Source organism: Faecalibacterium sp. AF28-13AC (genome assembly GCF_003478405.1).
Lineage (GTDB): Bacteria > Bacillota > Clostridia > Oscillospirales > Ruminococcaceae > Faecalibacterium > Faecalibacterium prausnitzii_E.
In genome coordinates this window covers 222,336-279,883 of the sequence record NZ_QUFG01000005.1, presented here as the reverse complement: position 1 = coordinate 279,883, position 57,548 = coordinate 222,336, and the positions used below count along the sequence as shown (strand labels likewise).

Annotated in this window: 48 protein-coding genes and 1 tRNA gene (1 of these 49 only partly in view); 27 read left to right on the top strand and 22 right to left on the bottom strand. The window is 61.0% G+C overall.

All coding sequences use genetic code 11. The features are described from left to right. The 6 genes from DWY95_RS09435 to DWY95_RS09410 form a co-directional block, all read left to right on the top strand. Positions 1-807 carry the 3' portion of a pitrilysin family protein gene (locus tag DWY95_RS09435; RefSeq protein ID WP_118553323.1) on the top strand. 513 nt of this gene lie to the left of the window's left edge, so the window shows 807 of its 1,320 coding nt (coding positions 514-1,320); its start codon lies off the left edge, out of view; the stop codon is at positions 805-807. 1 nt (position 808) lies between these two features. After that, positions 809-1,849, top strand: a complete 1,041-nt coding sequence (gene lgt, locus DWY95_RS09430; RefSeq protein ID WP_243082685.1) for a prolipoprotein diacylglyceryl transferase — start codon at positions 809-811, stop codon at positions 1,847-1,849. Between the two features lie 146 nt (positions 1,850-1,995). Continuing rightward, positions 1,996-2,307, top strand: coding sequence for a 50S ribosomal protein L21 (rplU, locus tag DWY95_RS09425; protein WP_179859485.1), 312 nt, complete (start codon positions 1,996-1,998; stop codon positions 2,305-2,307). A gap of 14 nt (positions 2,308-2,321) precedes the next feature. After that, on the top strand, positions 2,322-2,573 hold the full coding sequence (rpmA, locus tag DWY95_RS09420; RefSeq protein WP_055187699.1) for a 50S ribosomal protein L27: 252 nt from the start codon (positions 2,322-2,324) through the stop codon (positions 2,571-2,573). Positions 2,574-2,733: 160 nt separating this feature from the next. Further along, complete coding sequence (gene obgE / locus DWY95_RS09415) at positions 2,734-4,017, top strand: GTPase ObgE (protein ID WP_097792044.1); 1,284 nt, start codon at positions 2,734-2,736, stop codon at positions 4,015-4,017. Positions 4,018-4,091: 74 nt separating this feature from the next. Beyond that, positions 4,092-4,496 (top strand): ribonuclease III domain-containing protein, encoded by a 405-nt coding sequence (locus DWY95_RS09410; RefSeq protein WP_097792045.1) that lies wholly within the window; start codon positions 4,092-4,094, stop codon positions 4,494-4,496. A 108-nt stretch (positions 4,497-4,604) separates the two neighbouring features. On the opposite strand, the gene DWY95_RS17205 is transcribed toward DWY95_RS09410, so the two are convergent. Further along, complete coding sequence (locus DWY95_RS17205) at positions 4,605-4,778, bottom strand: hypothetical protein (protein ID WP_187116972.1); 174 nt, start codon at positions 4,776-4,778, stop codon at positions 4,605-4,607. Between the two features lie 86 nt (positions 4,779-4,864). Here DWY95_RS17205 and DWY95_RS09405 point away from each other — a divergent pair, with 86 nt between their 5' ends. From DWY95_RS09405 to DWY95_RS09395, 3 genes are all read left to right on the top strand, one after another. Next, the gene (locus DWY95_RS09405; protein WP_118553322.1) at positions 4,865-6,412 is read left to right on the top strand and encodes an RsmB/NOP family class I SAM-dependent RNA methyltransferase; all 1,548 of its coding nucleotides are present in this window, start codon (positions 4,865-4,867) and stop codon (positions 6,410-6,412) included. A gap of 179 nt (positions 6,413-6,591) precedes the next feature. Further along, positions 6,592-7,329: a YebC/PmpR family DNA-binding transcriptional regulator gene (locus DWY95_RS09400; protein WP_097792047.1), complete on the top strand. Its 738-nt coding sequence runs from the start codon at positions 6,592-6,594 to the stop codon at positions 7,327-7,329. A 232-nt stretch (positions 7,330-7,561) separates the two neighbouring features. Beyond that, positions 7,562-9,256 (top strand): PASTA domain-containing protein, encoded by a 1,695-nt coding sequence (locus tag DWY95_RS09395; protein WP_118553321.1) that lies wholly within the window; start codon positions 7,562-7,564, stop codon positions 9,254-9,256. A 109-nt stretch (positions 9,257-9,365) separates the two neighbouring features. Here the strand turns inward: DWY95_RS09395 and DWY95_RS09390 are convergent, their stop codons facing one another. The 5 genes from DWY95_RS09390 to DWY95_RS09370 form a co-directional block, all read right to left on the bottom strand. After that, positions 9,366-10,844: a glutamate synthase subunit beta gene (locus DWY95_RS09390; RefSeq protein ID WP_118553320.1), complete on the bottom strand. Its 1,479-nt coding sequence runs from the start codon at positions 10,842-10,844 to the stop codon at positions 9,366-9,368. A 15-nt stretch (positions 10,845-10,859) separates the two neighbouring features. Further along, the gene (gene gltB, locus DWY95_RS09385; protein WP_118553319.1) at positions 10,860-15,395 is read right to left on the bottom strand and encodes a glutamate synthase large subunit; all 4,536 of its coding nucleotides are present in this window, start codon (positions 15,393-15,395) and stop codon (positions 10,860-10,862) included. 240 nt (positions 15,396-15,635) lie between these two features. Then, positions 15,636-17,207 carry a hydroxylamine reductase gene (gene hcp, locus DWY95_RS09380; protein WP_118553318.1) on the bottom strand — a complete coding sequence of 524 codons (1,572 nt, stop codon included), beginning with the start codon at positions 17,205-17,207 and terminating at the stop codon, positions 15,636-15,638. A gap of 233 nt (positions 17,208-17,440) precedes the next feature. Then, positions 17,441-18,793 (bottom strand): NADP-specific glutamate dehydrogenase, encoded by a 1,353-nt coding sequence (gene gdhA, locus DWY95_RS09375; RefSeq protein ID WP_118553317.1) that lies wholly within the window; start codon positions 18,791-18,793, stop codon positions 17,441-17,443. Between the two features lie 275 nt (positions 18,794-19,068). Continuing rightward, a complete protein-coding gene (locus DWY95_RS09370) occupies positions 19,069-19,902 on the bottom strand; it encodes an Mrp/NBP35 family ATP-binding protein (RefSeq protein WP_179859487.1) in 834 nt (277 codons plus the stop codon). Positions 19,903-20,079: 177 nt separating this feature from the next. On the opposite strand from DWY95_RS09370, the gene DWY95_RS09365 reads away from it, so the two are divergent. The 5 genes from DWY95_RS09365 (at position 20,080) to DWY95_RS09345 (ending at position 26,062) form a co-directional block, all read left to right on the top strand. Continuing rightward, a complete protein-coding gene (locus tag DWY95_RS09365) occupies positions 20,080-21,654 on the top strand; it encodes an oligosaccharide flippase family protein (protein WP_118553316.1) in 1,575 nt (524 codons plus the stop codon). A 146-nt stretch (positions 21,655-21,800) separates the two neighbouring features. Continuing rightward, entirely contained in the window at positions 21,801-23,699 is a 1,899-nt protein-coding gene (locus DWY95_RS09360) for a nucleoside-diphosphate sugar epimerase/dehydratase (protein ID WP_097792054.1), read from the top strand. 49 nt (positions 23,700-23,748) lie between these two features. Beyond that, positions 23,749-25,044: a diaminopimelate decarboxylase gene (locus DWY95_RS09355; protein ID WP_097792055.1), complete on the top strand. Its 1,296-nt coding sequence runs from the start codon at positions 23,749-23,751 to the stop codon at positions 25,042-25,044. Between the two features lie 18 nt (positions 25,045-25,062). Next, positions 25,063-25,458 carry a hypothetical protein gene (locus DWY95_RS09350; protein ID WP_097792056.1) on the top strand — a complete coding sequence of 132 codons (396 nt, stop codon included), beginning with the start codon at positions 25,063-25,065 and terminating at the stop codon, positions 25,456-25,458. A 178-nt stretch (positions 25,459-25,636) separates the two neighbouring features. Next, the gene (locus DWY95_RS09345; RefSeq protein ID WP_118553315.1) at positions 25,637-26,062 is read left to right on the top strand and encodes a hypothetical protein; all 426 of its coding nucleotides are present in this window, start codon (positions 25,637-25,639) and stop codon (positions 26,060-26,062) included. A 136-nt stretch (positions 26,063-26,198) separates the two neighbouring features. On the opposite strand, the gene DWY95_RS09340 is transcribed toward DWY95_RS09345, so the two are convergent. The 3 genes from DWY95_RS09340 to DWY95_RS09330 all read right to left on the bottom strand — a co-directional run bounded on the left by DWY95_RS09340 (position 26,199) and on the right by DWY95_RS09330 (position 27,036). Then, entirely contained in the window at positions 26,199-26,576 is a 378-nt protein-coding gene (locus DWY95_RS09340; RefSeq protein ID WP_223381672.1) for a type II toxin-antitoxin system HicB family antitoxin, read from the bottom strand. Positions 26,577-26,590: 14 nt separating this feature from the next. Next, positions 26,591-26,767: a type II toxin-antitoxin system HicA family toxin gene (locus DWY95_RS09335; protein WP_118553313.1), complete on the bottom strand. Its 177-nt coding sequence runs from the start codon at positions 26,765-26,767 to the stop codon at positions 26,591-26,593. 194 nt (positions 26,768-26,961) lie between these two features. Then, positions 26,962-27,036: transfer RNA gene (locus DWY95_RS09330), tRNA-Gly, on the bottom strand. 181 nt (positions 27,037-27,217) lie between these two features. Between DWY95_RS09330 and pyrH the strand changes: the two genes are divergently transcribed. The 8 genes from pyrH to DWY95_RS09290 all read left to right on the top strand — a co-directional run bounded on the left by pyrH (position 27,218) and on the right by DWY95_RS09290 (position 38,105). Beyond that, positions 27,218-27,928 carry a UMP kinase gene (pyrH, locus tag DWY95_RS09325; RefSeq protein WP_118553312.1) on the top strand — a complete coding sequence of 237 codons (711 nt, stop codon included), beginning with the start codon at positions 27,218-27,220 and terminating at the stop codon, positions 27,926-27,928. Between the two features lie 84 nt (positions 27,929-28,012). Further along, on the top strand, positions 28,013-28,567 hold the full coding sequence (gene frr, locus DWY95_RS09320) for a ribosome recycling factor (RefSeq protein WP_118553311.1): 555 nt from the start codon (positions 28,013-28,015) through the stop codon (positions 28,565-28,567). Between the two features lie 110 nt (positions 28,568-28,677). Beyond that, positions 28,678-29,391 carry a polyprenyl diphosphate synthase gene (gene uppS, locus DWY95_RS09315; RefSeq protein ID WP_118553310.1) on the top strand — a complete coding sequence of 238 codons (714 nt, stop codon included), beginning with the start codon at positions 28,678-28,680 and terminating at the stop codon, positions 29,389-29,391. Between the two features lie 37 nt (positions 29,392-29,428). Continuing rightward, positions 29,429-30,289: a phosphatidate cytidylyltransferase gene (locus DWY95_RS09310; RefSeq protein WP_118553309.1), complete on the top strand. Its 861-nt coding sequence runs from the start codon at positions 29,429-29,431 to the stop codon at positions 30,287-30,289. Positions 30,290-30,314: 25 nt separating this feature from the next. Next, entirely contained in the window at positions 30,315-31,466 is a 1,152-nt protein-coding gene (gene dxr / locus DWY95_RS09305) for a 1-deoxy-D-xylulose-5-phosphate reductoisomerase (RefSeq protein WP_097792062.1), read from the top strand. Positions 31,467-31,502: 36 nt separating this feature from the next. Beyond that, complete coding sequence (locus tag DWY95_RS09300) at positions 31,503-32,663, top strand: site-2 protease family protein (RefSeq protein WP_118553308.1); 1,161 nt, start codon at positions 31,503-31,505, stop codon at positions 32,661-32,663. Continuing rightward, the gene (ispG, locus tag DWY95_RS09295) at positions 32,629-33,726 is read left to right on the top strand and encodes a flavodoxin-dependent (E)-4-hydroxy-3-methylbut-2-enyl-diphosphate synthase (RefSeq protein ID WP_118553307.1); all 1,098 of its coding nucleotides are present in this window, start codon (positions 32,629-32,631) and stop codon (positions 33,724-33,726) included. The genes DWY95_RS09300 and ispG overlap by 35 nt, the downstream gene beginning before the upstream one ends. An 89-nt stretch (positions 33,727-33,815) precedes the next feature. Further along, on the top strand, positions 33,816-38,105 hold the full coding sequence (locus DWY95_RS09290; protein WP_243082682.1) for a PolC-type DNA polymerase III: 4,290 nt from the start codon (positions 33,816-33,818) through the stop codon (positions 38,103-38,105). A 202-nt stretch (positions 38,106-38,307) separates the two neighbouring features. Here DWY95_RS09290 and DWY95_RS09285 read toward each other — a convergent pair whose 3' ends face one another. Genes DWY95_RS09285 through DWY95_RS09275 form a run of 3 tightly spaced genes read right to left on the bottom strand, consistent with a single transcriptional unit; the run spans position 38,308 to position 40,453 of the window. After that, positions 38,308-38,745: an aspartate carbamoyltransferase regulatory subunit gene (locus tag DWY95_RS09285; RefSeq protein WP_097792065.1), complete on the bottom strand. Its 438-nt coding sequence runs from the start codon at positions 38,743-38,745 to the stop codon at positions 38,308-38,310. Position 38,746: 1 nt separating this feature from the next. Beyond that, on the bottom strand, positions 38,747-39,685 hold the full coding sequence (gene pyrB / locus DWY95_RS09280) for an aspartate carbamoyltransferase (protein WP_118553306.1): 939 nt from the start codon (positions 39,683-39,685) through the stop codon (positions 38,747-38,749). Positions 39,686-39,700: 15 nt separating this feature from the next. Beyond that, positions 39,701-40,453, bottom strand: coding sequence for a GntR family transcriptional regulator (locus tag DWY95_RS09275; RefSeq protein WP_118553305.1), 753 nt, complete (start codon positions 40,451-40,453; stop codon positions 39,701-39,703). A gap of 187 nt (positions 40,454-40,640) precedes the next feature. Here DWY95_RS09275 and DWY95_RS09270 point away from each other — a divergent pair, with 187 nt between their 5' ends. Continuing rightward, positions 40,641-41,183: a GNAT family N-acetyltransferase gene (locus DWY95_RS09270; RefSeq protein ID WP_118553304.1), complete on the top strand. Its 543-nt coding sequence runs from the start codon at positions 40,641-40,643 to the stop codon at positions 41,181-41,183. A 152-nt stretch (positions 41,184-41,335) separates the two neighbouring features. Here DWY95_RS09270 and DWY95_RS09265 read toward each other — a convergent pair whose 3' ends face one another. Both DWY95_RS09265 and DWY95_RS09260 read right to left on the bottom strand, forming a co-directional pair. Next, positions 41,336-42,706, bottom strand: a complete 1,371-nt coding sequence (locus tag DWY95_RS09265) for an MATE family efflux transporter (RefSeq protein ID WP_118553303.1) — start codon at positions 42,704-42,706, stop codon at positions 41,336-41,338. A gap of 173 nt (positions 42,707-42,879) precedes the next feature. Next, entirely contained in the window at positions 42,880-44,886 is a 2,007-nt protein-coding gene (locus DWY95_RS09260) for a TIM-barrel domain-containing protein (RefSeq protein ID WP_118553302.1), read from the bottom strand. A gap of 252 nt (positions 44,887-45,138) precedes the next feature. Here DWY95_RS09260 and DWY95_RS09255 point away from each other — a divergent pair, with 252 nt between their 5' ends. From DWY95_RS09255 to DWY95_RS09245, 3 genes are all read left to right on the top strand, one after another. Further along, entirely contained in the window at positions 45,139-45,753 is a 615-nt protein-coding gene (locus DWY95_RS09255; RefSeq protein WP_118553301.1) for a sugar transferase, read from the top strand. Positions 45,754-45,885: 132 nt separating this feature from the next. After that, positions 45,886-47,220, top strand: coding sequence for an aspartate--tRNA(Asn) ligase (gene aspS / locus DWY95_RS09250; protein ID WP_097792072.1), 1,335 nt, complete (start codon positions 45,886-45,888; stop codon positions 47,218-47,220). A 15-nt stretch (positions 47,221-47,235) separates the two neighbouring features. Then, positions 47,236-48,444 (top strand): GNAT family N-acetyltransferase, encoded by a 1,209-nt coding sequence (locus DWY95_RS09245; protein ID WP_097792073.1) that lies wholly within the window; start codon positions 47,236-47,238, stop codon positions 48,442-48,444. 148 nt (positions 48,445-48,592) lie between these two features. Here the strand turns inward: DWY95_RS09245 and DWY95_RS09240 are convergent, their stop codons facing one another. The 8 genes from DWY95_RS09240 to DWY95_RS09200 form a co-directional block, all read right to left on the bottom strand. Next, positions 48,593-49,231, bottom strand: coding sequence for a GDSL-type esterase/lipase family protein (locus tag DWY95_RS09240; RefSeq protein ID WP_118553300.1), 639 nt, complete (start codon positions 49,229-49,231; stop codon positions 48,593-48,595). Positions 49,232-49,253: 22 nt separating this feature from the next. Continuing rightward, positions 49,254-50,189: an ROK family protein gene (locus DWY95_RS09235; protein ID WP_118553299.1), complete on the bottom strand. Its 936-nt coding sequence runs from the start codon at positions 50,187-50,189 to the stop codon at positions 49,254-49,256. 15 nt (positions 50,190-50,204) lie between these two features. Further along, positions 50,205-50,909: an N-acetylmannosamine-6-phosphate 2-epimerase gene (locus DWY95_RS09230; protein WP_097792076.1), complete on the bottom strand. Its 705-nt coding sequence runs from the start codon at positions 50,907-50,909 to the stop codon at positions 50,205-50,207. Continuing rightward, the gene (locus DWY95_RS09225; protein WP_118553298.1) at positions 50,902-51,363 is read right to left on the bottom strand and encodes a YhcH/YjgK/YiaL family protein; all 462 of its coding nucleotides are present in this window, start codon (positions 51,361-51,363) and stop codon (positions 50,902-50,904) included. The genes DWY95_RS09230 and DWY95_RS09225 overlap by 8 nt, the downstream gene beginning before the upstream one ends. Before the next feature lie 82 nt (positions 51,364-51,445). After that, the gene (locus DWY95_RS09220; protein WP_118553297.1) at positions 51,446-52,375 is read right to left on the bottom strand and encodes a dihydrodipicolinate synthase family protein; all 930 of its coding nucleotides are present in this window, start codon (positions 52,373-52,375) and stop codon (positions 51,446-51,448) included. A 332-nt stretch (positions 52,376-52,707) separates the two neighbouring features. Continuing rightward, positions 52,708-53,676, bottom strand: a complete 969-nt coding sequence (locus DWY95_RS09210) for a carbohydrate ABC transporter permease (RefSeq protein WP_118553295.1) — start codon at positions 53,674-53,676, stop codon at positions 52,708-52,710. Between the two features lie 15 nt (positions 53,677-53,691). After that, positions 53,692-54,618, bottom strand: a complete 927-nt coding sequence (locus DWY95_RS09205; RefSeq protein ID WP_187116974.1) for a sugar ABC transporter permease — start codon at positions 54,616-54,618, stop codon at positions 53,692-53,694. 126 nt (positions 54,619-54,744) lie between these two features. After that, the gene (locus tag DWY95_RS09200; protein WP_097792080.1) at positions 54,745-56,103 is read right to left on the bottom strand and encodes an ABC transporter substrate-binding protein; all 1,359 of its coding nucleotides are present in this window, start codon (positions 56,101-56,103) and stop codon (positions 54,745-54,747) included. A 498-nt stretch (positions 56,104-56,601) separates the two neighbouring features. On the opposite strand from DWY95_RS09200, the gene DWY95_RS09195 reads away from it, so the two are divergent. Then, complete coding sequence (locus DWY95_RS09195) at positions 56,602-57,447, top strand: MurR/RpiR family transcriptional regulator (RefSeq protein ID WP_118553294.1); 846 nt, start codon at positions 56,602-56,604, stop codon at positions 57,445-57,447. Positions 57,448-57,548 lie beyond the last annotated feature (101 nt).

The following is a 57,548-nucleotide window of genomic DNA, read 5'->3' as shown; positions in this document are numbered from 1 at the left end:
ATCGCGGGCAGCTGCGAGAGCATTGCGGAGATCACCCCCGGAATGCTCTACGACTGCTGCGAGGCATTCTATGCCCCCGGCAATATGGTGCTGGCAGCAGCAGGCAATACCACCATGGAGCAGGTCCTGGCCGCCTGTGCGCGCCACGGCCTGCTGGACCCCCGCCCCGAAGAGCGGGTGCAGCGCCTTTGGGCCGACGAGCCCATGACGCTGGCAGCTGCGGAAAAGCGCATCCGGATGCCGGTCTCGAAGCCCTGCTTCGGCCTCGGCTTCAAGGAAGCACCCCTAGCACCGGACGACCTGCGCAGCGAGATGCTGTACGACCTCGTCCTCTGCTGCATCTGCGGCGGGATGTCGCCGCTCTACCGCCGCCTGTACGATTCCGGCCTGACCAATCCCGGCTTCGGCGGGGAAGTGCTGCGGGTGGACGGCTGCTGCTGCATCCTGTTCACCGGCGAGAGCGACGAGCCCGACACCGTGAAGCAGCTGCTTCTGGATGAGATCGAACAGGTCCGCCGTGCGGGCATCGACCGGGAGGTCTTCACCCTCTGCAAGAACGAAAAGTACGGCCAGCTGATCGAAAATTTGGAAAATGTGGAGGACTCGGCCAGCCAGATGGCAGACTTCGCCCTCTCCGGCCAGACGGTCGTCCAGCAGATCGCAACGCTGGCGGCGCTGACCGCCGAAGACGCAGATGCCGCCTTGCAGACCATCCTGCAGCCGGGCCGGATGGCAGCGATGTACATCGACCCGGACGGCACGGCAGACCTGCCCGACACGGACGACGAAGCAGAACTGGAGGACTGACATGACGCATTTGACGAATCTGGTAGAATTTCCGGCACTGGGGCTCAGCTTTCCGCTGAACCGTGTTGCCTTTTCCATTGGCGGCATCAACATTTACTGGTACGGTGTCTGCATCGCGGTGGGCATGTGCCTGGCGCTGGTGTTCGCGTTCCGCCACGGGGTGGAGTTCGGCGTGGACGCCGACGCCATGGTGGACGTCATCCTCATCGGTGTCGTGATGGGCATCCTCTGCGCCCGGCTCTACTATGTGGCGATGGCACCCTACAATTACGATTCCCTGTGGGAGGTGTTGGCCATCCGGGACGGCGGGCTTGCCATCTACGGCGGCATCATCGGCGGCTTTTTGTTCGGCGGTCTGGCCTGTAAGTGGCGCAAAGTGCCGGTGCTGCCCATGTTCGACCTGGCCGCGATGGGCTTTCTCATCGGGCAGGGTTGCGGCCGCTGGGGCAACTTCTTCAATCAGGAAGCCTTTGGCTGCAACACCACCCTGCCCTGGGGCATGTACAGCGCCGCCACCCACGACTATCTGCTCAGCAGCGTGGTCACAGCGCCCAAAGGCGTGATCATTGACCCGAATCTGCCGGTGCATCCCACCTTTCTGTATGAGAGCATCTGGTGCTTCGTGGGGCTGTTCCTGCTGGTGCGGCACATCAAAAAGCGGAAGTTTGCGGGCGACATCGCCCTGCGCTACCTCATCTGGTACGGCGTGGGCCGGTTCTGGATCGAAGCTCTCCGCACCGACAGCCTGCTGCTGGTGCCCTCCATCGGCCTGCGGGTGTCGCAGGTGGTGGCGGCTGTGGCCGTTGTGGGCGGCATCGTCGCCGAGGTCCTTCTGACGAAAAAGTACAAGGGCAAGCCGCTCATGGTGCCGCTGGCCCTTACCACCGAGAACCGCGCCCTCGCCGCAAAGGCGAAAAAGGCAGACCCTGCGTTCCGGCTAGAGCCGGAAGAATTGGCCGCGTCCAGCCCGCGCGCCCTCTTTGTGGAGCGCACCGAGGCCTACAACAAAACGGTGAAGGAGCAGCTGACCTCCGTATCCTGAAAAAACTTTGCGGGAATGCGCAAAACCTCTTGCAATCGGCTCATTTTTCTGCTATACTATTCTAGCCGCTTGGTGTGGGCACCGCAAATGGCCCCGTAGGGGTCTGCCTTTACGACCAGCGAGTACAACGAAAAGGAATGAAACAAATGTACGCAATCATTGTTACCGGCGGTAAGCAGTACCGCGTGGAGCAGGGCGACATCGTCTACATCGAAAAGCTGGACGTTGAAGCTGACTCCGAAGTGAAGTTTGATCAGGTTCTCGCTGTCGGCGAGGAGGGTTCGGTCAAGGTTGGCGCTCCCGTTGTTGAGGGCGCTTCCGTCTCTGCCAAGGTCATCAAGAATGGCAAGGGCAAGAAGCTGAACATCATCACCTATCGCGCAAAGAAGCACAGTGCTCGCCGCATGGGCCATCGTCAGCCCTATACCAAGGTTGAGATCACTGCGATCAACGGCTAAGGAGGAAAATTACAATGGCACATAAAAAGGGCGTAGGCAGCACCAAGAACGGCCGTGATTCTGCGGCTCAGCGTCTGGGCGCAAAGCGTGCAGATGGTCAGTTCGTTCTGGCCGGCAACATCCTTGTTCGTCAGCGTGGCACCCACATTCAGCCGGGTGAGAACGTTGGCAAGGGCAGCGATGATACCCTGTTTGCTCTGGTTGACGGCACCGTCCGCTTTGAGCGCGTGGGCAAGAGCGGCAAGAAGTGCAGCGTGAAGCAGTAACTTCTGCCTGAAAAACTGCAACCTGAAGAGCCGGACCCTTGTGGCCCGGCTCTTTTTTGAGTGATTTGAGTGAAAAGCAAGGACCTCTCCGGCAATGCCCTGCATTGCGCCTGCCCACATGAGGGGAGGCGAAACGGAGAGGCTGATAAGGAGGGCCTGTATGGCAGCACAAACCAACTTTATCGACATCGCCACCATCTGGCTCCACGCGGGCAAGGGCGGCGACGGCGCGGTGAGCTTTCACCGCGAAAAATTCGTGGCAGCAGGCGGCCCGGACGGCGGCGACGGCGGCCGCGGCGGCGACATCATCTTTGTGGTGGACGACCACCTGACCACCCTGATGGATTTCCGCTACAAGCGCAAGTATGTGGCCCCGGAGGGCGGCAAGGGCGGCGCGAGCCTGTGCCACGGCAAAAACGCCGAGAACCTCGTCATCAAGGTGCCGCTGGGCACGGTCATCAAGGACGCCGAGAGCGGTCTTGTCATTGCCGACCTGTCCGACCACACCCCCGTCACTGTGGCAAAGGGCGGCCGCGGCGGCTACGGCAATGCACATTTTGCCACGCCGACCCGCCAGATCCCCAAGTTTGCCAAGCCCGGTGTGCCCGGTGAGGATATCCAGGTCACGCTGGAGCTGAAGCTCATCGCCGATGTGGGCCTGATCGGCTTCCCCAATGTGGGCAAGTCCACCCTCATCTCCACCATCAGCGCGGCCAAGCCGAAGATCGCCAACTACCACTTCACCACTCTGGTGCCCACGTTGGGCGTGGTATCGGTGGGCGAGGGGGCCAGCTTCGTCTGCGCCGACATCCCCGGCCTGATCGAAGGTGCCAGCGAGGGCATCGGCCTGGGCCATGACTTCCTGCGCCATGTGGAGCGCTGCCGTCTGCTGCTGCATGTGGTGGATGTTTCCGGCAGCGAGTGCCGCGACCCCATCGAGGACTTCGAGAAGATCAACGAGGAGCTGGCAAAGTTCAGCCCTGCGCTGGCCGAGCGCCCGCAGATCGTGGTGGGCAACAAGTGTGACCTGGCCACCGAGGAGCAGATCGAGACCTTCAAGAACTACGTGGAGGGCAAGGGCCTGACCTTCGTGCCCATCTCTGCCGCCACCATGCAGGGTGTGCGGGAGCTGCCGGGCCTGGTCTACAACCGCCTGAAGGATATCCCGGCCATCCCGGTCTTCACCGCAGAGTACAAGAAGCCGGAGCCCAAGGCAAACGACCGCGCCTTTACCATCCAGCGGATGGAGGCCCACGTCTGGAGCATCGACGCCCCCTGGCTGGAGTATATCCTGGCGGGCAGCAATGTGGACGACTACGAGAGCCTGCAATACTTCCAGCGCCAGCTGGGTGAGAGCGGCATTTTGGATGCCCTCGTCGAGAAGGGCGTTCAGGAAAACGACACCATCCTCATCGGCGAGTATCAGTTCGATTATATCTTCTAATCATACCGCAATTTGGCTCCCCTATCAGGGGAGCTGTCAGCGCCTGATAGCGCTGACTGAGAGGTTTGACTCCAATGAATGAAATGGAAACCATCGACCCCCGTGAGCTCAGCCCGCTGGCACTGGCCTTTGTGGGCGACAGTGTGCTGGAACTGCTGGTGCGCACCCGTCTGGCACGGCACCACCGGCTGTCGGCAGGCAAACTGAACACCGAAAAGGTCAAGTATGTCTCGGCGCGGGCCCAGTTCCGCGAGGAGCAGCTGCTCGAACCCCTCTTCACCGAGGACGAGCTGGCTGTGTTCAAGCGGGGCCGCAACGCCAGCAAGGCCAGTGTGGCAAAACACGCTTCGCCGGAGGAATACCGGGCTTCCACCGGCTTTGAGTGCCTGCTGGGGTGGCTCTACCTTACCGGCCAGATGCCGCGCGTCGAGGAGCTGTTCGAGAAGCTGTGGGCCGATTTTGACCCGAACCAGAAGTAAAACGCGAAAGCCCGCTGCTTTCCGCACTGGAAAACAGTGCAGGGAAGGCAGCGGGCTTTTCTCTGTGAAATGGGCACTGGCACGCGAAGCGTGACGGAGAGGTTCTGGTTACTTGCCCTCGTCGTCGGCACCCTTGGTGTACTGGTTGGGGTGCTTGTGCTCGTTGGTGGCACGGTTCTCGGTGCGGTCGTCCGTGCGGTTCTCGGTGCGGTTGGAAGTGCGGTTCTGGCTCTTGCAGTTGTTGGTGCGGTTGCTGGAACGGTTTTCGGTGCGGTCGTTCATCGTCATGTCTCCTTTCGCGAGGGGGTCTGCCCCTCACACCCTTAGTCTTGCCGCCCGATGCGGCTTTATACATGGGAGGAACGTTCATGTCTACGGAATATTTTGAGCGCCGGGAGCGGGCGCTGCTGGGCGGGCGGTACGAGGCGCTGTACGCGGCACCCACCGAGAACGCGGCCCGCGGGGTGACGGTCTCGGCGCTGCGCACGACGCCGGAGGCGTTTGCCGGGAAGGCCGACTTCCCGCTCCGGCCATCGCCGTTCTGCAAGGCGGGCTTCGTGGTCGAAGAGGCTGCCTTCAAACCCGGACGCCACCCATACCACCATGCGGGCGTGTTTTACTCGCAGGAGCCGTCAGCATCCTCTGCCGCACCGCTGTTGGGCGTCCGGCCGGGGATGCGGGTCCTGGACCTGTGCGCCGCGCCCGGCGGCAAGAGCAGCCAGCTTGCTGCCGCACTGGGCGGCTGGGGCCTGCTCGTTAGCAATGAGTATGTGCCCGCCCGCGCAGAGGTGCTGAAGAGCAATCTCGAACGGATGGGCGTGGCGAATGCCGTCGTCCTCAACGAGGACACCGCCCGCATCGCTGCCGCCCTGCCGGAGTTCTTCGACCGTGTCCTCGTGGATGCGCCCTGTTCCGGCGAGGGGATGTTCCGCAAGGAGGCGGTGGCCGTCACCCAGCACTGCGAAGCGCTGGTTCAGCAGTGCGCCGCGCTGGGTGCGCAGATCCTGGACAACGCCGCCGTCGTCCTCGCGCCGGGCGGGGAGATGATCTACTCCACCTGCACCTTTGCCCCCGAAGAGGATGAAGGGCAGGTGGCCGCGTTCCTGGCCCGGCACCCGGAATTTGCGCTGGCGGATGTGTTTGGCAATGTGGACTACACGTTTGGCAGTGCGGGCGAGGCCAACCGTACCGGCGGTCTGCCGCTGGATGTGAGCAAAGTGCGCCGCATCTGGCCCTGTCAGGGCGGCGAGGGCCATTTCATTGCCCGGCTGGTCAAGGCGGGCACTCCCCGTGCTTTGTCCGCACCGGGCTGTTATCCCCCCGAAGAGCAGCTCTGGCTGGCGGCTGCCGCTGAGCAGAACCGGAAGCAGAAGCCCGGTAAGGGCAAGCCTGCCCGCTCGGAGCGCGGCGATGCCCGTGCATCCCGCCGGGAGAACGCCCGCGCCCTCCGGGATGCGGTGCAGGGCAGCCGCCGCCGCGAAAGCGCCGCGGCAGGGGAGAGCGTGACGCCCGCCCAGAGCCTCGCGGCCTGGAACGCGTTCGCCCAGCAGTATTTTCCGGCCCTCGCAGACCGTCCCGCCGTGGTCCATGGCGGCGGTGTGCTGCTGCCTGCGGCCTTCCCGCAGACGGGTCTGCATGTCCTGCGCGCAGGCGTCTTTGTGGGCAGTGTGCAGAAGGGCCGCTTTGTGCCCGAACACCACCTCTTCACGGCGTTCGGTGCCCAGTGCACCAACCGCGAGGAGCTGGCGCTTGCCGACCCGCGTGTGGTCGAGTACCTGTCGGGCCGGGAGATCGCCGCTGCCACCGCCGCCGACGGCTGGTGCTGTGTCACGGTGGACGGGTTCCCCCTCGGCGGCGGCAAAGTGTCGGCCGGGCGGGTCAAAAACCATTATCCCAAGGCGCTGAGGCTGCTGTAAAACAGGCGTCGGACCCTGCTTTTTTGCCGGATTTTGGCGCAAAACCCCCGGATAAGGCTTGAACGCGGTAGGGGATTGTGCTACAATAATAGAGTTAGATTTTGTGTGCTGCCACAAGCGGGCGACCACAGCCCGTCTGCCCGCAGGCGGAGATTTCGATAGAACTTTAGGAGGTTCCCATGTCTGGACATAGCAAATGGAACAACATCAAGCGCAAGAAGGAGAAGACCGACGGCGCCAAGGCAAAGGTCTTTACTAAGATCGGCCGCGAGATCAGCGTCGCCGTCCGTACCGGCGGCCCCAACCCGGCTTCCAACAGCAAGCTGGCGGACCTGATCTCCAAGGCAAAGCGCATGAGCGTGCCCAACGATAACATTCAGCGCATCATCAAGAAGGCCGAGGGCGGCGACAAGACCGAGTACGAAGCCATCACATACGAAGGCTACGGCCCCGGCGGCGTTGCCGTCATGGTCGAGACCCTGACCGACAACCGCAACCGTACCGCTGCCGATCTGCGCCACTACTTCGACAAGAACGGCGGCAACCTGGGCGCAATGGGCTGCGTGGGCTTCCTGTTCAGCCAGAAGGGCGTTATCGACATCTCTCTGGAAGACAAGGACGCCGACGAGGCCATGATGGACGCTCTGGACGCCGGTGCAGAGGACTTCGATGCAGGCGAGGATGCTGCTGAGATCACCACCGACCCGGAGAACTACTCGGCTGTGGTCAAGGCCATGGAGGAGAAGGGCTACGAGATCTTGAGCGATGACCTGGCCATGGTCCCCATGACCACCACCCGCCTGACCGACCCCGATCAACTCAAGCTCATGGGCAAGCTGCTCGATGCTCTGGAGGACAACGATGACGTCCAGAACGTCTGGCACAGCCTGGAGAACGAAGAGGACCTGCCGGAATAAGCTCCAGCAAGCCGAATTTCTCCTGAAATAAGACGCTACAAAGCCGCTTTTTGTGCTGCAAGGCACGAAAGGCGGCTTTTGCTGTATGGCGGGAACGTGCAAAACCGCTGTTTTGCTGTGACAGACGGGCAGCGGAAAAAGATAAAAAACAGTTCTCGGCTCGCACGGCCCTTTTGCTGCGGGCCAAGATGTGTTATAATAACAGAAAAGCACATCCGAAGGAGGCCTTTCCATGACCATCATCTGCCCTTACTGCCTGTCCGAGCTGAGCGAGCGCACGGCGGCCTGTCCGCAGTGCGGCGGGCGCTTTGAGGGCCGCAACCCGGTGGGCACCCTGCCGGTGGGCACGGTGCTGGGCGGGCGGTATACCGTCGGCGAGATCGAACAGGTGGACGGCGAAGGCATCCTGTACCGAGGCGCAGAGAACCATGGGCGCTTCCGGGTGACCATCAAGGAGTATCTGCCCCTGACGCTGGCGGCAGAGCGCGGCACGGATGCAACCCTGCGGCCCAAACTGGGCAGCGAGGTGCTGTTCAAGACCACCCGGATGGATTTTGCGGACCTGTACCGCTCCATCCAGCGCATCACGCCCGCCAACGGACTGGAAGCCGTGCTGGATGTGTTCGAGGAAAACAACACGGTCTATGCCGTGATGGAGAACCCCGGCGGGGTGCCGCTGGGCCGCTGGCTGGAGACGCATCCCGGCCGGTTGTCGCCGGAGCAGGTCTGCGCGATGCTGCAGCCGGTGTTTGACGGCGTGGCGGCGATGCACCAGGTGGGTCTGGTGCATCGGGGCATCTGCCCGGAGAACATCCGGGTGCTGGAAAATGGCCGCGCCCGGCTGACGGGCTACGCTACGGTCGGCCTGCGCACAGCGGGCAGCGGTCTGCACGAGCAGCTGTATGAGGGCTACTCGGCCCCGGAACAGTATTCGACCACCGAGTTTGAGGGCCGCTACACCGACGAATACAGTCTGGCTGCGGTGGTCTACCGGATGGTCTGCGGGCAAAGCCCGGTCCCGGCAGCGCAGCGGCTGGTGTCGGATTCGAACCCGCGCGCCCGCACGTTGGAGCCGTCGGTGCCGGAGTACCTCTCTGAGGTGCTCTGGCTGGGCCTGAAGCTGAAGCCGGTGGAGCGCATCCAGACCGTGCCCCAGCTGTTCAAGGCGCTGACCTCGCGGGAGTATACCGAGGAGCTGACCCGCAGCCTGCCGCGCCCTGCGCCCCGGCAGCTGACCCTGCCGGACGAGGAACAAAAGCAGCACATGCTCAGCCTGCGGAACCTGCTGGCGGCCATCCTCGTTCTGCTGGCCATCCTCATCCTGCTGATGCTGTGGGGGATGGTCTCGCAGGGGCTGCACACGGCCAAACCGCCTGCGGCGTCCTCGTCGGTGTCGGCACCGGAAAGCACGGTGCTGGAAGAACCCGTCACGCTGGTGCCGAACTTTGTCGGGATGGATTACGACGCGCAGGTGCGGAACAATCACAATTATGTGGGCGACTATCTCTTCTATGTGACGCTGGAATACAGTGACACGGTGGAGAAGGGGAAGATCATCCGGCAGGAGCCGGAGGCGGGCGATGTCATCGAGAAGGGCGGCACCGTGAGCCTGGTGGTCAGCAAGGGGCCGCAGCTGGTGCAGATGCCCGATGTGATCGGGTTCACGCAGGAAGGGGCCGTCAGCGAGCTGGAGAGCCGGGGCCTGACGCCCAGCTGCTTCATGGTGGTCAACGATGGCTCCTATGCGGCGGGCTGCGTCGTCTCGTGCAGTGTGGACGCAGGCACCTCGGTCGAGGTAGGCAGCGTCATCACCGTGTATATCGCGGCGGACCCCAGTGTGGAGATCACCGCCGAACCGCCCGCCGCGTCGGATTCCGACAGCGCGAGCAGCGCCTCTTCGGGGGAAACACCGGCAGACGACACCTAACACCTAATATGATACGGACTGAAACAAAACAGCAGAAGCGGGAGCCTCGTGGGAGGCTCCCGCTTCTGCTCGTTTAGGATAGGAAAAGAGGATGGCTTGGTTCAGGGGGTCACAGGTTGGTGTAACCCATGAGGTAGCGGTCTACCTCGGCGGCGCAGTCGCGGCCCTCACGCAGGCCCCAGACCACCAGGCTCTGGCCCCGGCGCATATCGCCGCAGGCGAAGACCTTTTCCACATTGGTGCGGAAGTGGTCGGTGTCCACACAGCCGCGGCCCGTCAGGCTGACGCCGAAGGCATCGGCCACATAGTTCTCGCAGCCCACGAAACCGGCGGCGATGAACGCCAGCTGGCAGTCGTAGGTGAACTCCTCGCCGGTGGGCACCATGCTGGTGCGGCCGGTCTCCGGGTCACGCTCCGGCTTCAGATAGGAGATGACCGCGCCGGTCAGGTTGCCGGCGTCGTCGGTCAAAAACTCTTTCACGGTGGTCTGGTAGACGCGGGGGTCCTTGCCGAACTTGGCGAGGCACTCGGTCTGGCCATAGTCTACCTTGAGCACCTTCGGCCACTCCGGCCAGGGGTTGGAGGCGGCCCGCTCTTTCGGGGGTTGCGGCATCATCTCCAGAGCCACCAGATCGGTGCAGCCCTGCCGCAGAGCCGTGCCCTGGCAGTCGTTGCCGGTGTCGCCGCCGCCGATGACCAGCACATTCTTGCCCGCCGCATGGATGGCCCGGCCGTCGGCAAACTGGCTGTCCAGCAGGCTCTTGGTCACGCTGGTGAGGTAATCGACCGCGAAGTGGACGCCGTTGGCGTTCCGGCCGGGGACATTCAGGTCGCGGGCCTTTTTGGCACCGCAGCAGAGCACGACGGCGTCGTAGCGGTTCAGGATGTCTTCTGCGGCCACCGCCCCGCCGATGTCCATGTTGGTGCGGAACTCGACGCCCTCGGCCTGCATGATCCTGATGCGGCGCTCGATGACAGATTTGTCCAGCTTCATGTTGGGGATGCCGTACATCAGCAGGCCGCCCACCCGGTCGGCGCGCTCAAACACCGTGACGGCGTGGCCCCGGATGTTCAGATACTCGGCCACCGACAGGCCGGACGGGCCGCTGCCGATGACGGCCACGCTCTTGCCGGTGCGGGCCGGGGGCGGGGCGGCATGGAGCCAGCCCTTGGCGTAGCCGGTCTCCACGATGGCGTGTTCGTTCTCGCGGACGGTGACGCTGCTGCCGGTCACATCGCCGCAGGTGCAGGCGGCCTCGCACAGGGCGGGGCAGACCCGGCTCGTGAACTCCGGGAAGCGGTTGGTGGCGCGCAGGCGGTGGAGCGCCAGCTCCCATTTGCCCTGATACACCAGGTCGTTCCACTCCGGGATGAGGTTGTTCAGCGGGCAGCCGGAGGCCATGCCGCCGATCATCATACCGGCCTGGCAGAAGGGGACGCCGCAGTCCATGCAGCGTGCCGCCTGGGTCTGCTGCTCCTCGCGGGAGAGCCAGATGTGAAATTCATTGAAGTTTTCGATGCGCTCCAGCGGCGGAACGTCCGAGCTGGTCTTGCGCTTATAATCCATAAATCCAGTGGTCTTGCCCATAACAGTTCCCCCTCCTTACTTCTTCTTCTGCACAGCGTAGAATGCTTCGATCTGTGCCTGTTCGCCGTCGAGGCCGCGCTCCTCCATGGAAGCGATGACCCGCAGCATCCGGTCGTAATCGTAGGGGAGGACTTTCTTGAACTTGGGCAGATACTCACTGAAGTTGTCCAGGATCTCTTTGCTGCGCGGGGAGCCGGTGGCTTCCACATGCTCGCGGATCAGCTCCTTCAGGGTGGCAACATCGTACTTATGCTCCACGGGTTCGAGGCTGACCGTCTCTTTGTTCACCCGCTGGTAGAAGTCCCAGTTCTCATCCAGCACATAGGCGATGCCGCCGGTCATGCCGGCTGCAAAGTTCTTGCCGGTCTGGCCCAGCACGACGACGGTGCCGCCGGTCATGTACTCGCAGCCATGGTCGCCGACGCCCTCCACAACGGCCGTTGCGCCGGAGTTGCGGACGCAGAAGCGCTCACCGGCCACGCCGGAGACGAAGGCCTTGCCGCTGGTGGCACCATACAGGGCGACGTTGCCGGTGATGATGTTCTCCTCCGGCTTGTAGGTGATGCCCTCCGGCGGGCGCACGACGATCTTGCCGCCGGACAGGCCCTTGCCCATGTAGTCGTTGCAGTCACCGGTCAGCTTCAGGGTCAGGCCCCTGGGGATGAATGCACCGAAGCTCTGGCCGCCCGCGCCGGTGCAGTTGGCGGTGTAGACGTCATCGGGCAGGGAATCGCCATACTTGCGGGTGATCTCGCTGCCGAAGATGGCACCGAACGCACGGTCGGTGTTAGAAACATCCAGCGTGACGCTCTGGGGCGTTTTGCTGCTGAGCTTGAACTTCTTCATCAGCACCTTCATGTCGAGGGTGTTTTCGAGGTGGAAGTCGTAGGTGTCCGCCGGGACGAAGTGCACGTTGCTGTTGGCGATGGCCGGGTTGTGCAGGATGCAGTCCAGGTTCATCTTGGCCGTGCGGCTGCCGGGGGCGCTGGGCTTGACGTGGAGCAGGTCGGTGCGGCCCACCAGTTCGTCGATGGTGCGGACGCCGAGCTTGGCCATGTACTCCCGCAGCTCTTGGGCCACGAAGGTCAGATAGTTGATGATGTATTCGGGCTTGCCCCGGAAGTGCTTACGCAGTTCGGGGTTCTGGGTGCAGATGCCCATGGGGCAGGTGTCCAGATTGCAGACGCGCATCATGACGCAGCCCTCGCACATCAGCAGGGTGGTGCCGAAGCCGAACTCCTCTGCGCCCAGCATACAGCTGATGGCGACATCGCGGCCGGAGAGCAGCTTGGAGTCGCTCTCGATGCGGACGCGGCTGCGCAGGCCGTTCAGGATCAGGGTCTGGTGGGTCTCGGCGATGCCCAGCTCCCAGGGCAGACCGGCGTTCTTGATGGAGGTGCGGGGGGCAGCACCGGTGCCGCCGTCGTAGCCGGAGACCAGGATGACCTGTGCGCCGCCTTTGGCAACACCGGCGGCAATGGTACCGACACCGGCCTCGCTGACCAGCTTCACGTTGATGTTGGCGTGACGGTTGGCGTTCTTCAGGTCATAGATCAGCTCGGCCAGATCCTCGATGGAGTAGATGTCGTGGTGGGGCGGGGGAGAGATGAGGCCCACACCGGTGGTGCTGTGGCGGGTCTTGGCGATCCAGGGATACACCTTGGCACCGGGCAGGTTGCCGCCTTCGCCGGGCTTTGCACCCTGCGCCAGCTTGATCTGGATCTCCTCTGCAGAGACGAGGTATTTGCTCGTGACGCCGAAGCGGGCAGAGGCCACCTGCTTGATCTTGGAGTTGCTCTCGCTGTGGTAGCGGCCTTCGGGTTCGCCGCCCTCGCCGGTGTTGCTGCGGCCGCCCAGGCGGTTCAGCGCGATGGCAATGGTCTCGTGGGCCTCACTGCTCAGAGCGCCGTAGCTCATGGCCGCGGCCTTGAACCGCTTGACGATGGACGATACCGGCTCGACCTCCTCGATGGGCACACCGCCGTTGGGGTCGTAGTTGAAATCGAGCAGGCTGCGCAGATGCATACCCTCCTCGCCCATGTTGTCCACCGTGCGGGTGAAGTCCTTGAAGGCCTTATAGTCGTTGGTCCAGCAGGCTTTCTGGAACAGGTGGATGGTCTGCGGGTTGAACAGATGCTCTTCCTTGCCGCTGCGGAACTTGTGGGCACCGCCGTCGGAAAGCTCCATGTTGATGTCCAGTCCCAGCGGGTCGAAGGCCGCGTTGTGCTGAGCCTCGACGTCGGCCTGGATGTCTTCCAGACCGATGCCGCCCACACGGCTGACCGTACCGGTGAAGTATTTGTCGATGACGTCCTTCGAGATACCGACCGCCTCAAAGATCTGGCTGCTCTGGTAGCTCTGGATGGTGGAGATGCCCATCTTGGAGGCAATCTTCACGATGCCGCTCAGGATGGCCTTGTTGTAGTCATCCACGGCAGCGTAGTAGTCCTTGTCGAGCAGGCCCTGGTCGATGAGCTGGCCGATGGTCTCGTGGGCCAGATACGGGTTGACGGCGCAGGCACCGTAGCCCAGCAGGGTGGCAAAGTGGTGTACCTCGTGCGGCTCGGCGCTTTCCAGAATGAGGGCCAGCGCGGTGCTCTTCTTGGTGCGGATGAGGTACTGCGAGACGGCCGACACGGCCAGCAGGCTGGGGATGGAGACATGGTATTCGTCGATGTCCCGGTCGGACAGGATGATGATGTTGGCACCGTCCTTATATGCGCGGTCCACTTCCAGGAAGACGCGGTCGATGGCCTTTTCCAAGCTGGTATTCTTGTAGTAGTTGATGGAAACGGTCGCGACCTTGAAGCCCGGCACGTTCATGTATTTGATCTTGAGCAGGTCGGTGGAGGTCAGAATGGGGTTGTGGACCTTGAGCACCTTGCAGTTTTCGGGCTTGTCTTCCAGCAGGTTGCCATGGGCACCCACGTAGACGCTGGTGGAGGTGACGACTTTCTCCCGGATGGCGTCGATGGGCGGGTTGGTCACCTGCGCGAACCGCTGCTTGAAGTAGTTGAACAGCGGCGGGTGCTGGCCGCTCAGCACGGCCAGCGGGGTGTCGGTGCCCATCGCGCCGGAAGGCTCTGCGCCCAGCCGGGCCATGGGGAGGATGAGGTCCTTGACCTCTTCGTACTTGTAGCCGAACACCTTTTGCAGGCGGGTCAGCTCCTCGCCGGTGTAGCTGGGCACCTTGATGTTGGGGATCTTCAGGCTCTTGAGCTGGACCAGATTGCGGTCGATCCACTCGCCGTAGGGCTCGCGGCTGGCGTAGTATTCCTTCAGCTTCTCGTCATCGACGACCTCGCCCTTGACGGTATCCACCAGCAGCATCTTGCCGGGGCGCAGGCGGTCTTTCTTCTCGATGTCGGCGGGGTCGCAGGGGAGGACGCCCACCTCAGAAGAAAGGATCATCCGGCCGTCCTTGGTGATGTAGTAGCGGCTGGGGCGCAGACCGTTGCGGTCCAGCACGGCACCCACGACATCGCCATCCGAGAAGAGGATGGCGGCGGGGCCGTCCCACGGCTCCAGCATGGTGGCGTAATACTGGTAGAAATCGCGCTTTTTCTGGCTGATGTGCTTGTTGTTCTCCCACGGCTCCGGGATGGTGATCATCACGGCCAGGGGCAGGTCCATGCCGTTCATCACCATGAACTCCAGCGCGTTGTCCAGCATGGCGGAGTCGGAGCCGGAGGTGTTGATGATCGGCAGGATCTTGTTCATATCCTCCTGCATGATGGGGCTGGCGATGGACTCCTCACGGGCCAGCATTGCGTCGGTGTTGCCCTTGATGGTGTTGATCTCGCCGTTGTGCAGGATAAAGCGGTTCGGGTGGGCGCGCATCCAGCTGGGGTTCGTGTTGGTGGAGAAACGGCTGTGCACCATGCCGATGGCGGATTCATAATCCTCGTCCTGCAAATCGAGGTAGAACAGGCGCAGATCGTGGACCAGGAACATGCCCTTGTACACGATGGTGCGGCTGGACAGGCTGGGCACATAGGTGCCGTTGCTGGCCTGCTCGAACACGCGGCGGACGATGTAGAGCTTGCGGTCAAAGTCGATGCCCTTGCTCACCTTGGCGGGCTTTTTGATGAAGCACTGCCAGATGGCGGGCATACAGTCGCGGGCTTTCTGGCCCACGGCGTCGGGGTTCACGGGGACCTCGCGCCAGGCGAGGAACTCCAGCCCCTCCTTGCGGGTGACGAGCTCGAACAGCTTCATGGCCTGAGCACGCAGGTGCTCGTTCTGCGGGAAGAAGAACATGCCAACGCCATATTCGCGCTCATTGCCGAGGCTGACGTTCATCTCTTCCGCGACTTTGGAGAAGAACTTGTGGCTGATCTGCAGCATGATGCCCACGCCGTCGCCGGTCTTGCCCTCAGCGTCCTTGCCGGCGCGGTGCTCCAGCCGCTCGACGATGGACAGTGCATCGCTGACGGTCTGGTGGCTCTTGCGGCCCTTGACGTCCACCACAGCGCCGATGCCGCAGGCGTCGTGCTCAAACTGGGGGTCATACAGGCCGAGGGGCGTGGAGTTTTCCGTATAATGTTCCATTGCCTTTCCCATCCTTGTCGTAAAATCAAAATCCTCACCACTGCGGCACATTCCGCAGTGTCTGACACGGAAAAACAAAAAAGACGCCCCAAAGGGGCAGACTCTGCCCCTTTGGAACGCCTTTGTTCCGGTACCTATAATTATACTGAACGCTGAAAATTTTTCAAGCGACAGTTGCACCAAACGTGAAAGCGCAATCGCAGCGCATCTTGTGCGGTTTGATGATGAGATGAAACGGATTCATCCTTCGCCCAAGATCGCTTTCAGGTCCTGCTCCGGTGTCGTGACGGCCATCAGATTGTACTTTTCCTGCAAAACGCGCACCACGCCCGGCGAGAGGAAGGCGGGCAGGGTAGGGCCGAGCCGGATGTTTTGGATGCCCAGCGCCAGCAGTGCGATGAGGATGCAGACGGCCTTCTGCTCGAACCAGCAGAGCACCAGCGAGAGCGGCAGGTCGTTGACGCCGCACTGGAACGCATCGGCCAGCGCCAGCGCGATCTGAATGGCGCTGTATGCGTCGTTGCACTGGCCCACATCGAGGATGCGGGGCAGGCCCGCCACGGTGCCGAGATCCAGGTCGTTCAGGCGGAATTTGCCGCAGGCCAGCGTCAGGATCACGGTGTCGGGCGGGGTGAGCTTGGCGAACTCGGTGTAGTAGCGGCGGGAAGGCCGGGTGCCGTCACAGCCGCCCACCAGGAAGAAATGGCGGATCTGCCCGCTTTTCACGGCCGCAACGATCTCATTGGCGTGGGAGAGCACAGCGCTCCGCGCAAAGCCGGTCACGACGCTGCGCCCGCCGTTGATGCCGGGCATGGCGGTGTCTTCCGGGTAGCCCCCTAGTTCCAGTGCTTTGGCAATGACGGGGGAGAAATCCCGCTCTGGCCCGATGTGCGGGACGCCGGGATAGGACACCACCGAGGTGGTGAACACCCGGTCGGCGTAGCTCTCCCGCAGGGGCATGATGCAGTTGGTGGTGAAGAGGATCGGGGCCGGGATGTCCTCAAACTCCCGCTGCTGGTTCTGCCAGGCTGTGCCGAAGTTGCCCTTCAGATGCGGGTACTTCTGCTTCAGCTCCGGGTAGCCGTGGGCGGGGAGCATTTCCGAGTGGGTGTAGACGTGGATGCCTTTGCCCGCCGTCTGCTCCAGCAGGCACTTCATGTCGTAGAGGTCGTGGCCGGAAATGACGATGAACGGCCCTTTCTCGATGACGAGCGGCACCTCCACCGGCTCCGGCTGGCCGAAGGCCCCGGTGTTAGCGGCGTCCAGCAGCTCCATGCAGCGGTAGCTGGCCTTGCCGGTCTTCTGCACCAGTGCCCAGAGGGTGTCGATGGAGCATTCGCTGCCAACGGCCTGCAATGCTTCGCAGAAGAAGCGGTCCAGCTCCGGGTCGATGTGGCCCAGCACCCGCGCATGGTAATTGTACGCTGCCATGCCGCGCAGGCTGAACAGGACGAACGATTTCAGACTACGGATGTCCTCGTCCGGCTCGTGCCAGAGGTTTGCCATGTCGTAGTCGAACCCGATGCCGGGGCAGGCCGCGTGGACGCTCTCGGTCAGCTGGTCCACGGTCTGCGGGTCGAAGTTCACGTTGGTGATGGTGGTGAACAGCCCTTCCATCAGCAGCAGTGCCTGTTCCGGGGCGGGGGCCCGCCCCTCGCCGATGAGCTGGCTGGCGTAGGAGATGAGTGCGCCGGTCAGGCGGTCCTGCGCCGCTGCGGTGTCCGCGCTTTTGCCGCAGACACCGGCCTTACCGGTACAGGCAGTGCAGTGCGCCGCCTGCTCGCATTGAAAACAAAACATCTGTTCGTCCATTTCAGAACCCTCTCTTCGCTTGATGTGGTCAGTATGGACGGGTTGGCGGGGCTTTATACAGGCCGCACGAGGGGAGTTTTCTCGGCGAGTATCCGAGGTGGGGCCCCGCTTGCGGGGCGGGCATGGAATGCCCGTTGACTCGCCGGGAAAAGCTCCCGGAGATGCGGCCAGCGAATCGATACAAAAAGAGCCGCGCTCTTGCGAACGCAGCTCTTGAAAATGCTTTGGAACAATTAGTAGGTGATGCCCTGTGCCATCATGGCGGTAGCGACCTTCAGGAAGCCGGCGCAGTTTGCACCGACCATCAGGTTGCCCTCGGAACCAGCGGCAACGGAAGCGTCATAGGAAGCGTGGAAGATGCCCTCCATGATGCCCTTCAGCTTTGCATCGACCTCTTCGAAGGTCCAGCTCAGGCGCTCGGAGTTCTGGCTCATCTCCAGGCCGGAGGTGGCCACGCCGCCGGCGTTGGCAGCCTTTGCAGGTCCGTACAGAACACCGTTTGCCAGATAGACCTCGATGGCCTCCGGGGTGCTGGGCATGTTGGCGCCTTCGCAGACGACGGTGCAGCCGTTCTTGACCAGAGCCTCAGCGGACTCCTTGTTGATCTCGTTCTGGGTCGCGCAGGGCAGGGCGATGTCGCAGGGGACGGTCCAGACCTTGCTGCAATCGGCCACATAGGTTGCACCCTCGTGGGTCTCAGCATACTCCTTGATGCGGCCGCGGCGGACTTCCTTCAGATCCTTGACGTAAGCCAGGTCGATGCCGTTGGGGTCGTAGACGTAGCCGTTGGAGTCGGACATCGTGACGACCTTGCCGCCCAGCTGGGTGGCCTTCTGGCAGGCATAAATGGCGACATTGCCGGAACCGGAGATGACCACGGTCTTGCCGACAAAGCTGTCGTTGCGCATGCACTTCAGGGCCTCGGCGGTGAAGTAGCACAGGCCGTAGCCGGTTGCCTCGGTACGGGCCAGAGAACCACCGAAGGTCAGGCCCTTGCCGGTGATCATGCCGCCCTGGAAGCTGTTGGTCAGGCGCTTGTACTGGCCGAACAGATAGCCGACCTCGCGGCCGCCGACGCCGATGTCACCGGCGGGGCAATCCACGAACTGGCCGATGTGGCGGTACAGCTCGGTCATGAAGCTCTGGCAGAAGCGCATGACTTCCATGTCGCTCTTGCCCTTGGGGTTGAAGTCCGAGCCGCCCTTGCCGCCGCCCATGGGCAGGGTGGTCAGGCTGTTCTTGAAGGTCTGCTCAAAGCCCAGGAACTTCAGGATGCCCTGGTTGACAGAGGGATGGAAGCGCAGACCGCCTTTGTAGGGGCCGATGGCGCTGTTGAACTGCACACGGTAGCCGCGGTTGACCTGGACCTTGCCTTCGTCATCGACCCAGGGCACACGGAAGCTGATGACACGCTCCGGCTCGACCAGACGCTCGATCAGGCCGGCCTTCTCATATTCGGGGTGCTTCTCCACGACGGGCTGGATACTCTCCAGCACCTCGCGGACAGCCTGCAGAAATTCGGGCTCATTGGCATTGCGCTGAGCCAGACCATCGTAAACACGCTTCAGGTATTCATTCGTCAACATAATCGAATACTCCTTTTCCCAGTATACTTTCACCGGTTCTGCCAAACAACTTGCAGAACACTTTATCATTATAAAGCTTTCTGTGGCGATTTACAAGAGAAGCGGAGCAGAAAATCTTTCAAAAAAACAGAAGAAAAGATGAACCCGCTTCACAAAAACATCCGGCCGCTGCAAAAACGGCGCAGCAGCTTCTGTTTTGCGGCAGACCGGCACCCAAAAAGAATGCCTTTTGCGGGGGAAAAGGCCCGGCGCAAAAGGCAGAGAAACCAGCGTGTTTACTTCTTCAGCAATTTCTCACAGGCATCGGCGGCACCTTCCAGGTACTCGCCGCCGTAGGTCTCGATCATGCCGGCATCGGAGAGGGCGGCCAGCTGCGGGTCGATGGGGCACTTGGCCAGAACGGGCAGGTGGTGCTTTGCAGCAACCTCGTCCACATGGCTGTTGCCGAACACACTGATGTGCTTGCCGCAGTCGGGGCAGACGATGTAGCTCATGTTCTCGACGATGCCGAGCATGGGCACCTTCATCATCTCGGCCATGTTGACGGCCTTGGCCACGATCATGCTGACCAGCTCCTGCGGGCTTGCCACGACGACGATGCCGTCCACCGGCAGGCTCTGGAAGACGGTCAGGGGCACATCACCGGTTCCCGGAGGCATGTCCACGAACAGGAAATCGACGTCCTTCCAGACCACATCGGTCCAGAACTGCTTCACCGCACCGGCGATGACGGGGCCGCGCCAGACGACGGGGTCCTCTTCGTTCTCCACCAGCAGGTTGATGCTCATCACGTCGATGCCCATCCGGCTCTGGATGGGCCAGCAGCCCTTCTCGTCGGCCATGGCACGGCCATGGATGCCGAACAGCTTGGGGATGGACGGGCCGGTGATGTCGGCGTCCAGAATGCCGCAGTGGTAGCCGCGGCGGGCCATGGCGCAGGCCAGCAGAGCGCTGGTCATGCTCTTGCCGACGCCGCCCTTGCCGGATACGACGCCGATGACCTTTTTGACGCTGCTGTTGGGGTTGGGGGCATCGTGCTGCGGGGCAGCCTCGCGGGAAGAACATGCTGCGCTGCAGGTAGAGCAGTCATGGGTGCATTCTTCGCTCATACTCTCATAAGGCCGATCCGGGTGGGATGCGGCCTTTCCTCCTTCGTTGATGTTTGGGAAAAATCTCTTGACCGGCTCCTATCATACCATAAAACCAGAAGAGAAACAACCCACACGGCGGCTCATATTTTGCAAAGCGGTGCCCATATAATAAAAGGAAGAAGGGGAGGTGCGGCGATGCGTCCGAGCTACCTGAAGAACGCGGCCCTGCTCACGGGGGCGGATGTGGTGCTCCGGCTGGCCGGGATGGGGCTGCGCATCTGGCTGGCCAATGCGCTGGGCGGCGAGGGGATGGGCCTGTACCAGCTGGTGCTGGCGGTGTACTCGCTCTTCGTCACGCTGGCGACGTCCGGTGTCTCGGTGGCGGCCACCCGCCTGATGGCCGAGGAGCTGAGCCGCAGCCGGGCCGAGGCCCGCGGGATGCTGCTCCGTCTGCTGGGGGCGGCGCTGCTGCTGGGCAGCGCTGCGTGGGCGGGGCAGTTCGGTCTGGCGGAGCTGGCCGCAGCGTGGTGGCTGGGTGATGTCCGCGCCGCCGGTGCGCTGCGGGCGGCGGCATTCGGCCTGCCCTGGATGGCGGTCTCTGCGGTGCTGCGCGGCTTTTTCATTGCCCGGCGGCAGGTCGGCCCCAACGTGGTGAGCCAGCTCGTGGAGCAGGCGGTCCGCATCTCGGCCATCTGGTTCGCGCTGGAGCGGGGCCGTGCGCTGGACGTGGGCGGCAAGTGCACGGTCGTTCTGGCGGCAACGGCCCTCAGCGAGACGGTCTCGGCCTGCCTGATGCTTCTGTTTTACCGGCGGGAGGCGGTGTCCGCATTCGGTGCGGGCCCGGCCCGACGCCCCATGGACCCGGCAAAGCGGCTGTGGGAGATCCTCTGGCCCGTGGAGGGCGGGCGCTGCCTTGCTAGCGCGCTCCACACGGCGGAGAACATGCTGGTGCCCGCCTGCCTGACGGTCTATCTGCTGGATGCCGGGGGCCGCAGCGCCGCCGTGGCCCAGTATGGAAACCTGAAGGGGATGGCCCTGCCCCTGCTGACCTTTCCGTTCGGGCTGCTGGGGAGCCTGTCGGTCCTGCTGATGCCGGAGATCACGCAGGCGCACATCCGGGGCGAGACGGGGCGGCTTTCGGCGCTGCTGGACCGGATGCTCCGGCTCACGGGCTACTTCTCCGCGCTGGCGGGGGCGGTGTTCTGGGTGTGGGGAGCAGCGGCTGCCCGGCTGTTCTACGGGCCGGATGGGGCCGAGGCGGGCTTCTATCTGACCGTGCTCGGCCCGGCGATGCCGCTGATGTATCTGGAAAGCATGGTGGACGGTGCCATGAAGGGGGTAGGGGAGCAGAAGGCCGTGTTCCGGTACAGCCTGTGGGATGCCGTGCTGCGCATCGCGGGGGTGATGGTGCTGCTGCCCCGGTTCGGGATGAAAGGCTTCCTGTTCGTCATCCTGCTGTCCAGCGTATATACCTGCCTGGCCAACACGGCCCGTCTGCTGCGGGTCAGCGGGATGCGTCCGGCGCTGATGCGCTGGCTGGGGGCACCGCTGCTGGCGGCGGGCGTGTCGGCCGGGGCGGGGGTGTTTCTCCGGGAAATGCTGTCCGGCTGGCAGGCCGGGGAGATGCCGGAGCAGCTGGCGGCGCTGTGCATCGGCTGCTGCGGCATGGGGCTGGTGGGGCTGGCCGCCGCCTGGCCGCTGGGTCTGGGGGCCGAGGTGCGGGCCGCGCTCCACCCGGACCGGGCCCGGCAGAAGGCGAAAAAAGCGTGAAATCGACCCGGACGATGAAATCTTCTGGACACCGGGGCACGAAACGAGTATAATACAATGGATACCATGGTGCAGCAGGCTCTCTTCCCGCTGGCCTGGAAAATGAACCGGCGCAGAACGAGCGCCGAAGATAAAGAGGATTTTCTGTGAAGAATATCAAAAAAATTACGCCGCAGGTCGGGCTGCGCCGGACGTTTCTGGTGGTGCTGGATGCGGCGCTGATCCTGTTCAGCTTTTATTTTGCGCTGTTGCTCCGCGCAGACGGTGCGGTGGAAGCAGCCTGGTGGCCCCATAACCGGGCCCTGCTGTATGAGAACCTGCCCTGGATTACGGCGCTCTATCTGATCAGCTTTCTGGTGGGCGGGCTGTACTCCATCTTGTGGAAGTACGCGGGCGAGCGCGACCTCATCCGTCTGGCGGGCATGATCGCAGTGCCCACGGCAGTGGTCTACTTCGTGAACCATGGCCTCATCCACGGCGTGTTGTTCGACTCGGCCAACGCGATGGCGGCGGTGCTCATCTTCCTGCTGGTGGGCGGGAGCCGCCTTGCCTGGCGGCTGTTCCTGAACCACCCCATTGGCGAGCGGGTGCGCGGCGTTCCGTCCAAGGACCCGAACCGCCCGGTGCTGATCGTGGGCGCAGGCGAGGCCGGTGCGTGGGCGATCAATGTCTGCAAATCCAACGAGAGCTACGGCCACCCGGTCGCCGCTGTGGACGATGACCCGGCCAAGTTCGGCCAGACCATCCACGGCGTCCCGGTGCGGGGCACACTGGAGCAGATCCCGCAGGTCTGCGAGAGATACAACATCCACAGCATCATCATCGCCATCCCGACGCTGCAGGGCAGCCGACTGAACCATGTCATTGACCTCTGCGTCTCCACCCACTGTGCGGTCCAGATCCTGAGCGACCCGCAGCTGGTGGGCACCGGTGCGCCGCAGCAGAATGCGTTTCGCGAGCTGAACACCGCCGATTTCCTCTCCCGCGAGGAAGTCACGCTGGACATGGAGCAGATCTCCGGCTACCTGACCGGCAAGACCGTCCTCGTCACGGGCGGCGGCGGCTCCATCGGCAGCGAGCTCTGCCGTCAGGTGATGCGCTTTCAGCCTGGCAAACTGCTCATCTTCGATATCTACGAGAACTGCGCCTACGAGCTGCTGATGGAGCTGCAGCAGAAGTATGGCCGGGACATCCCGGTCACGGTGCTCATCGGCTCCATCCGCGACAAAAAGCGTCTGGACGAGGTATTCGAGACGTATCATCCCACGGTGGTCTTCCACGCGGCGGCGCACAAGCATGTGCCGCTGATGGAGGTCAGCCCGGCGGAGGCCGTCAAGAACAACGTGCTGGGCACGAAGAATCTGCTCACCAGTGCCAGCGAGCACGGCGTGGAGCGGTTCGTCCAACTCTCCACGGACAAGGCCGTCAACCCCACCAGCGTCATGGGCTGCACCAAGCGCATCTGCGAGATGCTCATCCAGACCTTTGCGGGCAACACCGACATGAAGTGTGTGGCAGTCCGCTTCGGCAATGTGCTGGGCAGCCACGGCAGTGTCATCCCGCTGTTCGAGGCGCAGATCAAAAAGGGCGGCCCCGTCACCCTGACGGACCCCAACATCGAGCGCTATTTCATGACCATCCCGGAGGCAGCCCAGCTGGTGCTGCAGGCCGGTGCCCTGGCCGAGAGCGGCAGCATCTATGTCCTGGATATGGGCGAGCCGGTCAAGATCATCGACCTGGCCAAACAGCTCATCCGCTTCTACGGCTACGAGCCGGGCGTGAACATGGAGATCAAGGTCGTGGGCCTGCGCCCCGGCGAGAAGCTCTATGAGGAGCTGATGATGGACGAGGAGCAGGACAAGATGCGCCGCACCGAGCACAACAAGATCTTCGTTGCGCCGCCGAAGGACATCGACCTGGCCCGGTTCTACACGCAGCTGCAGGATCTGAGCGCGGCAGCGGCCCACAACGACGAGGGCGTCGTGAAGCAGCTGGCCGAGATGATCCCGACGTTCACGCCCACCCGCGGCAACCTCAAGACCTGATACCGCACCGACGTGTCGGTGACACTATAAAATGTGAGGGAAGTATATTATGGAAAAGAAACCGTTTCTGACCGAAGCGCAGGCCCAGGAGATCCTCCAGGACGTGCCCACCCCGTTCCATGTCTACGATGAAAAGGGCATCCGCGAGAATGCCCGCCGCATCAACAAGGCGTTCAGCTGGAACAAGGGCTTCCGCGAGTATTTCGCCGTCAAGGCGCTGCCCAACCCTGTCATCCTGCAGATTTTGAAGGAAGAGGGCTGCGGTGTGGACTGCTCCTCCCTGACCGAGCTGATGCTCAGCGAAGTCTGCGGCTTTACCGGCAGCGACATCATGTTCTCCTCCAACCAGACTCCGGTGGAGGATATGAAGAAAGCCTACGAGCTGGGTGCCTACATCAACCTCGATGACGCCACCATGGTGGACTTCCTCGACCGTGTGGCCGGTGTGCCGGAGAACATCTTCTGCCGCTACAATCCGGGCGGAACGTTCCAGCTGGGCGAGAGCGAAGAAGGCTTCCAGGTCATGGACAAGCCCGGTGATGCCAAGTACGGCATGACCGAGGAGCAGATGATCGAGAGCTACAAGAAGCTGATGCAGAAGGGCGCAAAGAACTTCGGCATCCACGCCTTCCTGGCCTCCAACACCATCTCCGACGCCTACTATCCGGAGCTGGCCGGCATCCTGTTCCAGCTGGCGGTCCGCGTCCAGAAGGCTACCGGTGCGCACATCGCCTACATCAACCTGTCCGGCGGCGTGGGCATCCCGTACCGCCCCGACCAGACCGAGAACGACATCATGGCCATCGGCGAGGGCGTCCGCAAGAAGTTTGAGGAGATCCTGGTCCCCGCCGGCATGGGCGATGTCGCGATCTTTACCGAGATGGGCCGCTTCACCACCGGCCCCTACGGCGCGCTGGTGGCCACTGCCATCCACGAAAAGCACATCTACAAGGAGTACATCGGTCTGGATGCCTGCGCGGCCAACCTGATGCGCCCGGCCATGTACGGCGCTTACCACCACATCACTGTGCTGGGCAAGGAACATGCGCCCTGCGACCACAAGTACGACGTGGTCGGCGGCCTGTGCGAGAACAACGACAAGTTCGCCATCGACCGGATGCTGCCCAAGATCGACATCGGCGACCTGGTCTATATCCATGACACCGGTGCCCACGGTTCGGCCATGGGCTACAACTACAACGGCAAGTTGTGGTGCGCCGAAGTGCTGCTCTGTGAGGACGGCTCCCACCGTCTCATCCGCCGTGCCGAGACCCCGCGCGACTACTTCGCAACGCTGGACTTCCTGCCCTTCATGAAGCCGCTGTTCGAGGGCTACGACGACTAAACTGGAACGAGGTGCGCTATGTTTTTCGGATTTCAACTGACCTGCGGTCTGATGATGGTCTTTTACGGCTACACGGTCATGAAGAACCCTCGCGTCTGGGGCGAACAGGGCCGCCGGGCCGTCAAGGCGGAACATTTCGACGAATACTGCCGGCAGAACGGCCTGTTTTTCCTGAAGGCGGGCTGCATCATGTCGGTCATCGCTGCGCTGGACGCTCTGTTCACGCTGGATGCAGTGCTGTACGTGCTGCTGTATCTGTTCGGTCTGGCGTTCTCGTTCTATCCGCTGGTCAAATGGTGCCGCGAGAACGAGGGCTTCTCCTGGCCCTGGCCCCGCGTCGAAAGCGAGAAAAAGCGCATCCGGAAACTCCGCGCCGAGCAGGAGCAGCAGAAGTCGGAGACGGAAGAAAAGTGAACACCGGGGATAAAACGTGAAATCCTCGTGAAACCGCTGTACGCGAAGCGCAAAAACTTCGCTGTGCGGCGGTTTCATACGTTTGGGCAAAAGTTTCGTCTCTTGACAGATTTTTCAGCAGCCTCTATAATGGGAATAAATGGACCCCTCTCGAACAATCATTTGGAGGTAAAGAAAAATGATGACTTATCCCAACAGCTACGCACTCCTCAGCGAAGAGGAATTGGAATATACGACCGGCGGCGCACTCGACGCAGAAACGGTCGGCAACTGGATCTCGACGGCAATGAACGTGACCATGGGCGTACTTGCTATCGTGAACGTTGTGAATGCCATCAAGAAAGGCCAGATCAGCAGTGTGCTGGCGTCGGTTCTTGGCACCGGTGCGGGTCTGCTGGCCTATGTGAACATTGCGAACATCGGCTCTGTTGCAGCGCAGGTGCAGAAGCAGTATCCGGAGCAGTACCCCGAAGAAGAGGGCACCATCAACGGCAACCTCATGATCGACTCCGCCAAGATCTACTTCAGCTCGCTGGGCGGTGCACTGCTCGGCGTCGCCAACGTGGGCGCAGCAGCAGGCGCTCTGTATTTCTCCTTCGTCTGAGTGCATAAAAATCAGGGGGCCGCTGCAAAATAGCGCCCTGAAAAACATTGCAAAAGACCCGGAACCTTTTCAGAGCAGAAATAGCTCAGAAAGGGTTCCGGGTTTCTGTGTTTGCATGATTTCTTTTTATCTGAGGTTATGCGAGATGCAGATACTTTTCAAGGCCCTCCTGCAAGATGGCGGAGTAAGGAGCGTGAGCGGCTTCGGCTGCATCATTCAGCCATGCGGGAATGCTCAATGTCTTTTTGACGGCGCGTTTGGTGCTGGCAGGCTTCGTGTCGATTAACGAAACGAAGCAATGCTCTTCGGGCTTGATGTTCTGGATGGGGGTGGGAGTGGGCAGTGGCTTGCCCTCTTCCAACAGAACCGCAGCGTATCCGGCGAGAGCCTCTTTCGCGCCCTCCATGGTTTCCGCGATGGTGTCACCGAAAGATTGGCAGCCCTCCAAGTCGGGAAATTCTACCCAGAAAGAGCCGTCCTCTTCGTGGAAGATAGCAGGATATACAAGCGTCATACAAAAGTCCCCTTTCATTTCAGGCCGTGCCGCTTCAGAATCGCGTTCAGCAATCCGTTCGGGACGTCTTTGCCGTGAATTGGAATCGTTTCGATTTTGCCGTCTTTTTCGAGAATATGGTGGCTGCCGTTCACGCGGACGACCTTCCAGCCGTTTTTCTGCATGAGTTTCAGTAGGTCTTTATCTCGCATCGCTCAATTCCTCCTCATCAATAGTATACTACGTATCTACGTATTTGTAAAGACATTTGATGAACAAGCGATAAATTTTTGAGAAGGGCAGCATCGTTGCCAAAGAATGACTGATATTTTTGGCTGCAGGCCTTGTGACGTATGAGGGCATAAAGAAAGACGCCGATTCTGAACGAACCAGCGTCTGAAAAGGATGGAGCGGGCAATGGGAATCGAACCCACCTCCTCAGCTTGGAAGGCTGATATACTAGCCGATGTACGATGCCCGCGAATGCAAGAAATAGTATAGCATGGTTTGGCCGAAATGTCCAGCATAAATTTTAGTTTTGCGTCGTTTGGCGGGACAAATTGCTTTTTCTGTTTACTTTGCAGGCATTTTATTGTAAAATAGACAGAAGAAACAAGGCCGTCCTTCCCGGCGGCTCAAATATCATAGGTGGTGTATTGATTATGGCATTGAAATATCAGCGTATCCTTCTGAAGATCAGCGGCGAAGCTCTGGGCGGCGAAAAGGGCTCCGGCTTTGATGAGCCGACCATGGACGCCATCTGCGGCGGCGTGAAAAAGGCGCACGATCTGGGCGTACAGATCGGCATCGTCGTGGGCGGTGGCAACTTCTGGCGCGGCCGTTCCAGCGGCAAGATGGAGCGCACCCTGGCCGATAAGATCGGGATGCTGGCCACGGTGATGAACGCGCTGGCCGTCTCCGACAAGCTGGAGCAGCTGGGCGTCCCGACCGAGGTGTTCACCTCCATCACCATGCCGCAGGTGGCACCGGCCTTTACCCGCAAGGACGCGCTGCGCGCTATGGAGGAGGGCAAGATCGCCGTCTTTGGCGGCGGCACGGGCAACCCGTTCTTCTCTACCGATACGGCCACCGCACTGCGCGCCGTGGAGGTGTCCGCCGATGTGATGTTCAAGGCGACCATGGTGGACGGCGTCTACGATAAGGACCCCCACAAGTACCCCGACGCAAAGAAGTACGACACCCTGACCTTTACCAAGGTGCTGGAAGATCAGCTGGCCGTCATGGATGGCACCGCAGCCACCCTCTGCCGGGACAACAAGCTCCCCATCCTGGTGTTCGATCTGGCAGACCCGGACAACATTGCAAAGGCCGTGCAGGGCGAGAACGTCGGCACTCTGGTCTACGAGGGCTGAGCATAGCCCGCACCCCGCAGCAATAGAATGAGACAGGCGGCCCCGCTGCCTGTGCAGAATAAGTACAAACAGGAGACAACGACAATGAGCAGCAACACTAAGGCATTCGAAGAAAAGATGAAGAGCACCGTCGAGCACCTGAACCGTGAGCTGGCTTCGGTTCGCGCAGGCCGTGCAAACCCCGCCGTTCTGGACAAGGTGAGCGTGGATTACTACGGCGCTCCCACCCCCATCCAGCAGGTGGCGTCTGTGGCCGTCAGCGAGGCCCGCACCCTGACCATCACCCCGTGGGACCGCACCCTGCTGCGCGCCATCAGCAAGGCCATTCTGGCCAGCGATGTGGGCATCACCCCCATTGATGACGGCCAGACCATCCGCCTGAACTTCCCGGCCCCCACCGAGGAGCGCCGCAAGCAGCTGGCCAAGGAAGTCTCCAAGCTGGGCGAGGACGCCAAGGTCGCGACCCGCAACATCCGCCGCGAGGCCATGGATAAGGCCAAGGCCATGAAGAAGGCTGGCGAGCTGACCGAGGATACCCAGAAGACCATGGAAGAGGATGTCCAGAAGCTGACCGACAAGTATATCAAGATCATCGACGCAGCCGTTGAGGAAAAGCAGAAGGAGATCATGTCTGTCTGATCGCCGCGGCGAACGAGACCTTTCCAAGTGCCGTGTGCTGGTCGTAGTGCGCGGCACTTTTTGCCGACCGGCAGAGGCAAAAGATCTTTGCCGCAGAGAGGAGAAGTACAATGGAGCATCCCAAAGAATTCGCCGAGGGCCTTTCCATCGGCATCATCATGGACGGCAATGGCCGCTGGGCCAAGCAGCGCGGCCTGCCCCGCACCGCAGGCCACAAAAAGGGCGCAGCCGTCTTCCAGGACATCGCCAACTACTGCGAGGAACTGGGCGTCTCATCGGTGTATTTTTACGCCTTCTCGACCGAGAACTGGAAGCGCCCTCTCGAAGAGGTCAGCGCCATCATGAAGCTGTTCGGCGAGTACCTGCTCAAGGGCTTCAACTACAAGGACCGCAACATCCGCATCAAGTTCCTCGGCGATCGCGCTGCGCTGGACCCCAAGCTCCAGAAGCTGATGAATGAGCTGGAAGGCGACTCTGCCTCCAAGACCGGTATGACCCTGAACATTGCCGTCAACTACGGCGGCCGCCCGGAGATCGTCCGCGCTGCGCAGCAGCTGGCGGCCAGAGTGGCAGCAGGGGAGCTCAAGCCCGAAGAGATCACCGAAGAGATGATGTCCGATGCCATGTACACCACCGGCCAGAAGGACCCGGATTTCATCCTGCGTCCGAGCGGAGAAAAGCGCCTGTCCAACTTTATGCTGTGGCAGGCGGCCTATTCGGAGCTGGTGGAGATGGACGTTCTGTGGCCGGACTTCACCCGCGATGACCTCGACGCCGCCATCACGGAGTTCAACAAGCGCTCCCGCCGGTTCGGCGGCATCTGAACCATCCCCGGCAAACACAACCAAGGAGAAACACTCTATGAAAACACGAATCATAACCGCCGTGGTGGGCATCCTCGTTCTGATCGGTGTGCTCTTTACCTTTGACACGATGATCTTCAACCTTGTGATCGCTGCCATCACCCTCATCGCCATCCACGAGATCTATATGGCCCTCGGCTTCGAAAAGAAGGACTGGCTGCTGTACGCCGTCACCGTGCCGTATACGCTGCTGATCATGCTGTCCAGCTATTCCGTCTGGCGGGCGCTGGTCATGCCGGCTTCGTTCCTGCTCGTGCTGTTCTACGCCATCTATCTCGTGGTGCGCAACGGCACCATCAGCTTTGCGAAGACCAGCGGCCTTGTGATGTTTTCGGGCATCGTGATGTTCTGCTTCTATTCGTTCATCCGGCTGAAGGAGCTGCTGCCTGTGGCGGAATACGGCTATGATGCGATCTTTTTCATCCTGCTGATCCTCTGCTTTGCCTGGGGCGGCGACACCTGCGCCTACTTTGCAGGCCGCGCCTTCGGCAAGCACAAGCTCTGCCCCGTGGTCAGCCCCAAGAAGACGGTCGAGGGTGCCATCGGCGGTGTGCTGGGCACGATGGTCTGCGGCGTGGTCGTCACGGTGATCTACTCCATCGCAGCCGACCGGCTGGAGGCCTTCACCCGCTCGAACATCGGCGTCTCGATGTATGTCGTCATTGCGCTGCTGGCCTGTGTGGCGGCGGTGCTGGGCATCTACGGCGACCTGTTCGCCAGCGTGGTCAAGCGCCAGTGCGGCATCAAGGACTACGGCACCATCTTCCCCGGCCACGGCGGCATCCTGGACCGCTTTGACAGCGTCATGTTCATCGCACCCTTCGTCACGATGGTCATCATCGCTGTGTTCTATCGCTGATTTGCTCAATTTAGGAGGAAACACGATGTCTAAAAAAATCACTCTGCTGGGCTCTACCGGCTCCATCGGCACCCAGAGTCTGGACGTTATCCGCGCACAGGGCTATGAGGTGTTCGGCCTGTCAGCCCACAGCCACGTGGAGAAGATCCTGGAACAGATCGAAGAGTTCCACCCCCGGTACGTCTGCATGACGGACCCCGGCGCAGCGGCCCGGCTGGACGCTGCACTGGCAGGCCGCGCCCAGGCACCCCGGCTGCTGACCGGCCCGGAGGGCCTCAAGGAGCTGGCCGCGATGGACGGCCCCGATGTGGTGCTGAACAGCGTGGTCGGCATTGCAGGTCTGGGCGCCAGCCTGACCGCCATCGAGAGCGGCCATGACCTGGCACTGGCTAACAAGGAAAGCCTTGTCACCGGCGGCCATCTGGTCACGCAGGCAGTGGCAAAACACGGCGTCAAGCTGCTGCCTGTGGACAGTGAGCACTCCGCCATCTTCCAGTGCTTGCAGGATAAGGAGAGCGCCAAGAGCCTGACCAAAATCCTGCTGACGGCTTCCGGCGGGCCCTTCTTCGGGATGAAGACCGAGGAGCTGCGCGGCAAGACCAAGGCCGATGCCCTGAAGCACCCCAACTGGAACATGGGGGCCAAGATCACCATCGACTCCGCCACCCTGATGAACAAGGGTCTGGAGCTGATTGAGGCCGTCTGGCTGTTCGGTCTGCCCCCGGAGAAGATCCAGATCGTGGTCCAGCGCCAGAGCGTCGTCCACTCCGCCGTCCAGTACAGCGATAACTCCATCATCGCGCAGCTGGGTGTGCCCGATATGCGCATCCCCATCCAGTACGCACTGACCTACCCGGCCCGTGTGCCGGGCGTGGTGCCGGAGCTGGATTTCACCACCCTCAAGCTGCTGACCTTCGATGTGGCCGACGAGGAGACCTTCCGCTGCCTTGCTGCCTGCAAAAAGGCCATCAAGAAGGGCGGCCTCGGCCCCTGCGCCGCCAACGGTGCCAACGAAGAAGCCGTCAAGCTCTTCCTTGAAGACAAGATCGGATTTTTGGACATCGGCCGTCTGGTGGAGGCTGTGGTGGACAGCGACCGCTTCGGCGGCGACTACACGCTGGCCGACGTGTATGAGTGCGACAGAATGGCCCGCGCCTTCGTGCGCAGCCACCTGTAAGCGCGCACGGCTTATGAATTCATTTTTGGAGAAGCTATGTCTTTTATCATTACCCTTTTGGCTGCGGTGTTCGTGTTCAGCGCAGTGATCGCCATCCACGAGTTCGGCCATTTTGCAGTCGCCAAGCTCTGCGGGGTGCAGGTCAACGAATTTTCCATCGGCATGGGGCCTGTTCTGCTCAAAAAGATGCAGAATGGCACCCAGTACAGCCTGCGGGCGCTGCCGGTGGGCGGATTCGTGGCGCTGGAAGGGGAGGAGAGCCCGGAGAGCCAGCAGGCGGAGAAAGGGGAGCGTCCCGATGCGGAACCCCAGACGCCCCCTTCGTGCGCTGACGCGGACGGTTCCCCGGATGGAGAAACCGGGAACGCGGAAGCACCGGCGCAGCTTGTCGGCAAGCCGCTGAACGAGGCAGCGGTCTGGCAGCGGGCCCTCATCATGGCAGCGGGTGCGTTCATGAACTTCCTGCTGGGATTCGTGGTCATGGTCGTCCTCATTGCGGCACAGAGCGAACCCATCACCAGCCGGGTCATCTACGCCATCGACGACGGTGCCCTCTGCGGCCAGACGGGTCTGGAAGCAGGGGATAAGGTGCTGGCCGTCAATGGCCGCCGGTGCTTTGTGGCGAACGACATGCTCTATGAGCTGATGCGCACCGAGGACTACTCCGCCCGCTTCACCGTTCTGCGCGGCGGCGAAAAGGTGGAGCTGCCTTGCGTCCGGTTCGACACCTGGCAGGATGACAGCGGCGAGACCCACATGAGCCTTGGCTTTACGGTCTACGGCATCCGGAAAACACCGGCCAACGTGGTAAAAGAAGCATGGAACAGTGTGCTCTATTATGGGCGCATCATCTTCACCTCCCTGATGGACCTGCTGCGGGGCCGGGAGAGCATCAACGACCTCTCCGGCCCGGTGGGCATCGTGACGGCCATCGGGCAGGCGGCCAGCTATGGCTGGCAGGACCTGCTGCAGCTTCTGGTGCTCATCACCGTGAACCTGGGCATCTTCAATCTACTGCCCTTCCCGGCATTGGACGGCGGCAAGGTGGTGTTCCTGCTCATCGAGGGCGTCACGGGCCATGCAGTGCCGGAAAAGATCCAGAGCGGGCTGACGCTGGCGGCGTTTGCGCTGCTCTTTGGCCTGATGCTCTTCGCAACATACAATGATATCGTCCGGCTCATCACCGGGGCGGTCTAAAGAAAGGAAAACGACAATGCGGCAGCTGAAACGAGAAGTAAAGATCGGCAATGTGACCATCGGCGGCAACAACCCCATCGCGGTGCAGACCATGTTGAACGTCCCGGTGGAGGACATCGAGGGCAATGTGGCGCAGGCGAAGCGCTGCGAGGCGGCGGGCTGTCAGATCCTGCGCGTGACCTGCCCCAGTGCAGCAGACGCCAAGTGCATCGAGGCCGTCAAGAATGCGGTGAATATCCCCATCGTGGCGGATATCCACTTTGATTACAAGGCCGCACTGGCCTGCGCAGACGTGGGCGTGGATAAGATCCGCATCAACCCCGGCAACATCGGCGACGATGACCGCGTCAAAGCTGTGGTGCAGGCCTGCCAGCAGAAGAACATCCCCATCCGCATCGGCGTCAACGGCGGCAGTCTGGAAAAGCACATCCTGGCCCGGTATGGCGCACCCGTGCCCGAAGCCATGGTGGAAAGTGCGCTGTATCACGTCCGCCTGCTGGAAAAGTTTGATTTCAACAACATCGTCATCTCCATCAAGAACTCCAACGTCCCCCGCATGATGGAGGCCTACCGCCAGCTGAGTGCCGTCACCGATTACCCGCTCCATGTGGGCGTCACCGAGGCGGGCACCTACCAGATGGGTCTGCTGAAGTCCGGCATGGGCATCGGCGGGATGCTGCTGGAAGGCATCGGCGACACCATCCGCGTCTCGCTGGCTGCGGAGCCGGAAAAGGAAGTGGAAGCGGGCTACAACATCCTGCGCGCGGTCGGCTTCCCGGTGGCCGGCCCGGAGGTCATCACCTGCCCGACCTGCGGCCGCACCCAGTACCCCTGCACCGAGATCGCCAACGAGGTCGAAAAGCGGCTGCAAGGTTACAAGAAATCCATCAAAGTGGCCGTCATGGGCTGCGTGGTCAACGGCCCCGGTGAGGCCCGCGAAGCCGATATCGGCATTGCCGGCGGCAAGGGCGAGGCGGTCCTGTTCATCCACGGCCAGCCTATCAAGAAGCTGACCGGGGATAATATCCTCGACCAGTTCATGGATGAGATCTATAAGATCTGACGGAGAATCTGAACCATACGCTGCTGCGCTCTTTTGAAGAAGAGCGCAGCAGTTTGTGCTGTCAATGCATCGACCAAAGGAGTACCATTGTGACACCACTCGTATCCCAGCTGTGGCCGCAGTTCATGGCGGACCCGGATTTCGCGTCCTGCTTCGGGCGCGTTGTCGTAGAGCATGCCCAGATGCTGCGGCAGGAGCGGCAGGTCATTTTCACCCTGCGCAGCTCCGCTCCGCTGGACAAGGGGCTGTGTGCGCGGCTGACGGCCTCGCTGCAGCCCGATTATGAGGGCTTCGAACTGCGCATCCACAACCTCTTCGGTTATCCCTCACTGAACGAAACGGCCCTGCGGGAGCTGATGGAAGAGATGAAGCGGGATGGTGTGCCCATCAACGGCTTTCTGGACCGGTGTACCATCCGCATCACCGGGCAGAACATCGCCATCGGCGTCTGCCACGGCACCAAATTCTTGCAGGAGATGGAGTTTGAGCGCCTGCTGGCCGAGCGGGTGGCGGCGCACACCGGCGTCAAGCCCAAAGTCACCCTGACCAGTGCGGTGGGCGAAGCCGAACTGCGCCAGATGGAGGAAAAACTGGAGCGCAAGATCGCGCCGCCGGTGGTCAAGTTCGAGAAAAAGAACACCGCTCCGTCCATCAAGGTGGACGGCCTCGACCTCACCGACAAACCCGTCACCATCTTCCACGGAAAGATGTTTGCCCCCAAGAACCTCACGCCCCTCAAGGAGCTGGGCGGCGAGGGCGGCAAGTGCATCATCTGGGGCGACGTCTTTTTCACGGAGGTCAAGGGCAATTACCGCAAGATCTACACCGTTTCCATCACCGACTACACCGGTTCCATCAACCTGAAGATTCGCGCGCAGGAAGGGGAGGACTGCTCGAAGTGGGAGTCCATCGCCAAGGGCACCACCATCATCGTCCGCGGCGACTGCTCGTATGACAAATATGAACATGACTACATCGTGTATCCCTACGATGTGCTGTTCGTTGAGCGGAAAAAGCGGGAGGACCACGCCCCGGTCAAGCGGGTGGAGCTGCATCTGCATACCAAGCTGTCCAGCATGGATGCGTTCTGCGACCCCGGCGGCATTGTCCGGCTGGCCCATCGGATGGGGCACCCGGCGATCGCCATCACCGACCACGGTGTCTGTCAGGGCTACCCGGAAGCCATGCTGGCAGCGGACGACATCCACAAAAGTGACCCGAACTTCAAGCTCATCTACGGCTGCGAGGCCTATTTCGTGGACGACATGATCCCCTGCGTCTACGGTGTGCAGGATGCGCCCCTGACGGGGGAGTTCTGCGTGTTCGATACCGAGACCACCGGGCTGGACCCCAACGTGGAGTACCTGACCGAGATCGGCGGCGTCATCGTGAAAAACGGCGAAGTCGTGGAGGAATTTGACACCTTCGTCAAACCCGGCAAGCCCATCACACCCAAGATCACCGAGTTGACCGGCATCACCAATGAGATGGTCGCCGATGCCCCCAGTGAGGCTGAGGCATTGCAGGCGTTCCTGGATTTTGCAGGCGGGCGCATTCTGGTGGCCCACAACGCCCACTCGTTCGACATCCGCTTCCTCCGCATCGCGGCCAAACGGAGCGGCATCTCGTTTGAACCGACCTATATCGACACCCTGACCATGGCGCAGGCCATGTACCCCGGCTTGCACAACTACAAACAGGGCACCATCAACAAGCATCTGGAACTGCCCGCCTACGAGGCCCACCGCGCCTGCGAGGACGCCGGGGCGCTGGGCCGAATTTTCTGCGTGATGCTGAAGGACCTGGAAGAAAAGCAGGTCACAGCCGTCAGCGGCATCAACACCGGCCTGGGCGGCAACCGCGAGGTGCTGAAGAAGAAATACTACCACCTCATCATTCTGGTCAAGAACCAGATGGGCCTGAAAAATCTGTACAAGATCGTCAGCGAGGCCCATGTCAACTACTTCTTCAAAAAGCCCCGTGTGCCCCGCAGCCTGCTGAACAAGTACCGCGACGGCCTCATCCTAACCTCCGCCTGTGAAGCAGGCGAGCTTTACCGCGCCATCGTGGAGGGACGCTCCTACGAGGAATTGAAGAAGATCGCGGCCTATTACGATGTGCTGGAGATCCAGCCGCTGGGCAACAACGCCTATATGGTCCGCGAGGGCAAGGTGGACAGCGAGGAGGTCATCAAGGATTTCAACCGCACTGTCATCCAGTTGGGCGAAGACCTGCACAAGCCGGTCATCGCCACCGGCGACGTCCATTTCACCGAGCCGGAAGACGCCATCTACCGCTCTGTCCTTCAAGCGGGCAACGGCTTCAAGGATGCCGACAACCAGCCGCCGTTGTTCTACCGCACCACCGAGGACATGCTGAAACAGTTCAGTTATCTGCCCAAAGAAAAGGCGTATGAGATCGTTGTGACCAACCCGCGCAAGATCGCGGCTTCCATCGACGGCAATGTCCGCGCCATCCCACGCGGTACCTACCCGCCCAGCATTGAGGGTGCAGAGCAGCAATTGCGCGATGCAACGTGGGAACACGCCAAGCGGGATTACGGCGACCCGCTGCCGGAGATCGTCGAGAAGCGGCTGCAAAAGGAGCTGGATTCCATCTGCGGCCATGGCTACGCGGTCCTGTACGTCATCGCGGTCAAGCTGGTGGCCTACTCCAATGCGGGCGGCTATCAGGTGGGCAGCCGTGGCTCGGTCGGCTCATCGGCTGTGGCGCACTTCTCCGGCATCTCGGAGGTCAACAGTCTGCCGCCCCACTACCGCTGCCCCAAGTGCAGACACAGCGAGTTCATCACCGACGGCAGCGTGGACGACGGCTTCGACCTGCCGGATAAAAACTGCCCCCACTGCGGCACCCGGATGCTCGTGGACGGCCACGACATCCCGTTCGAGACCTTCCTGGGCTTTTACGGCGACAAGGAGCCGGATATCGACCTGAACTTCTCCGGCGAGTACCAGTCCAACGTCCACCGCTACACCGAAGAGCTGTTCGGCAAGGCCAACGTCTTCAAGGCCGGCACCGTGTCCGGCATCCAGGACAAAACGGCGTATGGCTACGTCAAAAAATATCTGGAAGAGCGGGGGAGAACGGTCAATCACGCCGAGGAGAACCGCCTGACGCTGGGCTGCACCGGCGTCAAGCGCACCACCGGCCAGCACCCCGGCGGCATGGTCGTCGTGCCCGACACCTACGAGATCTACGACTTCTGCCCCATCCAGCACCCGGCCGATGACGTGGCGGGCGGCCTGCTGACCACCCACTTCGAGTTCAAATACCTCCACGATACTCTTCTCAAGCTGGACGAACTGGGTCACGATATGCCCACCTTCTACAAGTATTTTGAGGAGTACACCGGCATCCCAATCGACTCCATCCCCATGAACGACCCCAAGGTGTACAGCCTGCTGACCAGCCCGGAAGCGCTGGGCGTGACGCCGGAGCAGATCGACAGCCAGACCGGCACCTTCGGCATCCCGGAAATGGGCACGAACTTCGTGCGCGGAATGCTGGTGGAGGCCCGGCCCAAAAACTTCTCCGAGCTGATCCAGATCTCCGGCCTGTCCCATGGCACGGACGTCTGGACCAACAACGCCGATGAGCTGATCCGCAGCGGCACCTGCACCATCGCCGAGGTCATCGGCTGCCGTGACAGCATCATGCTCTACCTGCTCCGCAAGGGGCTGGAACCGAAGATGGCCTTCGATATCATGGAGGCTGTCCGTAAGGGCAAGGTGGCCAAGGGCGGCTTCAAGCCCGGCTGGGAAGAAGCCATGCGGGAACACGAAGTCCCGGACTGGTACATCGAGTCCTGCCGGAAGATCAAGTATATGTTCCCGAAAGCCCATGCGGTGGCCTATCTGATGTCGGCCATCCGGCTGATGTGGTTCAAGATCTATCGTCCCCAGGCGTTTTATGCGGTCTACTTCACAGTGCGCGGCGACGACATCGACTACGAAGCCGCTGTGGGCGGTGCCGCAGTGGCCCGCGCCCACATGAACGAGGTCAAGCGCCGCCTGAAGGAAGAGAAAAACGCCAAGGACGAAGACGTCCTCGTTTCGCTGCAGCTCGTCAACGAGATGCTGGTGCGCGGCTATGAGTTCCTGCCCATCGAACTGGGCAAGAGCCGCGGTTCCAGCTACATCGTGGAGGACGGCAAAGTCCGTCTGCCGTTCTCGTCGCTGAAGGGTCTGGGCGGTGCCGCCGCCGACGCACTGGAAAAAGCGACCATCCAGGGGCAGGAGTATCTGTCCATCGAGGAATTGCAGCAGGCATCCGGCGTCAGCAACGCCATTCTGGACCGCCTGCGCCAGGTGGGTGCCCTCGGCGACCTGCCGGAGAGCAGCCAGGTGAGCTTTTTCTAAACTAATAAAAAACATCTGTAGTCTACTTCGTTGAAGAGAAGCACTTGAAGTGCACCACGTCAAGTAGACAGAAAAATATTAAGAGCGACGTCAGTATGCGGTTGACGTCGCTCTTTGTGCGCCTTTCGGCGCGGCTGGTATTGTGGCCCCTATGGGGCCGTTCTGCATACCCTGCGTTTCCACGCGGGGTTATAATTACCGATTATTCCGGTTTGACCTGCAGCTCCTGCTCGCAGTAGATGCAGCGATACTTGCCGTTGGAGCTCAGCTCAAAGATCTGGTCGCACTCTTCCTCAATGGAGGAGATGCAGCGCGGATTTTTGCACCGCACGATGTTGACCAGACGCTTGGGGGGCTGGGGCTTCTCCTTCTTGACCGCCTTGCCATCCTGGATGATGGTCACGCTGATGTTGGGGTCCAGGTAAGCCAGGACGTCCAGGTTCAGCCAGGAAGCATCGCCCTCCACCTTGATGATGTCTTTGCGGCCGCATTCGGCCTTGTGGGAGCGGGCGTTCTGGATCAGCGCCACATTGGCGGTGCGGTTGCCCTTGATGCCCAGCAGATCCATCAGGCCCATGGCGGTGCCTGCCTTGATGTGGTCGATCACGATGCCATTCTGGATCTCATCAATGTTCAGCATTTCAATGTTCCTCCTTGGTTTTGGGGTCGGCCAGACCCAGCAACGTCATGATGAGCGCCATGCGGACGTAGACACCGTTCTGGACCTGTTCAAAGTAAGCGGCGCGGGGGTCGTCGTCCACGTCCAGTGCGATCTCATTCACACGGGGCAGGGGATGCAGCACGGCCATGTGTTCCTTGGCCAGCGCCATCTTGTCGCTGGTCAGGATGTAGCTGTTTTTCAGGCGGACGTAGTCTTCCTCGTTGAAGAAGCGCTCCTTCTGCACACGGGTCATATAGAGGATGTCAAGCTCCGGCATGGAGTCCTCCAGGCTGCGGGTCTCGCGGTAGGCGATGCCGTTGGCTTCCAGCACATCCTTGATGATGTAGTCGGGCACACGCAGCTCTTCCGGGCTGATGAGCACGAAGCGGATGTTTTTGCAGCGGGCCATGGTCTTGATGAGGGAGTGGACGGTGCGGCCGAACTTCAGATCGCCGCACAGGCCAATGGTCAGATCGTCCAGACGGCCCATCCGGGTGCGGATGGTCATCAGGTCAGTCATGGTCTGGGTGGGGTGCTGGTGGCCGCCGTCGCCCGCGTTGATGACCGGGATGCGGGAGTAGCGGCTGGCGCGCAGGGGCGCACCTTCTTTCGGGTGGCGCATGGCCACGATGTCGGCGTAGCAGGAGACCACACGGATGGTGTCGGCAACGCTTTCGCCCTTGGAGGCGCTGGAAACGTTCTCACTCGGAAAACCCAGCACATGGCCGCCCAGGTTCAGCATAGCTGCCTCAAAGGAGAGGCGGGTGCGGGTGGACGGCTCGTAGAATAGGGTGGCGAGCTTTTTGTGGGCCGCGACGTCCTGGTAAGCAGCCGGGTCGCTGCGGATGCGGTCAGCCAGGTCCAGCAGGGAAGTGATCTCTTCCGGGCTGAGATCCAAGGGGTCGATCAGATGGCGCATGGATTTTTACCTCCGTCAAAGTAATTTTCGCAGAATGGAAAAATCGAAGAAGTTGGTGTAATAACTCAGCGAGCGCATGACCGGATGACACAGCCGGTTGAAACAGATCTCGTCGAGCAGCAGCATGGCCTCGCCCGGTGCAAGCCGCATGGCAGCGCGGATGGACTCATCGCCGCAGCTGGCCTTCAGGTGCGCCACGTTGGACGAGATCTGCTGGCTGCACTCCTGCTCCAGGATATCGAACACGCCGCCGCTCAGGTCGATGCGGGTGTAGTCCCGGTTGCCAAACAGGGCGCGGGGCAGATAATCAATGGAGTAGATGACCGGGGTGGTGTCGGCGAGGATGCGCTTTTTGATGCAGATCACCTCATCCCCCGGTTCAATGGCCAGGTCGCGGGCCAGCTCGGCCCCGGCGCGGATGGGATAAATCTGGATGCCATCGGCGTGGGGGTAGCTGCCAAAGCTGCGGATCAGCGGGTAGTATTCCAGCTTCTGGTCCAACCGACTGCGCAGGTTGAGCACCGTGCGGTTGACCACGGTGCCGATGCCGCGCACCCGCTCGATGTAACCGGCGCGCTCCATCTCGCTCAGAGCATCGCGGATGACCGTGCGGCTGACGCTGAGCTGTGCAGCCAGATCGACCTCTGCGGGCAGACGGTCTGCGTCGGCGTAGCGCCCGGTGCGCAGTTCCTCCAGCAGGGCCGACACAATGCGGTCGCTGATGACGGCCCCGCCCAGGCGGATAGACGAAGAGCTGGAATCTTTCATAGGTTGTATCCTCCGGTTCACGGGCGGGAAGCTCCCGCCTGGACTTTCCGAAAAACTGCCCGGCAACCCCAAAGTTTTACTGGACAAATTTTCTTGTATTCATTATAACATAAGATGAGATGATTTCAAACGGCAATTCTACTGGAATCCGGAAGAAAGTATGATTTTATTTTGGAGGGTCTTGGAAATGGAACTTCTGCTGAACAAAGTGTGCGGTCAGCCCGCCGCACTTCCCGTTGCGGTGCGTCGGTGCGGCCCGACGGACGCCGCCGCGTTTTACGCGCTGCAAAATGAGGTGCGGGCCGCCATGCCGCACCCGGAGCAGTTCGTGCCCGACACACAGGAAAACATCACAGCCTATCTTGCGCACGACCTGTGCCTGGGTGTGTTCGATGGAGAGCGGCTGGGAGCCTATTTCATCCTGCGCTACTGCGGGCAGAGCGAACACAACTATGCGGCCTTTTTGGGCATCCCGCAGGCCGAGTGGGACCACTGGGCCAATGCCGACAGCGCCGTCGTCCACCCGGACTGGCGGGGCAACGGCTTGCAGCGGAAGCTGCTGGAAGCCGCCCTGCCGCTTCTGCGGCCCGGCATCGTGGGCATCGGGGCGACCGTCAGCCCGGAAAATCAGTACAGCTTAAACAACGCTCTCGCCTGCGGCTTCGCCATTGCGGCCCGCCGGGAGATGTACGGCGGCTATGACCGGTATCTGCTCAAAAAAAGGATATGAAAAAGCAGGGCTGCGGCTTTACTCCTTCCGACATCGCTCACGCGATGCCACCTCCCTCTTAGAGGGAGGCTTTTAGGCCCCCTCCCAGAGGGGGCTGGCACGGCGAATGCCGTGACTGGGGGAGTACGCAACAGCCCTGTTCTTTTTTGAGTTTAAGCCGCGATCTTTACCGGCTTCCCTGCGTTGTTCATTTTGTGCCGCACCACCAGCAGGCAGGCGAGGTGGACGGAAGCGGTCAGGAGCCAGCTGATGGGGTAGCTGATGTACAGCGTGGTCGTGGAGCGGAACAGCTGAAAGATGGTGGCGATCCACACCAGACGGAGCAGGCAGCTGCCCACCAGACTGACGATCATGGGCAGGACGGAGTAGCCCCGCCCGCGCAGGCAGCTGGCCAGCGTGTCCATGATGCCGCAGAGGAAGTAGCTGGTGCAGATGACCTTCATCCGGGCCAGACCGGCGGCGACGACCGTTTCATCGGTGGAATAGAAGTGGAGCAGCCCCTCACCGGCAAGGTAGGCACCGCCGCCCAGCACGATGCCGACCACCACGGCACAGAGCAGGCAGTTCCGCATGACGCGGTCGAGGTTGTCATACCGGCGGGCACCCACGTTCTGGCTGGTGAAGGTGACAGCAGCCTGAGCAAAGGCGTTCATGCCGGTGTAGATGAAGCCCTCGATGTTGGCAGCGGCCGAGTTGCCCGCCACGATCGTGGAGCCGAAGGAATTGACCGCCGACTGGATGACGACATTGGAAAGGCTGAACACGGTGCTTTGCAGACCGGCAGGCAGGCCGATCTTCAGGATCTGCACCAGCGCTCCCTTGTGGAAGCCCAGATGCCGCAGGTCGAGGTGGAGGGGGCCTTCTTCTTTCATGAGCAGGACGGTGACCATGAGGGCGGAGACCGTCTGGCTGATGATGGTGGCCAGCGCCACGCCCGCCACACTCATCTGGAACAGGATGACGAAAACGAGGTTCAGCACTACATTGATGACGCCGGACACGGCCAGACAGTACAGCGGGCGGCGGGTGTCGCCTACGGCGCGCAGCAGCGAGGCATTGAAGTTGTACAGCATGGTCATCGGCATCCCGATGAAGTAGATCTTCAGATACAGCGTCGAAAGGTCAATGACATCTTCCGGGCAGGACATCAGTTCCAGAAGGCCGCGTGCCGCGAAAAAGCCGACAAAGGCCAGCAGCACACCGCTGACGAGGCCCAGCGTGACAGAAGTCTGGACGGTGTTCTGCACTCCGCGCTCGTCTTTGGCACCAAAGCAGCGGGCTGCGACGACATTCGCGCCCAGCGAAAGCCCTACGAACAGGTTGACCAGCAGGTTGATGAGCGCACCGTTCGAGCCGACAGCGGCCAGCGCGGTGCTGCCCGCGAACCGTCCGACGACCACCACGTCTGCAGCATTGAACAGGAGCTGCAAAATGCTGGATGCTGCCAGCGGCAGGGAAAACAGGATGATCTTTTTCAGCAGCGGGCCGCTGGTCAAATCGCCCGTCCGGGTCAGTTGTGCCATGAATCGCTTCCTCCTTGTATCAGGCTGGAATCAAAAATTCGTTGTTTGTCATCAGAAAGCGCCGCCTTCCGGAGAGGGCGGCGCAATTTCTTATTATAGTCCCTGAAAACGTAAATTACAAGCAAAAATTGGATAAAGTCGAGCCGAAAGGCCGCGTTTCCGGTGCGGACGGCTCAGCTCTGGATGAGCCGCCAGTGCTCCGGCGCGTCATAGTCGGTGGTGAAGCCGTCGTCGGTGTACATCCGGTAGGCGGCAGAGCCTCCGTCCGGGAGATAACTCCACAGGGTCAGCTGCGTGTCGTCCAGCTGGGCGGTGTTGTCGGCCGGTGCTGCCACCGGCACGATGCAGCCGGGCCGGAGGAAGAGCAGCACCTCATCCAGCGCACAGCGCAGGTAGTGGTGCCCGGCGGGGAGGACTTCCTCGTCGTAGTCGTCCACGCTGCGCAGGCGGAGCATCTTCATGGGCTCCGGCAGATAGACCATCCGGCCATGGGTGTTTTGGGTGTAGATGGGCGCGGCCATCAGCCCTTCGCCGAGCAGGAGCTGGTCCTGCACCTCGCGGGCGTCGGGGTCGGCGGGGTAATCAAAGGCCAGCGGGCGGAAGTAGGAACCATTTTCAAGCGCGGCCTTCATGAATTCGCTGTACAGGTAGGGCAGCAGGGCGTAGCGCAGGTGCAGCATCCGGCGGATGGCGGGCAGCATCTCCGGGAAGCAGTAGTATTCCTGCATCCGGGTCCCGATGGCGGAGTGGTTGCGCATCAGCGGCGTCAGGAGGCCGAATTCCAGCCAGCGCAGGGCAAGGTCCGGCGTGGTGTCAGAGCTGAAGCCGCACAGGTCGGCACCGGCATACAAAAAGCCGCACATCTGCACACTGGGCATCATCTGGATGTTGGCCAGCAGCTGCCCCCAGGAGGCGTTGTTGTCGCCCAGCCAGATGCCGCCGTACCGGTGCGAACCGATCACGCTGGAACGACTGTACAGCAGCATCCGCTTTTCCGGGTGCTGTTTTGCGAAGGCTTCGCCCGCTGCGCGGGTCATGCTGCCGCCGTAGAGGTTGTGCACCCTGTCGTGACGGATCTTCTGGCCGTTCACTTCGTGGTAAAAGCTGGCATAGTCTTCGGGGCTGTTCATCAGGCCCATCGCGCCGCCCACGACCTGGCTGAAAAATTCCTCCTGCTCGATGTTGTCCTTTTCGCGCAGAGCGGCCATGGAGTCCAGAAAGGCCCGGAGCCGGTCCGGCGAGTAGAAGAGGGACGGTTCGTTCATGTCGTTCCAGAAGCCCTCGATGCCGAGGTCGGTCAGAACCTTGTACCGCCCGCCGAACCATTCCCGCACCTCTGGCCGCAGGAAATCGGCAAAGTAGGCCTTGCCGGGCCAGACCGCCGCCACGAAGGGGGTGCCGTCGGCCTTTTTGCAGAAGTAGCCTTTTTCCAGCCCCTCTTTGCAGGTCGCGTCGGCATCGTCGATGCGGATTCCCGCGTCGATGATGGGCACCAGCCGGATGCCCTCCGCCTTCAGCTCATCGGAGAGCTTTTTCAGGTCGGGGAAACGCTCCCGGTCGACGGTGAAATCGGCGTAGCCCTGCATGTAGTCGATGTCCATGCAGATCATATCCAGCGGCAGGCCGTTTGCCTTGTATTGGCGGGCGACCTCCCGCACATCTTCTTCGGTCTTGTAGCCCCAGCGGCTCTGCGCCAGACCGAACGCCCACTTCGGCGGGATGTAGCTGCGCCCGATGAGGGCACGGAACTCTTTGCAGAGCGCGTTCTCGTCCCCGCCGGAGAGGACGTACAGCTCGTAGTCCGGCTCCTCGGTATGGAAGCACAGCGTGTCGTGCCGGGTGTAGCCGATGTCATAATGGACTTTTCCGGGGAAATCCACAAAGAGACCGAAGCAGTCCTCCCCGTTCCGGATGAGCAGAAAATTGTGCGCACCATAGTACGAGAGCTTGTCCTCGGTGTGGTGCGATTCATCGGTGTTGTTGGCGATGTAATGCCAGCCGCGCTTGTTCAGCCCGCGGGGCATCTCGCCCAGGCCATAGACGACGCAGTCTTCCCGCATCCGATACGTCCAGCCTTCGGCGGCCGGGGTCAGAAAGGGGACGCTGCCTCCGCAGAGGGGGAGCACCTGCTCGACGCTCTCGGTGGGGATGGGATGCCCGAAAGAAAATCTCTGGATCATGATGGGACCCTCCTTTAGGATAAAAAACTCACAATGTCATTCCAGTGGTATGATACGGCAGAACGCCGCCCGAAACAAGGGGCAAAACCGGCTGAAAAATGCAACAAAACCGGCGTTTGCCCGGCGGCGGGCTGCCCATACTCCGGATGCGGGTGTTCCGGAAAACCTTGCGCGATGAATTGAAAAATGTCGGAGAGCTTGGTATACTAGAACCGTTCCATCCACACCAACGAATAAGGGAGAGAAAGTTCTATGTATCGTAACGGCATCAAGCGGCTGCTGGCGGTCATCCTGTCGCTTTGCGGCATGATTGTGTTATCGCCGCTGCTGCTCATCCTCTGCATCGCCATCAAGGTGGATTCGCCGGGCCCCATCTTGTTCAAACAGAAGCGGGTGGGCATCCACAAACAGCATTTCAACATCCTCAAATTCCGCACCATGCGCATGGATACCCCGCATGATATGCCCACCCACATGCTCAAGGACCCGGACCAGTATATCACGCGGGTGGGGCATTTTCTGCGCAAAACGAGCCTCGATGAGCTGCCCCAGCTGTGGAACATCTTCGTGGGCGACATGGCGGTCATCGGCCCGCGCCCGGCGCTGTGGAACCAGTATGACCTGCTGGCCGAGCGCGACAAATACGGAGCCAACGATGTCCGCCCCGGCCTGACCGGCTGGGCGCAGATCCACGGCCGCGATGAGCTGGAGATCGACGAGAAGGCCAAGCTCGACGGCTACTATGTGGAGCATCTGAGCTTCGGCATGGACGTGAAGTGCTTCTTTGGCACCATCGTCGCCGTGCTGGACCACGACGGCGTCGTCGAGGGCGGCACCGGCACCCTGCACGAAAAGAAAAAAGGGTAAGGGACAGCGCAAAGCGTGAACAAATGGGCCGCAGCGGGGAGAAGTTGCGGACGAAGATGGGGGTTTTGGGTTGATTTCTCCCACAAAAAGGCTATAATAAAAAAGTACACAAGAATACGAAGGAGGATTTCCATGAATCGCACCTACATCAACGAGGTACAAAAGGAAATTGGCAATACGGTCAAAGTTCAGGGCTTTATCGAGAACCTGCGCAACAGCAAAGCCATGGCCTTTATCGTGCTGAAAGATATTACCGGCAAGCTCCAGATCACCGTCGAGAAGGCCGACCACCCCGAACTGGTGGACACCATCGACCAGCTGACCCCGGATTCTGTCATCACCGTCACCGGCAAGGTGGTGGAGAACGATTACGTCAAGATGGGCGGCATCGAGATGATCCCCACCGCCATCGAGATCGAGAGCATTTCGGACGCACTGCCCATCGTCCGCAAGGAGATCGCCGCGACCAAAAAGAAGAAGGCCGTCGAGCGCTCCAGCATCGACCAGCGCATTGATTACCGCTGGGTCGATCTGCGCACCGATGAGAACCAGCTGATGTTCAAGGCCCAGAGCTGCATGGTCAACGCCATGCGCAAGTTCCTGCTGGACCAGAACTTCATCGAGATCCACACCCCCAAGCTGATCGCTGCGGCCAGCGAGAGCGGTTCCGAGGTGTTCAAGGTCGATTACTTTGACCGCAACGCCTACCTGGCACAGAGCCCCCAGTTCTACAAGCAGATGGCCATGGCGGCCGGCTTCGAGCGCATCTTTGAGACCGGCCCCGTCTTCCGTGCCGAGAAGAGCTACACCAACAAGCACGCCACCGAGTTCTCCGGCTTCGATCTGGAGTTCAGCTACATCACCTCTTTCCGCGATGTCATGAAGATGGAGGAAGAATTGCTGAAGGCTGGCCTTGCCGCTGTCAAGGAAGCATACGGCGAGCAGATCCAGGAAGCCTTCGGTCAGGAGGTCATCGTCCCGGAGACTCCGTTCCCCGTGGTCAAGCTGGCCGACCTGTACAAGGGTCTGGAAGAGGAGTTCGGCTACACCGTCGATGACTCTGAAAAGGGCGACCTGACCACCGAGGCCGAGCGCCTGAGCTATGAGTGGGTCAAGAAGCACTATGGCCACGAGTTCCTGTTCATCACCGATTACTCCGCCGAGAAGCGCGCGTTCTACCACATGCGCGACGAGAACGGTGTGCCCCAGGGCTACGACCTGATCTGGCGCGGTGTCGAGATCACCACCGGCGCACAGCGTGAGCACCGCTATGAGGTGCTGAAGAAGCAGGCTGAGGAAAAGGGTCTGGCCGAGGATGTCAAGTTCTATCTGGAGTTCTTCCAGTATGGCTGCCCGCCGCACGGCGGCTTCGGTCTGGGCATCGACCGCCTGACCATGCTGCTCTGCGGTCTGCCCATCAAGGAAGCCGAGTTCCTGTTCCGCGGCCCCAACCGTCTGACTCCGTGATGATGGGGCGTTATCATGAACGCCGCAGAACATTATACCACCCGCTACCTCGAACCGAAGGATCTGGACCAGTACAACGCGCTGCTGCGGTATACTTTTCAGGTCACGGAAGAGGAACTGACCGCCACCGGCTGGAAGGACGATGAGATCAAGCAGTCCAAGTTCCCGGTGCTGGAGCGCGCCGATGTGCTGGGCTGCTTCGATGGCGAAGACCTCATCTCGCAGTTCGCGGTCTACCCGCTGAAGATGAACATCTACGATACGGTGTACCATGTCGGCTTTGTCACCAGCGTCTGCACCTACCCGGAGTACACCGGGCAGGGCATCATGAAAAAGCTGATGATCCAGGGCCTGACCCAGATGCACGAGGAGGGCAAATCCTTCGCGCTGCTCTACCCGTATTCCATCCCGCTGTACCATCATCTGGGGTGGGAGATCGTCTCCAACAAGATCTCGTTCAACATCAAGGACCGGCAGATCCCCACCAAGGTCAAAGCGCCCGGCTACGTCCGCCGCGTCTCCTGGGACAACACCGAGTTCCATGAGCTGCACTCCCACTTTGCGTCCATCACCCATGGGTGCCTGTTCCGCAACAGCCTCGCGTGGGAGGAATACTGGCGCTGGGATGAGGACGACACCAATGTGGCCGTCTATTACAACGTCAAGGATAAGCCCTGCGGCTACATGGTCTACCTCATCAAGAACGACATCATGCACATCAAGGAAATGGTCTATCTGAACCGCGAGGCGCAGAAAGGCCTGTGGGAGTACATCCACGCCCACGATTCCATGATCGATGAGGTGCACGGCAGCACCTATTTCAGCGAGCCCATCGCCTTTGAGATGGACGATGGCGACATCAAAGAGAGCATCCGTCCCTATGCCATGGGCCGCATCATCGACGTGGAAGACTTCCTCGCCGATTATCCCTGCGACCCGGACGGTGGCACCCTGACCATCGCGCTGGAGATCGAGGACAAGCTCCTCCCATGGAACGACCGCACCTTCACGGTGAAGTTCGAAAACGGCGAATGCACCCAGACGCAGGAACCGCCGGAGCATCATCTCAAAATGGGCATCGGCACCCTTTCCACCCTGCTGCTGGGCTATAAGACGGCAGAACGTCTGTATGAGCTGGAGCGCATCGAGGGCAGAGAAGAGGCCGTTGAGCGTCTGGACGATGTGCTCTTCCACAAGATCCCGTACATCTCGGATTACATCTGAACAAACCATAAAACCCCTCTCCGTCATTGCTTCGCAATGCCGCCCCGCCCAAAGGGCGGGGTCTGGTGCTGTATGTTACAGCATCAAAAAGCTCCCCCTTTCGGGGGAGCAGGCATGTGTCAGCGTGGCGGAGAGGGTTTTTATTCGCTCAAAGGAGCGTCGGCACCACTTCGGCCAGCTTTTCAGCCAGCTGTGCGTGGCCGCGGCGGGTCAGGTGCATGAAGTCGATCTGGTTGAACTCGCACCCCTCTGCATCGAGGAAATGCACATGGTTGCGTGCGGCGATCATCTGGAACTGCGCGGCCACCCCGCGGGACTTCTCCACGCATCCGTCGCCCATGACTTCGTCGTGGAAGCCCTCCTTGATGCGGGGCGGTGCCACGATGAGGATGTTGGGCTCCTTGCCGCCCCAGCAGTCCACGCTCTTGCACTTCTGGATCAGCCGCTCCATGCCGACGCCGATGCAGGCAGCATTGGCACCGAAGCGCTCCTTGACGTCGTTCGTGCCCAGCATGATGATGAGCAGGTCGATGACCTCATGGCTCTTCAGCAGGGCATATGCAACGCTCAGAGCGTCCATGGATTCGTGGATGGGGTCCACGAAAACGGTCGTCCGGCCGGACAGGCCCTCTTCGGTGACGAGGTACTGGCTGCCCAGCGCGGTCTGCAGCCGACAGGTCCAGCGCTCGTCCTCGTTGAAGCGGATGCCGCCGTCGGCGTTGTCCTTCGGGTCGGCGCAATAGCCGTGGGTGTTGGAGTCGCCCAGGCAGAGAATGTGAGTTTTCATCGCAAATACACTCCTTTTTGAGTTATCGTTCCGGATGACTCTGGCGGAAATAGTAGATGGCGCCGACCATTCCGGCGTCGTTGTGCAGCTGGGCGGCGCGGATCTCCAGCCCTTCGGCAAAGGCGGGCATCACGGAGGCTTTTACCTTGTCCGCAATGGGGTCGATGAGCAGCTTCTGCTGGGCGCTCACGCCGCCGCCGATCAGGATCAGCTGGGGGTTGAAGATGTGCACCATGCCGGCAAGGCCCTGCGCGATCTCATCCGTCCAGTGGTCCAGCAGGGCAAGGACGGTCTCGTTGCCTGCCTGCGCAGCGGCGAAGATCGCGCGGCCATTCGTCCAGGCGGGGTCTTTCTCCTGCGCAGCACGGACGAGTGCGGTGGTGGCGGCGTAGCGCTCCCAGCAGCCCGCAGCCCCGCAGGTGCACGGCACACCATCGAGCGCGTGGAGCCGGTAGTGGCCCAGCTCACCGCCCAGACCACGGGCACCTTCCAGCAGGCGGCCACCGGTCAGGATGCCGCCGCCGACGCCGGTGCCCAGCGTCACCCCGATGACGTCGGTGTAACCCTTTGCGCCGCCGACCCAGACTTCGCCCAGGCACATGCAGTTGGCGTCATTCGCTACGGTCACGGGCAAGCCGAACAGCGATTCGAGTTCCGCTTTGATGGGGGAGCCGATGTAGTGGGGCAGATTGCCGCAGGTGCCGACGACCGTTCCGGCGCGGCTGTCGATCTGGCCGGTTGCCGAAACGCCCACGCCGACAAGGGCGGCAGGGGAGATGTTCTGTGCTTCCACAAAGGCTTTGGCTGCCTTGCACACCGTGGTCAGGATGGGCGTCTCATAGCCGTCAAAGCTGACGCTCTCCTCGGCTTTGGCCAGCACAGCACCGGTCTCATCCACGATGCCCAGCTTGACGGAGGTGCCGCCGATATCAATGGCAAGATACTGTTTTGTCTTCATAAAAACGTCTCCGCGTCAGTGGTTCATGGCGTTGATGGCACCGGTGAAGCGGGCCGTGATCTCAGCGGGGCGGGTGATGGCACCGCCGACCACGAGGGCGAACGCACCGGCTTCCAGTGCCTTGACGGCCTGTTCGGGATAGTGGATGTGCCCCTCGGCGATGATCTTGGCCGGGCACTCTGTGGCCAGCTTGTGGACGAACGCGAAGTCGATGTCGTTGATGCCCTGAGTCTCCGGGGTGTAGCCGCGCATCGTGGTGCCCACAAAGTCAGCACCGGCTTCGGCGCAGGCCATGGCATTTTCAAAATTGTCGCAGTCGGCCATCAGCAGCTGGTCGGGATACTTCGCCTTGATGGCGCGGATGAATTCCGCAGAGGTGGAGCCGTCCGGGCGGAGCGCACCGGTGCCCTGCACGGCGAGGATGTCCACACCGCAGGCCACCAGCTCGTCCACTTCCTTCATGGTCACGGTGATGTACATCGGGGTGCCGGGGTAGTCTTTTTTGATGATGCCGATGACGGGCAGGTCCACGACGGCCTTGATCTGGGTGATGTCGCGCACGGTGTTGGCGCGGATGCCGACGGCCCCGCTCATGGCGGCGGCTTTGGCCATCAGGGGCATCACGCCGCCCTCCTTGGTGTACAGCGGTTCGTGCTCCAGCGCCTGGCAGGAGACGATCAGGCCGCCCTTGATCTGAGCAAACAGTTTTTCCTTATCCATGGTATTTATCCTCCATTCTGATCTTTACGACTGCTTTGCGCACATTCCGGCAATCGGGCTGTGCAACGCCGGGCTTGTGCAGCTCGCCGGGGAAGAAGAGCACGAACCGCCCGCCGCCCAGGGTGCCGAACACGGCGTCCGGGCTGTCCTGAAAGCCGATGTCCGGGGCATAGGGCTTCACTTCGGTGCCGGGTGCGGTCTCGTAGCCCCAGCCCTCGCTGCCAGTCAGGTCGATCTGCAGATCGGCGTAGATGCGGTGGTATTCCGGGTGCGAGCCTTCGTTGGGGTGGAGTTCGGCGTCCATCACGTTGATGAACACCTTGTCGCCGTCCACTTCGGTGCGGCCCAGCGGCAGGGTGTTCAGGTCGCAGGTCGTCAGGAAGGTGATGGCTGTGTCGAGGTTCTTGTGGAAGCCCTGATACAGGGTCAGGTGCTCCAGAGTATCGCAGATCATAAGGTCCCTCCATCAAAAAGAGCGCCGACCCTCTCCCCTCAGAAACGAGACGGAAGAGGGGGCGCTTTTTCAGTTTACAGATTTACAGTTTCGCAATGGCAGCTTCGATCATGGCCTGTGCCTCGGCCACGATGGGCTCATCTTCGGGGATGAGGCTGGGCATCGGCTCACGGACGCCGCCCAGCTCCAGACCGTACATCCGGCGCAGGATCTCTTTCTGCACGGCGTACAGGTTGCCGTGTGCCTCGCACATCTTGTAAATGATGCGGTCGGCCTCATACTGGAGAGCCTGAGCTTCCCGGATCTCGCCCTTGTTGATGTGCTCGTTCATGGCCAGATACAGTTCGGGCATGACGGCATAGGTACCGCCGATGCCGCCGTCGGCGCCGATGACGCGGCCGGAAACGAACTGCTCATCCGGGCCGTTGAAGACCACGAAATTGCCCTCGCCGCGGGCAGCGATGCCGGCATCCTTGAACATCTGGATGTCCTGGGTGGGCATGGAGCTGTTCTTGACGGCCACCACGTTGGGGTTCTTCAGCATTTCCTTCAGCAGGCTCATGGTCAGTGCCGTGCCTGCCAGCTGAGGGATGTTGTAGATGACGAAATCGGTGTGGGGGGCAGCAGCGGACATGGCGTTCCAATACTTGGCGATGGCATACTCCGGCAGGTGGAAGTAGATCGGGGGGATGGAAGCAATGGCGTCCACGCCCACGCTCTCGGCGTGTTTTGCCAGCTCGACGCTGTCGGCAGTGTTGTTGCAGCCGACATGGGCAATCACGGTGATCTTGCCCTTGGCTTCGCTCATCACGGCCTCCAGGACCTGCTTGCGCTCATCGGGGTGCTGGTAGATGCACTCACCGGACGAACCGCCGACATACACGCCCTTGACGCCCTTGGCGATCAGGTGGCGGGTGAGGGCCTTGACGCCCTCCACGGAAATGTGACCGTCCTTGTCATAGCAGGCATAGAACGCAGGGATGACACCCTGATACTTGGAAATGTCTTTCATGATACTTGTCTCCTTCTCTATCGAATCATGGTTCAGACGTTGTTTGTTGGGGGAGGGAACCCAAAACAGCAAGCTCGTACGCTCTCTGTTCGGGCAGCGGGAGCAGCACCCTCTTGCGGTGCCCTGCATCCGCTTCGGCCCTTGGGCGGGTCTCGCGTCTTGCAGACCGCTGCGCCAAAACAGCAAGCTCGTATGCTCTCTGTTCGGGCAGCGGAAGCAGCGCCCTCTTGCGGTGCCCTGCATCCGCTTCGGCCCTTGGGCGGGCCTTGCGTCTTGCAGACCGCTGCGCCAAAAATCCCTCCCTGTTTCCGCCGCAGGCGGCGGTCGGGATTTTAGCCCTTAACCGCACCCATTGCGATGCCCTTGGTGAAGTACTTCTGGAAGATGAGGAAGATGATGATGATGGGCACAGCAGCCAGCGCGGCACCGGCCATGATCAGGCCGAAGTCGGTGCTGTTCTCTGCCTGCAATTTTGCAATGCCCAGCGAAATGGTCAGGTTGCTGGTGCTGGACAGCATGATCAACTGCATGAAGTAGTCGTTCCAGCTGTTGATGAAGGTGAAGATGGCCAGCGCACCGACGCCCGGTTTGACCATCGGCAGAACGATGCTGACAAAAGTCTTTGCTTCGCTCGCACCGTCGATGCGGGCCGCTTCCAGCATTTCGGTGGGGATGCCCTCACTGAACTGTTTCATCAAAAAGACACCGAACGGCCAGCCGACGATGGGGAAGATGACGGCCCAGATGGTGTTGTACAGGTTCAGGGAGCTCATCTCACGCAGCAGGGGGATCAGGATGACCTGCTTGGGCAGTGCCATGGCGCAGACGATGAGGGTGAACAGCACCTTGCGGCCGACGAAGCGCTTCTTGGCCAGCGCATAGCCCGCCATGGCGGCGGTGATGCAGGTCAGAATCATGGAGGTGACAGCCATGAACACGGTGTTGATCATCCAGCGCAGCGCAGCCGGAGCCGTGGGGCCGACGGAGAAATAGATGGGCTCGCCGTCGCTGCTGAATCGTGCGCTGAAGGGGACGGCCAGCTGCCACAGCGGAGCGCTCTTACCCGCGAACAGCTTCTGGTAGTTGGTCAGCACCCACTCATGGGGCCACCACTCCGGGGTGGTGGAGTTGATGGCAGCGCCGGTCTTGAACGAACCGGTGATGATCCAATACAGCGGGAAAGCGAACGTCACCGCAACGATGCTGATGAGGATCAGCGTCAGGATGGTGTAGGCGCTGGCTTTCTTGAGCTTGCTGGGGTGCCGCTTCAACGGCTTTTGTTTCTTTTCAGTTGCACTCATTGTTTGGCACCTCCCTTAATTGTCCTGATTGCCCAGTTTGAACTGGACCGCCGACAGGATGGCGATGATGACCGCCAGCACAACGCCCATTGCATTGCCGTAGCCGTAGCGGTACAGCTTGAATGCGGTGTAGTAGATGTAGTACATGATGGTGTCGGTGCTGTGGTTGGGGCCGCCGGACGTCAGCAGCTGGATCAGTGCGAAGCACTGGAAGGAGTTGATGGTGGTGATGACCAGGATGTACAGGGTGGTGGGCATGATGGCGGGCCACTTGATCTTCCAGAACGCCTGGAAATCGTTGGCACCATCCACTTCAGCTGCCTCGACGATGGACTGGTCCACATTGCCCAGTGCGGAGACGTACAGAACGATGGGCTGGCCCACGGAGGTAGTCAGCAGGATGAGGATGATGCAGCCCAGAGCGAACCGCTCATCGCCCAGCCAGTTGATGTTCTTGTCGATGAGGCCGAACGTTTTGCCCAGATAGTTGAAGATGCCGTAGTAGTTGTTGTACATCCACTTCCACACGACGGTAACGGCGACCGAACCGGTGACGACGGGGAGATAGAACACGCAGCGGAAGAGGCTGGTGGTCCACTCCGGCAGATCGACGATGGCCGAGCTGACCCACAGCGAGAATGCACAGGTGACCGGCACGGAGACCACGACGATGATGATGGTGTTCTTCAATGCGCCGATGAAGATGGGGTCTGCGAACAGCTCTTTGTAGTTCGCCAGGCCGACGAAGATGTCGGCGCGGTTCATGGTGGAATCGAAGAAGCTCGTGACCACGCACAGGACCATGGGGTAGATGACGAATCCCAAGAAGAAGATCAGGCTGGGCAGAAGAAAGAGGTAGGATGCGATGGTCTCCTGCCGGACCAGTGCGCGGCTGCGCTTCGGCTCTTGGATCGATGCAGTCTTTGCAGCCAAGAAAATCACCAAACCTTTCGTTTTGATCGGCTCCCGACGGATTTTTTGCAAAAGAATTGCCCCTCCCTCGCCGGGATTTTCGAGGAAGGGGCAAGGGTTTTATCAAGAGATGACGGTCAGGATGTGGTGTGCAGCTTATGCCTCAGCAGTAGCGGCAGCGTTTGCATTCTGAACGAAGGTCGCAACAGCCTGCTCGACAGGCTCGCCGGTGCCGACGCGCTGCAGCATGTTCCACCACTCGGTACGAGCCGTTGCCCAGCCCGGAGTGATCTGGTAGTAGTCGCCCAGGTAGGACATGAACTTGGTGTACTCGCTCATGATGTCGTTGCCGGCGTAGATGTCGCCAACGCTCTCACGAACGGGGAAGTAGGTGGAAGCCAGAACGCTTGCACCGACCTGGTCGGGGTCTGCTGCGATGAAGTCGATGAAGGTCTTGGCTGCTTCGATCTTGGCCTCGTCGCCGTTGTCAAAGATGCCGAAGCCCCAGATACCGCCGCACAGCTTCGGGTCACCGCTCTCGGTGGGAAAGGCCATGGGGAAGATCTCGTCGCCGCTGTTGGTCAGACCGGCGTCGTTGTTGTCGGAGTTCAGCTGCTGTGCGATGTTCCAGCAGAATGCCATCTGCAACGTGCCGTTGCGGAACAGGGTGATCTCCTCGCCGCCGTTGATGGAAGCATCAAAGTTGACGCCCTTTGCATCGTACAGAGCCTGGATGGCCTTGATGTTTTCGGGGGAGTCAGCAGTGTACTTGGTGTGGGCTGCATCGGTGAAGGTGCCGCCGTACATGTTGTTGATGATGGCGCGGGTGCCCTGGTCGCCGCCCTGGCCGCTGCAATAAATGGCTGCGACGTTCTCGTAACCGCCATTGTACAGTGCGTCAACGGTCTTCAGGAAGCCGTCGGTGCTCCAGGTGTGCTTGTCGGTATCAATATACTGGTCTGCGCCCACTTCCTTGACCTTGGTCATGTTGACGGCCATGCAGTGTGCGGTCATGCACAGGGGATACTCGTAGTAGTCACCGGCCTCGTTCTTGCAGGCGGACTCGACCGATGCGTAGATATCCTTCTTGGCATCGTCGGTCCACAGATCGTTCAGGGGAGCCATGACGCCCTTCTTGCCCCAGTTTGCGACCAGACGCTCCGGGCCTTCCATGATCAGGTCGGGTGCGCTGCCGCCCTCGATGGCGGTGTTGACCTGGTCGTCGCCGTTGGTGTAGTCCAGATACTCGACGGTGACCTTGATATCCGGATACTTTGCGTTGAAGCTGGAGATCAGCTCCTGCACAGTCTCATCCTTGCCCCAGCCGCCGATGGGGTATGTCCACAGCTTGATGCTTGCACCGGCAGAAGCGGTGCTGGAAGCAGCTGCGGAAGAGGCGGTCGAAGACGCTGCGGTGCTGGAAGAAGAGGAACCGCCGCATGCGGCCAGTGCGCCTGCTGCGCTCAGGATGCCGGCAGCCTTCAGGAAGGAGCGGCGAGAGATACAGTTTTTCATAACGAAATTCTCCTTGCATATCATATGTTTGCGGCTTATCGTGTCGAGCCGCTGTTGTTGCCTTTATTATAGAAAAATATTTTCATTTTGTCTATCTATGCAATGCACAATTTTGAAAAAACTTTCTTGTGAACAACTACCAAATCAAGCGAAGAGAACGACTCCTTTTCAAAAAATAGCGGACTTTTTGGTGATTGTAGCCATTTTGTAACCATTGCAAAAACACGGATTTTACATAGCCTGAAAAAAGTTTTCGCAGACAAAAGGGGTGTTTTTGTCTGATTTTGAAAAGAATTTTCGGAAATAAGTCGTACTTTCCGGCTGAAATTGGACGCTCTGCACAGAAAACGGCGATGATTTGTGGTGAAAGCCGCTCTTGCCAAGGAGGAAAGATTCTTTTATACTTTCATTAAGAAAGAGTCCCGGCAAAGGCGTCACAGCGGTATGTGCGGCGGAGCAGACGCGGATGCCGGGGAAAAAGTAGGAGAGAAAGCTGACATGTCTACTAATTTCTGGGAGCTGCTGCACCAGCGGCAGGACGAGCTGACCAAATCCGGGCGGATGGTGGCGGATTACCTCATCCACCATGCCGACGAGGCGCAGTATCTTTCGATCTCGTCGCTGGCGCGGGAGTGCAAGGTGGCCGAGGCGACCGTTTTCCGGTTCTGCCGGGCGCTGGGGTTCGAAGGGTATCATGAGATGCGCATCGCGCTGGCCCAGGCCAATGCGACCGCTTCGCTCATCAATCAGCAGGAGCCGGAACCGGGTACGACCACCGACAAGCTCTGTGAGCATGCGAGCGCGTTGTTCCTCACGGCCATCAATGGCACCCAGAGCGCCCTTTCACCGGATGCAGTGGACAAGGCCGTGGATCTGCTGCGGGCAGCAAGGCAGGTGTTCTGCCTGGGGCAGGGCGGCAGCATGCTGCTGGCCAATGATATCTGTGCCCGCTTTTCCAGCCTGTCCAACAAGTTCCGCACGGCAGGAGACAGCCACTTGCAGCTTCTCTCCGCCAGCCTGATGACGCCGGAGGACGTCGTGCTCTTCGTCTCCTATTCGGGCGCGACCCGCGACATGATGGAGACCCTGCGCACCGCAAAGGCATCCGGCGCAAAGATCGTCCTTCTGACCCACTACGAGGACTCGCCGGGCGCTGCACTGGCGGACGTGGTGCTGCTCTGCGGCGCACAGGAAAGCCCGCTGGATTCCGGCAGCATCCCCATCAAGGTGTCGGTGCTCTACGTGGCCGAGGTACTGCTGCTCCGCTATATGCTGGATGACCCCCAGCAGGCCAACGATGCCCAGGATCGCACGAGCGAGGCCGTGGCCATCAAGCTGCTCTGATAGAAAAAAGGAAACCCTCTCCGTCAGCCTTGTGCGCTGGGAGAGGGTTCTATTTTTGCGTTTTGAGAATATAGTGTCTCTGAGAACGCCAGATGCGGACA

What these genes read in the sequence shown, in the direction of transcription:
- DWY95_RS09390 (WP_118553320.1), bottom strand. Translation starts at nt 10,844, where the DNA reads ATGGGCAAGACCACTGGATTTATGGATTATAAGCGCAAGACCAGCTCG.
- aspS (WP_097792072.1), top strand. Translation starts at nt 45,886, where the DNA reads ATGAATCGCACCTACATCAACGAGGTACAAAAGGAAATTGGCAATACG.
- DWY95_RS09410 (WP_097792045.1), top strand. Translation starts at nt 4,092, where the DNA reads ATGAATGAAATGGAAACCATCGACCCCCGTGAGCTCAGCCCGCTGGCA.
- uppS (WP_118553310.1), top strand. Translation starts at nt 28,678, where the DNA reads ATGGAGCATCCCAAAGAATTCGCCGAGGGCCTTTCCATCGGCATCATC.
- lgt (WP_243082685.1), top strand. Translation starts at nt 809, where the DNA reads ATGACGCATTTGACGAATCTGGTAGAATTTCCGGCACTGGGGCTCAGC.
- ispG (WP_118553307.1), top strand. Translation starts at nt 32,629, where the DNA reads ATGATATCGTCCGGCTCATCACCGGGGCGGTCTAAAGAAAGGAAAACG.
- DWY95_RS09310 (WP_118553309.1), top strand. Translation starts at nt 29,429, where the DNA reads ATGAAAACACGAATCATAACCGCCGTGGTGGGCATCCTCGTTCTGATC.
- DWY95_RS09220 (WP_118553297.1), bottom strand. Translation starts at nt 52,375, where the DNA reads ATGAAAGACATTTCCAAGTATCAGGGTGTCATCCCTGCGTTCTATGCC.
- gdhA (WP_118553317.1), bottom strand. Translation starts at nt 18,793, where the DNA reads ATGTTGACGAATGAATACCTGAAGCGTGTTTACGATGGTCTGGCTCAG.
- DWY95_RS09355 (WP_097792055.1), top strand. Translation starts at nt 23,749, where the DNA reads ATGGAAAAGAAACCGTTTCTGACCGAAGCGCAGGCCCAGGAGATCCTC.
- DWY95_RS09245 (WP_097792073.1), top strand. Translation starts at nt 47,236, where the DNA reads ATGAACGCCGCAGAACATTATACCACCCGCTACCTCGAACCGAAGGAT.
- frr (WP_118553311.1), top strand. Translation starts at nt 28,013, where the DNA reads ATGAGCAGCAACACTAAGGCATTCGAAGAAAAGATGAAGAGCACCGTC.
- DWY95_RS09225 (WP_118553298.1), bottom strand. Translation starts at nt 51,363, where the DNA reads ATGATCTGCGATACTCTGGAGCACCTGACCCTGTATCAGGGCTTCCAC.
- DWY95_RS17205 (WP_187116972.1), bottom strand. Translation starts at nt 4,778, where the DNA reads ATGAACGACCGCACCGAAAACCGTTCCAGCAACCGCACCAACAACTGC.
- rplU (WP_179859485.1), top strand. Translation starts at nt 1,996, where the DNA reads ATGTACGCAATCATTGTTACCGGCGGTAAGCAGTACCGCGTGGAGCAG.
- pyrH (WP_118553312.1), top strand. Translation starts at nt 27,218, where the DNA reads ATGGCATTGAAATATCAGCGTATCCTTCTGAAGATCAGCGGCGAAGCT.
- DWY95_RS09335 (WP_118553313.1), bottom strand. Translation starts at nt 26,767, where the DNA reads ATGCGAGATAAAGACCTACTGAAACTCATGCAGAAAAACGGCTGGAAG.
- obgE (WP_097792044.1), top strand. Translation starts at nt 2,734, where the DNA reads ATGGCAGCACAAACCAACTTTATCGACATCGCCACCATCTGGCTCCAC.
- DWY95_RS09365 (WP_118553316.1), top strand. Translation starts at nt 20,080, where the DNA reads ATGCGTCCGAGCTACCTGAAGAACGCGGCCCTGCTCACGGGGGCGGAT.
- DWY95_RS09285 (WP_097792065.1), bottom strand. Translation starts at nt 38,745, where the DNA reads ATGCTGAACATTGATGAGATCCAGAATGGCATCGTGATCGACCACATC.
- DWY95_RS09210 (WP_118553295.1), bottom strand. Translation starts at nt 53,676, where the DNA reads ATGAGTGCAACTGAAAAGAAACAAAAGCCGTTGAAGCGGCACCCCAGC.
- DWY95_RS09395 (WP_118553321.1), top strand. Translation starts at nt 7,562, where the DNA reads ATGACCATCATCTGCCCTTACTGCCTGTCCGAGCTGAGCGAGCGCACG.
- DWY95_RS09255 (WP_118553301.1), top strand. Translation starts at nt 45,139, where the DNA reads ATGTATCGTAACGGCATCAAGCGGCTGCTGGCGGTCATCCTGTCGCTT.
- DWY95_RS09370 (WP_179859487.1), bottom strand. Translation starts at nt 19,902, where the DNA reads ATGAGCGAAGAATGCACCCATGACTGCTCTACCTGCAGCGCAGCATGT.
- DWY95_RS09200 (WP_097792080.1), bottom strand. Translation starts at nt 56,103, where the DNA reads ATGAAAAACTGTATCTCTCGCCGCTCCTTCCTGAAGGCTGCCGGCATC.
- DWY95_RS09350 (WP_097792056.1), top strand. Translation starts at nt 25,063, where the DNA reads ATGTTTTTCGGATTTCAACTGACCTGCGGTCTGATGATGGTCTTTTAC.
- DWY95_RS09345 (WP_118553315.1), top strand. Translation starts at nt 25,637, where the DNA reads ATGATGACTTATCCCAACAGCTACGCACTCCTCAGCGAAGAGGAATTG.
- DWY95_RS09260 (WP_118553302.1), bottom strand. Translation starts at nt 44,886, where the DNA reads ATGATCCAGAGATTTTCTTTCGGGCATCCCATCCCCACCGAGAGCGTC.
- gltB (WP_118553319.1), bottom strand. Translation starts at nt 15,395, where the DNA reads ATGGAACATTATACGGAAAACTCCACGCCCCTCGGCCTGTATGACCCC.
- DWY95_RS09240 (WP_118553300.1), bottom strand. Translation starts at nt 49,231, where the DNA reads ATGAAAACTCACATTCTCTGCCTGGGCGACTCCAACACCCACGGCTAT.
- pyrB (WP_118553306.1), bottom strand. Translation starts at nt 39,685, where the DNA reads ATGCGCCATCTGATCGACCCCTTGGATCTCAGCCCGGAAGAGATCACT.
- DWY95_RS09195 (WP_118553294.1), top strand. Translation starts at nt 56,602, where the DNA reads ATGTCTACTAATTTCTGGGAGCTGCTGCACCAGCGGCAGGACGAGCTG.
- DWY95_RS09300 (WP_118553308.1), top strand. Translation starts at nt 31,503, where the DNA reads ATGTCTTTTATCATTACCCTTTTGGCTGCGGTGTTCGTGTTCAGCGCA.
- DWY95_RS09275 (WP_118553305.1), bottom strand. Translation starts at nt 40,453, where the DNA reads ATGAAAGATTCCAGCTCTTCGTCTATCCGCCTGGGCGGGGCCGTCATC.
- rpmA (WP_055187699.1), top strand. Translation starts at nt 2,322, where the DNA reads ATGGCACATAAAAAGGGCGTAGGCAGCACCAAGAACGGCCGTGATTCT.
- DWY95_RS09405 (WP_118553322.1), top strand. Translation starts at nt 4,865, where the DNA reads ATGTCTACGGAATATTTTGAGCGCCGGGAGCGGGCGCTGCTGGGCGGG.
- hcp (WP_118553318.1), bottom strand. Translation starts at nt 17,207, where the DNA reads ATGGACGAACAGATGTTTTGTTTTCAATGCGAGCAGGCGGCGCACTGC.
- DWY95_RS09270 (WP_118553304.1), top strand. Translation starts at nt 40,641, where the DNA reads ATGGAACTTCTGCTGAACAAAGTGTGCGGTCAGCCCGCCGCACTTCCC.
- DWY95_RS09230 (WP_097792076.1), bottom strand. Translation starts at nt 50,909, where the DNA reads ATGGATAAGGAAAAACTGTTTGCTCAGATCAAGGGCGGCCTGATCGTC.
- DWY95_RS09400 (WP_097792047.1), top strand. Translation starts at nt 6,592, where the DNA reads ATGTCTGGACATAGCAAATGGAACAACATCAAGCGCAAGAAGGAGAAG.
- DWY95_RS09235 (WP_118553299.1), bottom strand. Translation starts at nt 50,189, where the DNA reads ATGAAGACAAAACAGTATCTTGCCATTGATATCGGCGGCACCTCCGTC.
- DWY95_RS09340 (WP_223381672.1), bottom strand. Translation starts at nt 26,576, where the DNA reads ATGACGCTTGTATATCCTGCTATCTTCCACGAAGAGGACGGCTCTTTC.
- DWY95_RS09265 (WP_118553303.1), bottom strand. Translation starts at nt 42,706, where the DNA reads ATGGCACAACTGACCCGGACGGGCGATTTGACCAGCGGCCCGCTGCTG.
- dxr (WP_097792062.1), top strand. Translation starts at nt 30,315, where the DNA reads ATGTCTAAAAAAATCACTCTGCTGGGCTCTACCGGCTCCATCGGCACC.